The 56,521-nt window shown below is 69.3% G+C and carries 55 protein-coding genes and 3 tRNA genes (2 of these 58 running past the window's edge); 27 read left to right on the top strand and 31 right to left on the bottom strand.

The annotated features are described in order from the left end of the window. From paaA to ACFVFH_RS11335, 6 genes are all read left to right on the top strand, one after another. On the top strand, positions 1–132 hold the end of the coding sequence (paaA, locus tag ACFVFH_RS11360; RefSeq protein WP_383766015.1) for a 1,2-phenylacetyl-CoA epoxidase subunit PaaA. The gene continues 909 nt to the left of window position 1, outside the view; the window shows 132 of its 1,041 coding nt (coding positions 910–1,041); the start codon falls outside the window, past its left edge; the stop codon is at positions 130–132. Then, positions 129–419 (top strand): 1,2-phenylacetyl-CoA epoxidase subunit PaaB, encoded by a 291-nt coding sequence (gene paaB / locus ACFVFH_RS11355; protein WP_383766013.1) that lies wholly within the window; start codon positions 129–131, stop codon positions 417–419. The genes paaA and paaB overlap by 4 nt, the downstream gene beginning before the upstream one ends. Then, entirely contained in the window at positions 416–1,117 is a 702-nt protein-coding gene (gene paaC, locus ACFVFH_RS11350) for a 1,2-phenylacetyl-CoA epoxidase subunit PaaC (protein WP_383766012.1), read from the top strand. The genes paaB and paaC overlap by 4 nt, the downstream gene beginning before the upstream one ends. Next, entirely contained in the window at positions 1,111–1,617 is a 507-nt protein-coding gene (gene paaD, locus ACFVFH_RS11345; protein ID WP_383766011.1) for a 1,2-phenylacetyl-CoA epoxidase subunit PaaD, read from the top strand. Before paaC ends, paaD begins: the two co-directional genes overlap by 7 nt. Then, complete coding sequence (locus tag ACFVFH_RS11340; RefSeq protein WP_383766010.1) at positions 1,618–2,676, top strand: 2Fe-2S iron-sulfur cluster-binding protein; 1,059 nt, start codon at positions 1,618–1,620, stop codon at positions 2,674–2,676. It abuts the gene before it with no gap. A gap of 200 nt (positions 2,677–2,876) precedes the next feature. Then, complete coding sequence (locus tag ACFVFH_RS11335; RefSeq protein ID WP_383766009.1) at positions 2,877–4,127, top strand: acyl-CoA dehydrogenase family protein; 1,251 nt, start codon at positions 2,877–2,879, stop codon at positions 4,125–4,127. Between the two features lie 79 nt (positions 4,128–4,206). On the opposite strand, the gene ACFVFH_RS11330 is transcribed toward ACFVFH_RS11335, so the two are convergent. From ACFVFH_RS11330 to ACFVFH_RS11315, 4 genes are all read right to left on the bottom strand, one after another. Then, entirely contained in the window at positions 4,207–4,551 is a 345-nt protein-coding gene (locus tag ACFVFH_RS11330; RefSeq protein WP_383766008.1) for a rhodanese-like domain-containing protein, read from the bottom strand. A gap of 46 nt (positions 4,552–4,597) precedes the next feature. Beyond that, entirely contained in the window at positions 4,598–5,641 is a 1,044-nt protein-coding gene (locus ACFVFH_RS11325) for a hypothetical protein (RefSeq protein ID WP_383766007.1), read from the bottom strand. Between the two features lie 58 nt (positions 5,642–5,699). Then, positions 5,700–7,166: a DUF2252 domain-containing protein gene (locus ACFVFH_RS11320; RefSeq protein WP_383766005.1), complete on the bottom strand. Its 1,467-nt coding sequence runs from the start codon at positions 7,164–7,166 to the stop codon at positions 5,700–5,702. A 170-nt stretch (positions 7,167–7,336) separates the two neighbouring features. After that, positions 7,337–8,548: a hypothetical protein gene (locus ACFVFH_RS11315; RefSeq protein WP_383766003.1), complete on the bottom strand. Its 1,212-nt coding sequence runs from the start codon at positions 8,546–8,548 to the stop codon at positions 7,337–7,339. A gap of 169 nt (positions 8,549–8,717) precedes the next feature. Between ACFVFH_RS11315 and ACFVFH_RS11310 the strand changes: the two genes are divergently transcribed. Beyond that, complete coding sequence (locus tag ACFVFH_RS11310) at positions 8,718–9,188, top strand: MarR family winged helix-turn-helix transcriptional regulator (protein WP_383766002.1); 471 nt, start codon at positions 8,718–8,720, stop codon at positions 9,186–9,188. Between the two features lie 254 nt (positions 9,189–9,442). Here ACFVFH_RS11310 and ACFVFH_RS11305 read toward each other — a convergent pair. Beyond that, positions 9,443–9,525: transfer RNA gene (locus ACFVFH_RS11305), tRNA-Leu, on the bottom strand. Positions 9,526–9,884: 359 nt separating this feature from the next. On the opposite strand from ACFVFH_RS11305, the gene ACFVFH_RS11300 reads away from it, so the two are divergent. From ACFVFH_RS11300 to pknB, 6 genes are all read left to right on the top strand, one after another. Next, positions 9,885–10,742 (top strand): FhaA domain-containing protein, encoded by an 858-nt coding sequence (locus ACFVFH_RS11300; protein ID WP_383766000.1) that lies wholly within the window; start codon positions 9,885–9,887, stop codon positions 10,740–10,742. Positions 10,743–10,752: 10 nt separating this feature from the next. Continuing rightward, complete coding sequence (locus ACFVFH_RS11295) at positions 10,753–11,268, top strand: FHA domain-containing protein (RefSeq protein ID WP_072487556.1); 516 nt, start codon at positions 10,753–10,755, stop codon at positions 11,266–11,268. 129 nt (positions 11,269–11,397) lie between these two features. Next, positions 11,398–12,885: a PP2C family protein-serine/threonine phosphatase gene (locus ACFVFH_RS11290; RefSeq protein ID WP_383765998.1), complete on the top strand. Its 1,488-nt coding sequence runs from the start codon at positions 11,398–11,400 to the stop codon at positions 12,883–12,885. 22 nt (positions 12,886–12,907) lie between these two features. Then, entirely contained in the window at positions 12,908–14,308 is a 1,401-nt protein-coding gene (locus tag ACFVFH_RS11285; RefSeq protein ID WP_383765997.1) for an FtsW/RodA/SpoVE family cell cycle protein, read from the top strand. Next, positions 14,305–15,762, top strand: a complete 1,458-nt coding sequence (locus ACFVFH_RS11280) for a penicillin-binding transpeptidase domain-containing protein (protein ID WP_383765995.1) — start codon at positions 14,305–14,307, stop codon at positions 15,760–15,762. Before ACFVFH_RS11285 ends, ACFVFH_RS11280 begins: the two co-directional genes overlap by 4 nt. Before the next feature lie 167 nt (positions 15,763–15,929). After that, positions 15,930–17,909, top strand: a complete 1,980-nt coding sequence (gene pknB, locus ACFVFH_RS11275; RefSeq protein ID WP_383765994.1) for a Stk1 family PASTA domain-containing Ser/Thr kinase — start codon at positions 15,930–15,932, stop codon at positions 17,907–17,909. Positions 17,910–18,092: 183 nt separating this feature from the next. Here pknB and ACFVFH_RS11270 read toward each other — a convergent pair whose 3' ends face one another. From ACFVFH_RS11270 to ACFVFH_RS11245, 6 genes are read right to left on the bottom strand one after another with little or no spacing between them, the layout of a single operon-like run. Further along, positions 18,093–18,821: a class E sortase gene (locus ACFVFH_RS11270; RefSeq protein ID WP_383765993.1), complete on the bottom strand. Its 729-nt coding sequence runs from the start codon at positions 18,819–18,821 to the stop codon at positions 18,093–18,095. 27 nt (positions 18,822–18,848) lie between these two features. Further along, complete coding sequence (locus tag ACFVFH_RS11265; RefSeq protein WP_383765992.1) at positions 18,849–20,246, bottom strand: class E sortase; 1,398 nt, start codon at positions 20,244–20,246, stop codon at positions 18,849–18,851. After that, positions 20,243–20,881: an aminodeoxychorismate/anthranilate synthase component II gene (locus ACFVFH_RS11260; protein ID WP_383765990.1), complete on the bottom strand. Its 639-nt coding sequence runs from the start codon at positions 20,879–20,881 to the stop codon at positions 20,243–20,245. Before ACFVFH_RS11260 ends, ACFVFH_RS11265 begins: the two co-directional genes overlap by 4 nt. Then, positions 20,878–21,060, bottom strand: a complete 183-nt coding sequence (locus ACFVFH_RS11255; RefSeq protein WP_351072028.1) for a hypothetical protein — start codon at positions 21,058–21,060, stop codon at positions 20,878–20,880. The genes ACFVFH_RS11260 and ACFVFH_RS11255 overlap by 4 nt, the downstream gene beginning before the upstream one ends. Positions 21,061–21,116: 56 nt before the next feature. After that, entirely contained in the window at positions 21,117–21,833 is a 717-nt protein-coding gene (locus ACFVFH_RS11250) for a class E sortase (RefSeq protein ID WP_383765989.1), read from the bottom strand. Positions 21,834–21,859: 26 nt separating this feature from the next. Beyond that, positions 21,860–22,627 carry a DUF881 domain-containing protein gene (locus ACFVFH_RS11245; RefSeq protein WP_383765987.1) on the bottom strand — a complete coding sequence of 256 codons (768 nt, stop codon included), beginning with the start codon at positions 22,625–22,627 and terminating at the stop codon, positions 21,860–21,862. A 140-nt stretch (positions 22,628–22,767) separates the two neighbouring features. Between ACFVFH_RS11245 and crgA the strand changes: the two genes are divergently transcribed. Continuing rightward, positions 22,768–23,022 carry a cell division protein CrgA gene (gene crgA, locus ACFVFH_RS11240; RefSeq protein WP_093548084.1) on the top strand — a complete coding sequence of 85 codons (255 nt, stop codon included), beginning with the start codon at positions 22,768–22,770 and terminating at the stop codon, positions 23,020–23,022. Between the two features lie 330 nt (positions 23,023–23,352). Here the strand turns inward: crgA and ACFVFH_RS11235 are convergent, their stop codons facing one another. Both ACFVFH_RS11235 and ACFVFH_RS11230 read right to left on the bottom strand, forming a co-directional pair. Continuing rightward, complete coding sequence (locus tag ACFVFH_RS11235; RefSeq protein WP_383766774.1) at positions 23,353–24,270, bottom strand: rhomboid family intramembrane serine protease; 918 nt, start codon at positions 24,268–24,270, stop codon at positions 23,353–23,355. A 155-nt stretch (positions 24,271–24,425) separates the two neighbouring features. Further along, complete coding sequence (locus ACFVFH_RS11230; protein WP_383765985.1) at positions 24,426–24,953, bottom strand: peptidylprolyl isomerase; 528 nt, start codon at positions 24,951–24,953, stop codon at positions 24,426–24,428. 375 nt (positions 24,954–25,328) lie between these two features. On the opposite strand from ACFVFH_RS11230, the gene ACFVFH_RS11225 reads away from it, so the two are divergent. Next, positions 25,329–26,057 (top strand): DUF5324 family protein, encoded by a 729-nt coding sequence (locus ACFVFH_RS11225; protein WP_383765983.1) that lies wholly within the window; start codon positions 25,329–25,331, stop codon positions 26,055–26,057. 122 nt (positions 26,058–26,179) lie between these two features. Here the strand turns inward: ACFVFH_RS11225 and ACFVFH_RS11220 are convergent. Continuing rightward, positions 26,180–26,252: transfer RNA gene (locus tag ACFVFH_RS11220), tRNA-Ala, on the bottom strand. A gap of 171 nt (positions 26,253–26,423) precedes the next feature. Between ACFVFH_RS11220 and ACFVFH_RS11215 the strand changes: the two genes are divergently transcribed. After that, positions 26,424–26,972 (top strand): helix-turn-helix domain-containing protein, encoded by a 549-nt coding sequence (locus tag ACFVFH_RS11215; protein WP_383765981.1) that lies wholly within the window; start codon positions 26,424–26,426, stop codon positions 26,970–26,972. 80 nt (positions 26,973–27,052) lie between these two features. Continuing rightward, positions 27,053–28,411 (top strand): serine/threonine protein kinase, encoded by a 1,359-nt coding sequence (locus ACFVFH_RS11210; RefSeq protein WP_383765980.1) that lies wholly within the window; start codon positions 27,053–27,055, stop codon positions 28,409–28,411. A gap of 76 nt (positions 28,412–28,487) precedes the next feature. On the opposite strand, the gene ACFVFH_RS11205 is transcribed toward ACFVFH_RS11210, so the two are convergent. Further along, complete coding sequence (locus ACFVFH_RS11205; RefSeq protein WP_383765979.1) at positions 28,488–29,831, bottom strand: hypothetical protein; 1,344 nt, start codon at positions 29,829–29,831, stop codon at positions 28,488–28,490. A gap of 335 nt (positions 29,832–30,166) precedes the next feature. Then, positions 30,167–30,301 carry a DLW-39 family protein gene (locus ACFVFH_RS11200; protein ID WP_003958712.1) on the bottom strand — a complete coding sequence of 45 codons (135 nt, stop codon included), beginning with the start codon at positions 30,299–30,301 and terminating at the stop codon, positions 30,167–30,169. 310 nt (positions 30,302–30,611) lie between these two features. Here ACFVFH_RS11200 and ACFVFH_RS11195 point away from each other — a divergent pair, with 310 nt between their 5' ends. Further along, the gene (locus ACFVFH_RS11195) at positions 30,612–30,983 is read left to right on the top strand and encodes a DUF6344 domain-containing protein (RefSeq protein ID WP_383765978.1); all 372 of its coding nucleotides are present in this window, start codon (positions 30,612–30,614) and stop codon (positions 30,981–30,983) included. An 83-nt stretch (positions 30,984–31,066) separates the two neighbouring features. Here the strand turns inward: ACFVFH_RS11195 and ACFVFH_RS11190 are convergent, their stop codons facing one another. The 10 genes from ACFVFH_RS11190 to dnaA form a co-directional block, all read right to left on the bottom strand. After that, positions 31,067–31,420, bottom strand: coding sequence for a hypothetical protein (locus ACFVFH_RS11190; RefSeq protein ID WP_383765977.1), 354 nt, complete (start codon positions 31,418–31,420; stop codon positions 31,067–31,069). An 84-nt stretch (positions 31,421–31,504) separates the two neighbouring features. Next, positions 31,505–31,578, bottom strand: a tRNA-Ile gene (locus tag ACFVFH_RS11185). Between the two features lie 70 nt (positions 31,579–31,648). Further along, entirely contained in the window at positions 31,649–32,257 is a 609-nt protein-coding gene (locus ACFVFH_RS11180; protein WP_383765975.1) for a DUF3566 domain-containing protein, read from the bottom strand. Between the two features lie 93 nt (positions 32,258–32,350). Continuing rightward, a complete protein-coding gene (gene gyrA, locus ACFVFH_RS11175; protein ID WP_383765973.1) occupies positions 32,351–34,981 on the bottom strand; it encodes a DNA gyrase subunit A in 2,631 nt (876 codons plus the stop codon). A gap of 46 nt (positions 34,982–35,027) precedes the next feature. After that, positions 35,028–37,133, bottom strand: coding sequence for a DNA topoisomerase (ATP-hydrolyzing) subunit B (gene gyrB, locus ACFVFH_RS11170; protein ID WP_383765971.1), 2,106 nt, complete (start codon positions 37,131–37,133; stop codon positions 35,028–35,030). Positions 37,134–37,570: 437 nt separating this feature from the next. Continuing rightward, a complete protein-coding gene (locus ACFVFH_RS11165; RefSeq protein WP_383765970.1) occupies positions 37,571–38,119 on the bottom strand; it encodes a DUF721 domain-containing protein in 549 nt (182 codons plus the stop codon). Further along, complete coding sequence (gene recF / locus ACFVFH_RS11160) at positions 38,116–39,246, bottom strand: DNA replication/repair protein RecF (protein WP_383765968.1); 1,131 nt, start codon at positions 39,244–39,246, stop codon at positions 38,116–38,118. Before recF ends, ACFVFH_RS11165 begins: the two co-directional genes overlap by 4 nt. Positions 39,247–39,331: 85 nt before the next feature. After that, positions 39,332–40,210, bottom strand: coding sequence for a phosphogluconate dehydrogenase (NAD(+)-dependent, decarboxylating) (gene gnd / locus ACFVFH_RS11155; RefSeq protein WP_383765966.1), 879 nt, complete (start codon positions 40,208–40,210; stop codon positions 39,332–39,334). A gap of 131 nt (positions 40,211–40,341) precedes the next feature. Then, on the bottom strand, positions 40,342–41,472 hold the full coding sequence (gene dnaN, locus ACFVFH_RS11150) for a DNA polymerase III subunit beta (RefSeq protein WP_072487582.1): 1,131 nt from the start codon (positions 41,470–41,472) through the stop codon (positions 40,342–40,344). Positions 41,473–42,596: 1,124 nt separating this feature from the next. After that, positions 42,597–44,405, bottom strand: coding sequence for a chromosomal replication initiator protein DnaA (gene dnaA, locus ACFVFH_RS11145; protein WP_383765964.1), 1,809 nt, complete (start codon positions 44,403–44,405; stop codon positions 42,597–42,599). A gap of 369 nt (positions 44,406–44,774) precedes the next feature. Between dnaA and rpmH the strand changes: the two genes are divergently transcribed. The 9 genes from rpmH (at position 44,775) to ACFVFH_RS11100 (ending at position 51,640) form a co-directional block, all read left to right on the top strand. Then, the gene (rpmH, locus tag ACFVFH_RS11140; RefSeq protein ID WP_030930485.1) at positions 44,775–44,912 is read left to right on the top strand and encodes a 50S ribosomal protein L34; all 138 of its coding nucleotides are present in this window, start codon (positions 44,775–44,777) and stop codon (positions 44,910–44,912) included. A gap of 18 nt (positions 44,913–44,930) precedes the next feature. Continuing rightward, positions 44,931–45,302, top strand: coding sequence for a ribonuclease P protein component (rnpA, locus tag ACFVFH_RS11135; RefSeq protein WP_093548109.1), 372 nt, complete (start codon positions 44,931–44,933; stop codon positions 45,300–45,302). Further along, positions 45,299–45,658: a membrane protein insertion efficiency factor YidD gene (gene yidD, locus ACFVFH_RS11130; RefSeq protein ID WP_383765963.1), complete on the top strand. Its 360-nt coding sequence runs from the start codon at positions 45,299–45,301 to the stop codon at positions 45,656–45,658. The genes rnpA and yidD overlap by 4 nt, the downstream gene beginning before the upstream one ends. A gap of 3 nt (positions 45,659–45,661) precedes the next feature. Next, positions 45,662–46,912: a membrane protein insertase YidC gene (gene yidC, locus ACFVFH_RS11125; RefSeq protein ID WP_383765961.1), complete on the top strand. Its 1,251-nt coding sequence runs from the start codon at positions 45,662–45,664 to the stop codon at positions 46,910–46,912. A gap of 14 nt (positions 46,913–46,926) precedes the next feature. Further along, the gene (locus ACFVFH_RS11120) at positions 46,927–47,436 is read left to right on the top strand and encodes a protein jag (RefSeq protein WP_383765959.1); all 510 of its coding nucleotides are present in this window, start codon (positions 46,927–46,929) and stop codon (positions 47,434–47,436) included. 102 nt (positions 47,437–47,538) lie between these two features. After that, positions 47,539–48,255, top strand: coding sequence for a 16S rRNA (guanine(527)-N(7))-methyltransferase RsmG (gene rsmG / locus ACFVFH_RS11115; protein ID WP_383765958.1), 717 nt, complete (start codon positions 47,539–47,541; stop codon positions 48,253–48,255). A gap of 293 nt (positions 48,256–48,548) precedes the next feature. Next, the gene (locus ACFVFH_RS11110; protein ID WP_383766772.1) at positions 48,549–49,625 is read left to right on the top strand and encodes a ParA family protein; all 1,077 of its coding nucleotides are present in this window, start codon (positions 48,549–48,551) and stop codon (positions 49,623–49,625) included. After that, entirely contained in the window at positions 49,622–50,722 is a 1,101-nt protein-coding gene (locus ACFVFH_RS11105) for a ParB/RepB/Spo0J family partition protein (protein WP_383765956.1), read from the top strand. The genes ACFVFH_RS11110 and ACFVFH_RS11105 overlap by 4 nt, the downstream gene beginning before the upstream one ends. A 300-nt stretch (positions 50,723–51,022) precedes the next feature. Further along, on the top strand, positions 51,023–51,640 hold the full coding sequence (locus tag ACFVFH_RS11100) for a GNAT family N-acetyltransferase (RefSeq protein ID WP_383208663.1): 618 nt from the start codon (positions 51,023–51,025) through the stop codon (positions 51,638–51,640). 80 nt (positions 51,641–51,720) lie between these two features. Here ACFVFH_RS11100 and trxA read toward each other — a convergent pair whose 3' ends face one another. The 5 genes from trxA to ACFVFH_RS11075 all read right to left on the bottom strand — a co-directional run. Then, positions 51,721–52,053 (bottom strand): thioredoxin, encoded by a 333-nt coding sequence (gene trxA / locus ACFVFH_RS11095; RefSeq protein ID WP_383765954.1) that lies wholly within the window; start codon positions 52,051–52,053, stop codon positions 51,721–51,723. Positions 52,054–52,099: 46 nt separating this feature from the next. Then, entirely contained in the window at positions 52,100–53,062 is a 963-nt protein-coding gene (gene trxB, locus ACFVFH_RS11090) for a thioredoxin-disulfide reductase (protein WP_329196656.1), read from the bottom strand. A gap of 134 nt (positions 53,063–53,196) precedes the next feature. Next, the gene (locus tag ACFVFH_RS11085) at positions 53,197–54,180 is read right to left on the bottom strand and encodes a hypothetical protein (protein WP_383765952.1); all 984 of its coding nucleotides are present in this window, start codon (positions 54,178–54,180) and stop codon (positions 53,197–53,199) included. Continuing rightward, a complete protein-coding gene (gene sigM / locus ACFVFH_RS11080) occupies positions 54,177–54,884 on the bottom strand; it encodes an RNA polymerase sigma factor SigM (RefSeq protein WP_383765951.1) in 708 nt (235 codons plus the stop codon). Before sigM ends, ACFVFH_RS11085 begins: the two co-directional genes overlap by 4 nt. A 657-nt stretch (positions 54,885–55,541) precedes the next feature. Further along, positions 55,542–56,521 carry the 3' portion of a serine/threonine protein kinase gene (locus tag ACFVFH_RS11075; RefSeq protein WP_383765949.1) on the bottom strand. Its footprint extends 742 nt past the window's final position, so only the last 980 of its 1,722 coding nucleotides appear in the window; its start codon lies beyond the right edge, outside the window — the gene reads right to left on this strand; the stop codon is at positions 55,542–55,544.

Raw genomic sequence — 56,521 nt, 5'->3', positions numbered from 1 at the left:
CGCCGGGCGCACGAGGAGGGCGCCTGGGTCAGGGACGCGGCGGTTGCCTACGCCGAGAAGCACACAGCGGCGCACACACACGCGGTATCAGCACCACGCGCGACAGCGGGAAACGGGGAGGCGACAGCATGAGCGGTTCGACCGAATGGCCACTGTGGGAGGTGTTCGTGCGCTCGCGCCGCGGCCTCTCCCACACCCACGCGGGCAGCCTGCACGCCCCCGACGCGGAGATGGCGCTGCGCAACGCACGCGATCTGTACACGCGCCGCTCCGAGGGCGTCTCCATCTGGGTGGTCCCGTCCGCACAGGTCACGGCCTCCTCGCCGGACGAGAAGGACGCGTTCTTCGAGCCGGCCGGCGACAAGCCGTACCGGCATCCGACGTTCTACGAGATCCCGGAAGGGGTGAAGCACCTGTGAGCGCGGCCCTCGCCCTGGGCGACGACGCGCTGGTGCTCTCGCACCGGCTGGGGGAGTGGGCGGGCCACGCCCCCGTGCTGGAAGAAGAAGTGGCCCTGGCCAACATCGCGCTGGACCTGCTGGGGCAGGCCCGGGTGCTCCTCTCCCTCGTCGGGAACGAGGACGAGCTGGCCTACCTCCGCGAGGAGCGCGCCTTCCGCAACGTCCAGCTGGTCGAGCAGCCGAACGGCGACTTCGCCCACACCATCGCCCGCCAGCTCTACTTCTCCGCCTACCAGCGCCTGCTGTACGAGCAGCTGGCGGCGGGCGGGAACGAGTTCGCCGGTCTGGCGGCCAAGGCCGTCAAGGAGGTCGCGTACCACCAGGACCACGCCGAGCACTGGACGCTGCGGCTCGGCGACGGCACGGACGAGAGCCATGACCGGATGCAGCGCGCCGTGGATGCCCTGTGGCGCTTCACAGGCGAGCTGTTCGAGCCCGTCGAAGGTGTGGAGGCCGACTGGCAGTCGCTGCGGGCCGACTGGCTGGAGACCGTCTCCGCGGTGCTGGAGCGGGCCACGCTGACACCGCCGACCGGCCCGTCGGCCGGGGCGTGGACGGCGGGCGCCGGACGCCAGGGGATCCACACCGAACCCTTCGGCCGCATGATCGCCGAGATGCAGCATCTCCACCGCAGCCACCCGGGGGCGTCATGGTGACCGAAACGCTCCTGGAGGAGGAGCTGCACCGCCTCGCAGGCTCCGTCCCCGACCCCGAACTGCCCGTGCTGACCCTGGACGAGCTGGGGGTCCTCCGGGGCGTGGACGTCCTCGCCCCCGGCAAGGTCACCGTGCGCCTCACCCCGACCTACACCGGCTGCCCCGCGATCGAGGCCATGTCCGCCGACATCGAGCGGGTCCTCCACGACCACGGCATACCGGAGGTCTCCGTGGTCACCGTGCTCTCACCGGCCTGGTCCACGGACGACATCAGCGCGGAAGGGCGCCGCAAGCTGGCCGAGTTCGGCATCGCGCCCCCGCGACCGCACGATGCCGCGGCCCGCGCGGGCGGGCCGGTGCCGCTCACGCTCTCGGTGCGCTGCCCGCACTGCGGCTCGACCGATACGGAGTTGCTGAGCCGGTTCTCCTCCACCGCGTGCAAGGCGCTGCGCCGCTGTGTCACGTGCCGCGAACCGTTCGACCACTTCAAGGAGTTGTAGATGTTCCATCCGCTCCGGGTCCGCACGATCGAACGGCTCACGGACGATTCGGTCGCCGTCACCCTCGCCGTGCCGCCCGAGTTGCGCGAGACCTTCCGCCACCAGCCCGGCCAGCACCTCAATGTGCGGTACACGGTCGACGGCGAGGAGGTCCGCCGCTCGTACTCGATCTGCTCACCGGCCACCGAGGCACCGGACGACCCGGTGCTGCGTGTGGGCATCCGGCTCGTCGACGGCGGCGCGTTCTCCACGTACGCCCTGAAGGAACTGACCGTGGGCGACACGGTCGAGGCGATGGCTCCGATGGGCCGCTTCGTACTGACACCCCGCCCCGGACACTTCGCGGCGATCGTCGGCGGCAGCGGAATCACGCCGGTCCTCTCCATCGCGGCCACGCTGCTGGCGCGGGAGCCCGACGCCCGGTTCTGCCTGGTCCGCAGCGACCGGACCGCGCTCTCGACGATGTTCCTGGACGAGGTCGCCGACCTCAAGGACCGCTTCCCGGACCGGTTCCAGCTGATCACCGCGCTCTCCCGGGAGGAACAGCAGGCGGGTCTCCCCTCCGGCCGGCTGGACCGGGACCGCCTCACCGATCTGCTGCCCGCGCTGCTCCCGGTGACCGAGGTGGACGGCTGGTATCTCTGCGGCCCCTTCGGCCTGGTGCAGGCCGCGGACGGGGCGCTGCGCGGACTGGGCGTCGACCGGACCCGCATCCACCAGGAGATCTTCCATGTGGACGACGGTCCGAGCGCAGTCGTCCGCCCCCGGGCCGAGTCGCCCGCCCACAGCAGTCTCACCGCCACCCTGGACGGCCGCTCGGGCACCTGGCCGGTGGAGGAGGGCGAATCGCTGCTGGAGACCGTACTGCGCAGCCGCGCCGACGCACCGTACGCCTGCAAGGGCGGGGTGTGCGGGACCTGCCGGGCGTTCCTGGTCTCCGGCGAGGTGCGGATGGACCGCAACTTCGCGCTGGAGCCCGAAGAGACGGACGCGGGCTATGTGCTGGCGTGCCAGTCGCACCCGGTCACGCCGGAGGTGGAACTCGACTTCGACCGCTGAAGTCCCCGATGGCACTCGCCCCGACGCCACTCTTCCCGGCGCCACTCTGCCCCGCCCCGCCCTCCTCCCGCCGTTCGCCCCCTCGTAGTTCGCCTCCCGGCCGTTCGCTCACCCACTGTTCCCTTCTCGTAGAACGTGTTCTATCTTGACGACCCGTCACATTCGGGCACAGGGGCATCGGGCAGCGGGAGGCCAGGGCAGTGGACTTCACCTTCACCGAGGAACAGCAGGCGGCCACGGAGGCGGCGAAAGCGGTCTTCTCGGGGGTCGCCCCGGACGGGGTCCCCAGCCCCGCCCTCGTGCCGGGCGCGGTGGCCGAGGACATCGACCGTCCGCTGTGGGCCGGGCTCGCCTCCGGCGATCTGCTGAGCCTGACGCTGTCACCGGAGCACGGCGGAGCCGGGCTCGATCTCGTCGCGCTCTGCCTGGTGCTCCGCGAATCCGCGAAGGTACTCGCACGAGTGCCGTTGCTGGAGACCAGCGCGGTCGCGATGACGCTCCAGCGATACGGGAATCCGGGGCTGGCCGCCGATTTGCTGCCCCGGGTGGGCCGGGGAGAGCTGGTCCTCACTGTCGGGGCCAACGGCCGTTCCGGCCACGATCCGGCCGAACTCGCCGTCACCGCACGCCGGGAGGCCACGGCAGACGCCACCCCTGCCGACAAGGCCCCCGGCAACGGCACCAGCACCAGCACCAGCACCGACCCCGCCGACGCAAACGCCGAGGGCAACGGCGACGCCGACATCAACACCGATGACGGCTGGGTGCTCGACGGGACGCAGTCAGCGGTGCCGTGGGCCCAGGCGGCGGACTGGATCGCGATCCCGGCCCACACCGACGGGGGACGGCCCGTCGTCGCCCTGGTCCAGCCCGCCCAGGACGGCGTCACCCTGGCCGAGCAGGTCTCCACCAACGGTGAACGGTTCGCCGAGGTCCGCCTGGAGTCGGTACGGATCGACGGCCGCGCGCTGATCGACGGCGCCGGGGCCTGGGAGTGGCTGCGCGCCCTCCTCACCACGGGAACGTGCGCCCTGGCGCTGGGCCTCGGTGAGGCGGTGCTCGCCATGACGAGCCAATACACCGGAAAGCGCGAGCAGTTCGGCTTCCCCGTGGCGACCTTCCAGGCCGTCGCGGTGCAGGCCGCGGACCGGTACATCGATCTGCGGGCCATGGAGGTGACGCTCTGGCAGGCGGCCTGGCGGATCTCCACCGGGGCCTTTGGGGCGCTGCCCGCCGAGGGCGACATCGCCGTGGCGAAGATCTGGGCGTCGGACGGTGTCCGCCGGGTCGTACAGACGGCCCAGCACCTTCACGGCGGGTTCGGCGCGGACACGGACTACCCGCTGCACCGCTTCCACGCCTGGGCGAAGCAGATCGAGCTGTCCCTCGGCCCGGCAGCGGCACACGAGGAGGCGCTGGGCAGCCTGCTGGCCGCTCATCTCCTCGGCTGACGCCGGACGGCCCGGACGGCCCGGACGGCCCGGGCAGCCCGGACGGCCGACAAGCCCGCCGCCCCGGCAGGCACCCGGCTCAGAGCACGAAGGCCGGGTTGCCGTCGTCCGTGACCATCGGGCGCCCGGCGCCGTCCCAGGCGAGCATTCCGCCGTCGATGTTCACCGCGTCGAGGCCCTGCTGCACCAGGTACTGCGTGACCTGGGCCGACCGGCCGCCGACCCGGCACATCACATGGACGCGCCGACCGTCCTCGACGGCCTCGGTCAGCTCACCGAAGCGCGCCACGAAGTCGCTCATCGGGATGTGCAGGGCGCCCTCGACATGTCCGGCCGCCCATTCGTTGTCCTCCCGGACGTCCAGCACGAGGCCGTCCGACGGAACCGCCGCGACGTCCACCGAGGGCAGCGGGGCGAAATTCATGGGTCATGCCTTCTCTCGTACGTACGCTCCTGAGTCACCCGGAACGCTACTGCACCATGGCCGCCAGCTGCGCCTCACGCTGCGCGACCTCGCCCAGCAGCTGCTCGGCGATCTCTTCGAGCAGCCGGTCCGGATCGTCCGGTGCCATCCGCAGCATGGCCCCGATCGCGCTCTCCTCCAGCTCCTGGGCCAGCACCGTCAGAAGCTCCTTGCGCTGGGTCAGCCAGTTCAACCGGGCGTAGAGCTCCTCGCTCTCGCTCAGCTCGGCCTCCGGGGCCGCGGGGCCCGCCGCCCACTCCTGCGCCAACTCGATCAGCAGCGCCTCGTCCCCCCGTCCGTAAGCAGCGTTCACGCGGGCGATGAACTCGTCCCGGCGGGCCCGCTCCGTCTCGTCCTGCGCCAGGTCCGGGTGGGCCTTGCGGGCCAGGTCGCGGTAGAGCCGACGCGCCTCCTCGGTCGGCCGGACCCGCTTGGGCGGCCGGACCGGCTGCTCGGTGAGCATCGCCGCCGCCTCGGGGGACAGCCCCTCGGAGTCGATCCAGTCATGGAACAGCTCCTCGACGCCCGGCATCGGCATGACGATCGCCCGAGCCTCCTGCGCCTTGCGGATGTCCTCCGGATCACCCGTCCTGGCGGCCTTGGCCTCGGCGATCTGCGCGTCGAGCTCGTCGAGGCGGGTGTACATGGGCCCGAGCTTCTGGTGATGCAGCCGGGAGAAGTTCTCGACCTCGACCCGGAACGTCTCCACCGCGATCTCGAACTCGATCAGCGCCTGCTCCGCCGCCCGCACCGCCCTGGCGAGCCGGGCCTCGGGCCGCTCCCCCTCGGCACGACCGCCCGTCCCCCCACCGGCATCCGTCCCCGTCGCCCCCTCGGGAGCGCCGTCGCCGACGCCGCCCTCGGCGACGGAGCCACCGCCGGAGCCGCCGTCCGCACCGGCACCGGCCGACGCACCGGGCTGTTCGAGCGGCTCGTCCCCCCCGCGCTGCTCGTGCTGCTCGTTCCGGGCATGCTGCTCGCGCTGCCGGTCGTTGTCCTGCCGGTCATCGTCGTTCCGGGTGGTCGGCACCCCGGCGGCTTCGTGGGTCACCTGTCCAGCGTATGGCCACGGGGCCGGGCCCGAGGACGCACGGTCGGCCCCACGGCCCTCAGACGCCCAGCTCGGCGGCTATCCGCCCCGAACCGATGGCCCGCACCAACTCCGCGTGATCCGCCTCCGTACGGTCCGCGTAGGTCACCGCGAACGCCGCCACCGCCTCGTCCAGTTCGTCGTTCTTGCCGCAGTAGCCCGCGATCACCCGAGGATCCGCGCTGTGCGCATGGGCCCGCGCCAACAGCGCACCGGTCATCCGGCCGTAGTCGTCGACCTGGTCGGCCGCCAGCGCCGCCGGGTCCACACTGCCCTTGCGGTTCCTGAACTGCCGTACCTGGAAAGGGCGTCCGTCCACCGTCGCCCAGCCCAGCAGAATGTCGCTGACGACCTGCATCCGCTTCTGCCCGAGCACCACCCGGCGCCCCTCGTGCGCCGCCTCCGGCACCTCGAAGCCGACGGTCGGCAGGTACCGAGCCAGCACGGAGGGCCGCGCCTCCTTCACCTGGAGTACCAGCGGCTCGCCCCGGTGGTCGAGGAGGAGCACCACGTACGACCGGGTGCCGACGCTCCCGGTGCCGACCACCCGGAACGCCACGTCGTGTATCGCGTACCGCGCGAGAAGCGGAACCCGGTCCTCCGAGATCGTGCCCAGATAGTCGCCGAGCCCCGCCGCCACCGCCGCGGCCTCCTCGTCCGGCACCCGACGCAGCACCGGCGGCGCGTCTATGAAGCGGCGCCCGCCGTCCCCGGAATCCTCCGTGGACTTGGCCGCGAAGCGGGCGCTGGTGTTGTTGCGGGCCTTCTCCGAGACCCGCTCCAGGGTGCCGAGCAGATCCCGGGCATCCGTGTGCGAGACCAACTCCTCGTCCGCGATGGCGTTCCACGCGTCGAGCGCGGGCAGCTTGGCCAGCAGCCGCATCGTCCGCCGATAGGCGCCCACCGTGTCGTACGCACCCTGCCGGCAGGTCTCCTCGTCGGCCCCGGCTTCGCGCCCCGCAAGCACCAGCGAGGTGGCCAGACGCTTGAGGTCCCACTCCCACGGGCCGAACACGGTCTCGTCGAAGTCGTTCAGATCGATGACCAGGCTGCCCCTCGCATCGCCGTACAGTCCGAAATTGGCCGCGTGCGCGTCGCCGCAGAGCTGGGCACCCACCCCGCTGACCGGCGTGCCCACCAGGTCATGGGCCATCAGCCCGGCCGAGCCCCGCAGAAAGGCGAAGGGCGTGGCCGCCATCCGCCCCACCCGGATCGGAGCGAGGGCGGGCACTCTGCCCCGGCTCGACTCCTCCACCGCCCGCACCGCGTCGGGCCGCCCCGCAGGAAGCTCCAGAGCCGCGTGCGAGGCCCTGGGCACCCGCTGCCGCAACTCCTTGCCCGCCCTTCTGGGCGACCGCGCCGCGCCCCCTCCCGCCGGGGCCGCCCGCTGCGCGAATCCGGGTACGACCGGAATACGCGGAGCGCCCGTCCCCGCCCGCTGGACCGGCACGGCCGCTCCGATGTCACCCACGACGATGTCACCCATGGCGCACTGCCTCCCCCGACCTCGCCCTGCGCCCCGGGCCCGACGCCCCGTCGCAGAACAATCGCAGATCACTCGCAGATCAATTGCGACGAAGGTACCGCCGACGACCGAAAGCCGTCTGCCCCTGTGGAAAACCCGCCCCGCGACCTGTGGACAACGATTCGCCCTGGTCAGACACCAACGGCTTCTTCCATCTCCTCTTCAACCGCCTCGGCCTTCTCCGCCTCGGCCCTCTCCGCCTCGGCCTTCTCCCCGGAGCCCGCGCCGGTCTGGGCCCCGGCCCCGGCCCCGGCCCTGGCCGCGTGCCTCGGCCCGTGCGCTCCACCGGCCCCGGCGGGTCCGGCCACGGCACTGGCGCCCGCCACCTCCACCACCGCCGCCGCCGGCACCACGGCCTTCCGCCGCTTCGACTCGGCAAGCCCCGCCAGACCCATCAGGGCCAGCCCCGCCACGAACCAGAGCACGAGCACCAGCACATGTCCGCCCAGCGCGTATCCGCCGAAGTACACATGGCTGCGTACGCCCTCGACGAAGCCCGCACCGTTCCAGAAGGAGTGCAGCGAGGCGAAGAACCCGGGCTGCAGCTCGGGCCGGAAGATCCCGCCGGAGCTGGTGAAGTTCAGCATCACGAACAGCACCATCAGGCCGAGCGTCGTCCATCGCTTGAGGAAGGTGTGCAGTCCGACACCGATCAGCAGGATGCCCGCGGAGTAGAGCCAGGCCATCGCCCACAGACCGCCGAGACCATGGTCCACGAGCCCGAACAGCGGCCCCGCGAACACCACTCCGACCACGCTGACCACCAGCGACGCGGCAACAGCCAGCGCACCCCTGATCCGCAGCGCCAGCACCGCCCCCGCGCCACCGATGACCGCGACCGAGGCGTACGAGCCGATGCTCACCGCGACCAGCAGGAAGAAGATGCCCTGCCCGGTCGGGTCGCCGGCCGCGGTCGGTGCCGTGTCCGTCACCTTCAGCGGCTCGCCCTGTCCGGCGGCGACCTTGGTGAACACCTTCTCGACCACCGTGGCACTGGTGTCTGAGGAAGCCCCGGCGACAAGCAGCTCTGGGTGCTTGCCCGGCAGGTAGGCGCCGTAACTCGCCTGGGTCCTGAGGTGGTTCACCGCCTCGGCGCGGTCGGGGACAGTGCGTACGCTCAGCGCCCCGTCGCTCTTGTCCTGCAGCGTCTGCGCGAGCACCTGCGCGCTCGGCCCCGACCCGACCACGTCCACCCGGAGATCGTGCGGCTCCGGGGCGTGGAAGGCCCCGAGATAGGCGAGCCCCATGCCGATGCACATCAGCAACGGCGTGACGAAATGGCCCAGCACATGGCGGAGAGCTGCGGCGGTGGAGCCGGGGGCGCCACTCGGGCCTGCGGACATGCGGAACTCCAATAGTTGGCTTTTACAACTCCTAACTCGTTGTACTATACAACTGAAACTTGAGGGCGGCGAGCTCGATCGTTCGAGAGTGGCGAGCCGAGCCCGGGAACCACGAGCCGAGCACGTGAGAACCACGGGTTCGAGACCCGCGAGACGGAAGGGCGGAACAGTGCCAGGCACCCCCGAGGAGCGCGAAGAGTCGCTGGACGTCATCCAGCGGGAACTGACCGCCTTCGCACGCCGCGCGCGGGCCGCAGCGGCCCGCCTCCACCCCGAGCTGCCCCTGGTCTCGTACACGCTGCTGGCACACATCGAGGACCGGCACGGCTGCCGTGCGACGGATCTGGCCGCGCACTACATGCTGGACAAATCGACGGTCAGCCGACAGATCGGCACCCTGGAGAAACTCGGACTGGTCGAACGCCACCCGGATCCCGACGACCACCGGATCCAGGTGCTGCACCCCACCGCCGCCGGCACCCAGGCACTCGCCTCCACACAGGCCAGCCGCCGCATGGCCTACCAGGAACGCCTCGCGGACTGGACGGAGGAAGATCTCGCCCGCTTCGCGGAGTACCTGCTGCGCTACAACTCGGCCGGCGACACGGTCACGGCCATTCCACAGCCGCCGAAGTCCTGAATCCGGACTCTTGCACCGGATGCTCGCAAAAGCCTCATACGACCCATGGGCCTCTTGCAGCCCATCCGACCTGTAAGCCACAGAGCCCCGCAGAGCCCTACAAGATCCCGCAGGGCACCACAGGGCAGCTCGAACCAGGCGTTTCACGTGAAACGTAAACCGCGAGCCCAGGAACGAGCCATGATCCAAGGCCGGATCAGAATCCGGGAACGAAGAAGCCCCACAGACCGTTGGCCTGTGGGGCTTCCTACTTGTGCGCGAGGGGGGATTTGAACCCCCACGTCCCTAAGGACACTGGCACCTGAAGCCAGCGCGTCTGCCGTTCCGCCACTCGCGCAAGAGTGGTGTTTCCAGACTCTCTCACCGTTTGGTGCGATTGCCTGGCGACATCCGGAAGATTAGCACGCTGGACAGGGTGGATTCACATCCGTTGTTTCGCCGGCCGGACGAAGGGAACCGAGAACGTCTACCGAAGAGAACCGGGGAACGCGGCGAGGGAACCGGGAACGCCGAGCGGCCGCCCCCACTCCTCCTGTGTGCACCCCGCGTGCGGGACACTGTGAGGAGTCCACCTCTACGATCCGTGTGAGAGGTGACACTCATCCACAGGGCAGACAAGGGGAACCAGCCGATTTCCCGAGGCGTGGATACGATCAGTAAGCAGTACAGGGACGACTACGACGGAGGAGGTGCCCCATGGGAGTCATGAAGCGTTTCGAGCAGCGTCTCGAAGGTCTGGTCAACGGCACCTTCGCCAAGGTCTTCAAGTCCGAGGTCCAGCCGGTCGAGATCGCAGGAGCCCTCCAGCGCGAATGCGACAACAACGCAACGATCTGGAACCGGGAGCGGACGGTCGTCCCCAACGACTTCATCGTCGAGCTCAGCACCCCTGACTACGAGCGACTCAGCCCGTATTCAGGCCAGTTGGGCGACGAACTCTCCGGGCTGGTGCGCGACTACGCCAAGCAGCAGCGGTACACCTTCATGGGCCCCATCAAGGTCCACCTGGAGAAGGCCGACGACCTCGACACCGGGCTGTACCGGGTGCGCAGCCGCACCCTGGCGTCGAGTTCGTCACAGGATCCCCAGGGTCTACAGGGCCAGCCTTCCCACCCGGGTCCCGGCCGGCCCCCGCAGCCCACCGGCGGCTACGGCTATCCGCCCAGCTCTCCCCCGCCCATGCCCGCGGCCCCGCCGCCGGGCGCCGGCAGGCCCGGAGCACCCAGCGCCGACCGGCACCCGCCGGCCGGGCCCAGCCCCCTGCCGAACGCGCAGGTGCGACGCTGGATCGAGATCAACGGCACCCGCCATCAGATCTCCCGCCCGACGCTGGTGCTCGGCCGCAGCACCGACGCCGATGTGCGGATCGACGACCCCGGCGTATCGCGTCGGCACTGTGAGATCCGGACCGGAACGCCCTCGACGATCCAGGATCTCGGGTCCACCAACGGCATCGTGGTAGACGGGCAGCACACAACCCGCGCTACGCTCCGCGACGGCTCGCGGATCGTCGTGGGCAGCACCACCATCGTTTACCGGCAAGCCGAAGGGTGAAGCGGGGGCAATGTCAGAGCTGACCCTGACGGTCATGCGGCTAGGTTTCCTGGCTGTTCTGTGGCTGTTCGTGATCGTGGCCGTCCAGGTCATTCGCAGCGACCTGTTCGGAACGCGCGTCACGCAGCGCGGCTCACGCCGCACCGCGAACGACGCACGGCCTCCACAGGCACGCCAGAATGCCGCGGCACCGCCGCAGCAACGCCAGCAGCCGGGCCGCCAGCGCCGGGGGGCGCCCACAAAGCTGGTCGTCTCCGAAGGCAGCCTCACCGGCACCACGGTGGCGCTCCAGGGGCAGACCATCACCCTGGGCCGGGCGCACGATTCAACGATTGTGCTGGACGACGACTACGCGTCCAGCAGGCATGCCAGGATCTACCCCGACCGTGACGGCCAGTGGATCGTCGAGGATCTCGGGTCCACCAACGGCACGTATCTCGACCGGACCCGTCTCACCACCCCGACGCCTGTTCCGCTCGGCGCGCCGATCCGGATCGGCAAGACCGTCATCGAGCTGCGGAAGTAGTACGACAATGAGCGAGCGGAGCGAGCGGGCCGCGGCGGTCCGGGCAACGGACCCGGCCCGGTTCCCGACCGGAGGGTGGGCAGTGTGGCTCGAGACCGGCTGTACCCCGAGCCGACGGGAGAGGTGCGCATGAGTCTTTCCCTGCGCTTCGCCGCCGGTTCGCACAAGGGCATGATCCGGGAGGGGAACGAGGACTCCGGCTACGCCGGACCGCGTCTTCTCGCCATCGCCGACGGCATGGGCGGCCAAGCGGCCGGTGAGGTCGCCAGCTCCGAGGTGATCTCCACGCTCGTCCAGCTCGACGACGACGTCCCGGGCTCGGACATCCTCACCTCGCTCGGTACGGCGGTCCAGCGGGCCAACGACCAACTGCGCATCATGGTCGAGGAGGACCCCCAGCTGGAGGGCATGGGCACCACGCTCACCGCCCTGCTCTGGACCGGTCAGCGCCTCGGTCTCGTCCACGTCGGCGACTCCCGCGCGTACCTGCTGCGCGACGGCGTGCTCACCCAGATCACCCAGGACCACACCTGGGTGCAGCGGCTGGTCGACGAGGGCCGGATCACCGAGGAGGAGGCCACCACCCACCCGCAGCGCGCCCTGCTCATGCGCGCGCTGGGCAGTGGCGACCACGTCGAACCCGATCTCTCCATCCGCGAGGTCCGGGTCGGCGACCGCTATCTGATCTGCTCCGACGGACTGTCCGGCGTCGTCTCCCACCAGACGCTGGAAGAGACCCTCGCCAGCTACCAGGGTCCCTCGGAGACCATCCAGGAGCTGATCCAGCTCGCTCTGCGCGGCGGCGGCCCCGACAACATCACCTGCATCGTCGCCGACGTCCTCGACGCCGACAGCAACGACACACTGGCCGCGCAGTTCAACGACACCCCGGTCATCGTCGGCGCGGTCGCCGAGAACCAGGCCGCACAGATGGCCGCCGCCGAGAGCACGGCCGCCATGCAGACCCCCGCCGGACGGGCAGCCGGCCTCGGCCGCTCCGTACCGCCGCCCGCGGGAGGCTTCGGCCCGCCCGGAAGCGGCGACGGCGTCGACTACGGCGGTGCGCCCGACGGCTCCTTCGACGCGTACACCGACGACGACTTCGTGAAGCCCGGCGGCGGCCGCAAGTGGCTGAAGAGGTCGCTCTACACGGTGCTGGCGCTCGCCGTCGTCGGCGGCGGCCTCTACGGCGGCTACCGCTGGACCCAGAACCAGTTCTATGTCGGCACCAAGAACGAGAACGTCGCACTGTTCCGCGGCATCAGCCAGGACCTGGCCTGGGTCTCGCTCTCGAAGATCGAGACGGACCATCCAGAGATCGAACTCAAGTACCTTCCGCCCTACCAGCGCAAGAAGGTCGAGGCGACCATCGCCGAGGGCAACCTCACCGCCGCCCGCGAGAAGATCGACGAGCTCGCTCTCCAGGCGTCCGCCTGCAAGAAGAACGCCGAACGACGCGCCGCCGAGAAGACCGCGGCCGACGAGGGCCAGGCACCCGGTACGGACGGCGCCAAGACGTCCGACACCTCCAAGACCAAGCCGACCAAAACTCCCGCTCCTGGTCCCAGCCTCTCGGAGGAAGAGAAAAAGCTGGTCCCGCAGTGCGGTAAGCAGTAAGCCGTAGGGGGCCTTCAGCACCATGAGCGTTGTCACCAATACGACCACGATCGGCGCGATCGACGCACCGAGCCGTCGCAACACCGAACTGTTGCTGATGGTCTTCGCCGTCGCCATCTCGGTGTTCGCCTACGCCAACGTAGGTCTCGCCCTCAACGGCGAATTGCCTTCCGGCATGCTCGGATACGGGCTCGGGCTCGCCCTGCTCGGCGGCATCGGGCACCTGGCCGTCCGCAAGTTCGCCCCGTACGCGGACCCGCTGCTGCTGCCGCTGGCGACGCTGCTGAACGGACTGGGACTGGCCATCATCTGGCGTCTGGACCAGTCCGAACGGTTCCAGGCGACCCCGCACTTCGCAGCCGCCGCCTCCAAGCAGCTGATGTTCTCGGCTGCGGGCGTCGCGCTGCTGGTCGTCGTGCTGCTGGCCCTCAAGGACCATCGCATCCTGCAGCGCTACACCTACATCTCCATGCTGGCGGCGCTGTTCCTCCTGATCCTTCCGATGTTCTTCCCCGCGGTGAACGGCGCCAAGATCTGGATCAAGATCCCCGGCGTCGGCACGCTCCAGCCGGGGGAGTTCGCCAAGATCATCATCGCGGTGTTCTTCGCCGGATACCTCATGGTCAAGCGGGACGCCCTGGCCCTGGCCAGCCGCCGCTTCATGGGCCTCTACCTCCCCCGGGGCCGTGACCTCGGCCCCATCCTCATGGTCTGGGCCTTCTCGATCCTGATCCTGGTCTTCGAGACCGACCTGGGCTCGTCACTGCTGTTCTTCGGCATGTTCGTCGTCATGCTGTACGTGGCCACCGAGCGCACCAGCTGGATCGTCTTCGGTCTGCTGATGTCCGCCGCCGGCGCCGTCGGTGTGGCCACCTTCGAACCGCACGTCCAGCAGCGTGTGACCGCCTGGCTCGACCCGTTCGACGGGTGGGGCAAGCTGGCCGCGAGCGAGCAGATGGCCAAGTCCCTGATGGCCTTCGGCTCCGGCGGCACCCTCGGCACCGGACTCGGCCAGGGCAACTCCGACCTGATCGGCTTCGCCGCCAACTCCGACTTCATCCTCGCCACGGTCGGCGAGGAGCTGGGGCTCGCCGGAATGATGGCGGTCCTCCTCGTCTACGGCCTGATCGTCGAGCGCGGTGTCCGCACCGCCCTCGCCGCCCGCGACCCCTTCGGCAAGCTCCTCGCGATCGGGCTCTCCGGCTCCTTCGCCATCCAGGTCTTCGTCGTCGCCGGCGGCGTCATGGGGCTCATTCCGCTGACCGGTATGACCATGCCGTTCGTCGCGGCGGGCGGTTCGTCGGTGATCGCCAACTGGGCCCTGATCGGCATCCTGCTCCGGATCAGCGACACCGCCCGTCGCCCCGCACCGGCACCCGCGCCTACTTCAGACGCCGAGATGACCCAGGTGGTCCGACCGTGAACAAGCCACTGCGCCGGATCGCGATCTTCTGTGGTGTCCTCATCTTCGCCCTGCTCGTGCGAACCAACTGGCTCCAGTACGTCCGCGCCGACGAGCTGAACGGCAACGAGCACAACCGCCGCGTCCAGATCGAGCGGTACGCCCACGAGCGCGGCAACATCATCGTCGACGGCAACCCCGTCACCGGGTCCGTCAAGACCAAGGGCAGCGACTTCAAGTACAAGCGGGTCTGGAAGGACGGCCCCATGTGGGCCCCCGTCACCGGCTACTCCTCGCAGGCCTTCGACGCCTCGCAGCTGGAGAGCATCGAGGACGGAATCCTCACCGGCAACAGCGACCAGCTGTTCTTCGACCGCACGCTGTCCCTCTTCACCGGCGAGAAGAAGACCGGCGGCAACATCGTCACCACCCTCAACGGCGCCGCCCAGAAGGCCGCCTTCAAGGGGCTCGGCAGCAAGAAGGGCGCCGTCGCCGCGATCGACCCGCAGACCGGCGCCATCCTGGCCCTGGTCAGCACCCCCTCGTACGACCCCTCGGTCTTCGCGGGCAACTCCCTCAAGGACGCCGATGCCCGGCAGCAGCTCCTGAAGGACAAGGACAAGCCGATGCTCAACCGGGCATTGCGCGAGACCTACCCGCCCGGCTCGACCTTCAAGGTCGTCACCGCCGCCGCGGCCCTGGAGAACGGGCTGTACAAGGGGATCGACGACAAGACGGACTCCCCGCTGCCCTGGCGGCTCCCGCTGACCACCGGCAACCTCGACAACGAGGGCAACATCCCGTGCGAGAACGCCACGCTCCGCGAAGCGCTGCGGTGGTCGTGCAACACCGTCTTCGGCAAGATCAGCGACGATCTCGGCAACCAGAAGATGATCGACGAGGCCGACAAGTTCGGCTTCAACGAGGAGATCTTCACTCCGGTACGCGCCGACGCCAGCGTCTACCCCAAGGACAACCGCCCGCAGAACGCCATGGCCGGCATCGGCCAGGCCTCCAACCGCGCCACCCCGCTCCAGATGGCGATGGTCGCCGCGGCCGTGGCCAACGACGGCAAGCTGATGCAGCCGTACATGGTCGCCGAACGCCAGTCGCCCAGCCTCGACACGATCTACACCCACGAGAAGGAGCAGTTCAGCCAGCCCCTCTCGGGCGAGAACGCGCAGAAGCTCCAGCAGATGATGGAGACCGTCGTCGAGAGCGGCACCGGCAAGAACGCCCGGATCCCGGGCGTCACGGTCGGTGGCAAGACGGGTACGGCCCAGCACGGTCTGAACAACAGCGAGAACCCCTACGCCTGGTTCATCTCCTACGCCAAGACAGACAGCGGCTCCCCGGTCGCCGTCGCCGTGGTCGTCGAGGACAGCCAGGCCAACCGCGACGACATCTCCGGCGGCGGTCTGGCCGCCCCGATCGCACAGGCGGTCATGAAGGCGGTCATCGACAGCAAGAAGTGATGCCCATCACACCGGGTGTCCTACCTGCACCTCGGGATACCGGTCAGGTATCAGGTCCGGGCTCCGGGCCGATCAGGTACTGCGCGGCCGGTAGCGTATGCGCGAGCAGCACACCGCCGGACCACACACCGGTGCGGTCGGGACTGACGGAGAGGGCTGGAACAGTTATGGAAGAGCCGCGTCGCCTCGGCGGCCGGTACGAGCTGGGCTCGGTGCTCGGCCGTGGTGGCATGGCCGAGGTCTACCTCGCACACGACACCCGGCTCGGCCGCACCGTAGCAGTGAAGACGCTCCGGGCCGATCTGGCCCGCGACCCGTCCTTCCAGGCCCGGTTCCGCCGTGAGGCCCAGTCCGCCGCCTCGCTCAACCACCCGGCGATCGTCGCCGTCTACGACACCGGCGAGGACTACGTCGACGGGGTCTCCATCCCGTACATCGTGATGGAGTACGTCGACGGGTCGACGCTCAGGGAACTCCTGCACTCCGGCCGCAAGTTGCTGCCCGAGCGCACCCTTGAGATGACCGTCGGCATCCTCCAGGCGCTGGAGTACTCGCACCGCGCCGGCATCGTCCACCGCGACATCAAACCGGCGAACGTCATGCTGACGCGCACCGGTCAGGTCAAGGTCATGGACTTCGGCATCGCCCGCGCCATGGGCGACTCCGGAATGACGATGACCCAGACCGCCGCCGTCATCGGCACCGCCCAGTACCTCTCGCCCGAGCAGGCCAAGGGCGAGCAGGTCGACGCGCGCTCCGACCTCTACTCGACCGGCTGTCTGCTCTACGAGCTGCTGACGGTCCGGCCGCCCTTCATCGGGGACTCACCGGTCGCGGTCGCCTACCAGCACGTCCGCGAAGAGCCGCAGAAGCCCAGCACCTTCGACCCCGAGATCACGCCCGAGATGGACGCGATCGTACTGAAGGCCCTGGTCAAGGACCCGGACTACCGCTACCAGTCGGCCGACGAGATGCGGGCCGACATCGAGGCCTGCCTCGACGGCCAGCCGGTCGCCGCCACCGCGGCGATGGGCGCGGCCGGTTACGGCGGCTACGACGGATACGGCAACGACCAGCCGACCACCGCGCTGCACGCCGCGGACCAGAACGGCGCGCCCACGTCCATGCTGCCCCCGGTCAACCCGGACGACGGCGGCTACGGCTACGACGACCGCCCGGACCGCCGCCGCCAGAAGAAGAGCAACACCTCGACGATCCTGCTGATCGTGGCGGGCATCCTGGTGCTGATCGGCGCGATCCTGATCGGCCGGTCGGTCTTCAGCAGCAGCAACAGCGACGACAAGACCGATGTGCCGAACCTGGTCGGTGCGACCGTGAAGCAGGCGCAGAAGCTCGCGGACAACGCCGAGGTCGTCATGAAGATCGGCTCGCGCGAACCGTGCGAGGACCAGCCCAAGGGCAAGATCTGCAGCCAGACCCCGGACGCCGACGGCACGATGGAGAAGAAGGAGACCGTCACGGTCGTCGTCTCCACCGGCGCCCCCAAGGTCGAGGTCCCCGACGTCACGGAGAAGTCCGAGGACAGCGCCCGCAAGTACCTTGAGGACAAGGGCTTCACGGTGAACGTCACCACGGCCGAGTCCGAGAAGGCCGAGGGCACGGTCATCAAGCAGGACCCGGCGGGCAACTCGAAGGCCGAGAAGAACTCCGAGGTCACGATCACGGTCGCCAAGCAGGCCACCCAGAAGGTGCCGAACGTGGCCGACCGGAGCTACGACGCCGCGGTGGCGCAGCTCAACGGCGTGGGCTTCACCAACATCTCCAAGACCGAAGTCGACTCGAACGAGCCCGCGAACCAGGTGATCAGCCAGACGCCGCCCGGCGACTCGATGCAGCCGCTGACCGCCCAGATCGTGCTGACGGTCTCCAAGGGCCCGCAGCAGCCGGAGCAGTCCACGGTTCCCGATCTGCGGGGCAAGACCCTCGGAGAGGCGAAGTCCATGCTCGCCGGGGCGGGACTGCAACTCGGCCAGGTGCAGGGGCCGAACGACGACAACGCGAGGATCATCGCCTTCCAGCCCGGCGCCGGACAGCAGGCCGACAAGGACAGCGCGGTCAACGTCCAGACCATGCCGGGCGGTGGGGACGGCAACGTCTTCGGCGGCCCGTCCGGCCGACGGAACTGACCCGGAAGCACCGCCCCGAAGGGCCCCGGCCGCCGCTCGGCGACCGGGGCCCTTCGCCGTGCCGCCGGGTTCCCGCCCGGCCACGCGTATGCCCTCCGGCGACGGACACGCGCCGTCCCCGGACAGAGCAAGGGCCCGAAGCCGCCCGGAACATCGGCGACTTCGGGCCCGGCCCCGGATCGGCTAACGCAGCTCCGCCGGCTCCGTACGGTCCTTGTCCACCTTCTCCGTACGCACCAGCTCGCCCCACACGATGTAGCGGTACTTCGACGTGTAGACCGGTGTGCAGGTCGTCAGCGTGATGTAGCGGCCGGGCTTCTTCGCGCCCGACCCCTTCGGCACCGGCTGCAGGACGTCGACGTCGTACTTCGACGTCTCGGGCAGCTCCTTGAAGACCTTGTAGACGTACCAGGTGTCCCTGGTCTCGAAGACGACCGCGTCCCCGGTCCTCACCTTGTCGATGTTGTGGAACTTGGCGCCGTGCCCGTCGCGGTGGGCGGCGAGGGTGAAGTTGCCCTTCGCGTCCCACGGGAGAGCCGACTTCACCGGGTCGGTGTAGTAGCCCGCGATGCCGTCGTTGAGGTTCTCGGTGTCGGTGCCCTTCTTGACCAGCACCTCGCCGTTCTTCATCGACGGGACGTGCAGGAAGCCGATCCCGTCCTTCGTGTCCAGCGCGCCCGGCCCGTCCGCCCAGCGGTCGCGGACGGTATGGCCCTGCTTGGTCGCCTCGCGGTCGGCGAGCACATTCGTCCACCAGAGGGAGTAGACGACGAAGAGCCCCAGCACCAGGCCCGCGGTGATCAGCAGTTCACCGAAGACGCTGACCGCGGTCGCGAAGGGATGGCGGCCCCTGCGCGGGGGCGGCGGCACGGACGCGCCGATTCGCTCGTCGTGCTCGGTCCTAGCTGTCACCGCACCCGTCCCTGTCGTGATGATGATTCAGCCCACGAGCGCGTCGGGCTTCCCCTTGCTGCGCGGTCGTTCGTCGACCATCTTGCCCCAGACGATCAAACGGTACGTACTCGTGAATTCCGGCGTACAGGTCGTCAGCGTGATGTAACGGCCCGGACCGGTGAACCCGGACCCCTTCGGGACCGGATCGATCACCGAGACATTGGAGGGCGACGTCTGCGGAAGGGTCTTCGTCGTCTTGTACGTGTAGTACGCGTCCTGGGTCTCGACCACGATCAGGTCACCGGGGTCCAGCCGGTTGATGTAGCGGAACGGCTCGCCGTGCGTGTTGCGGTGGCCGGCCAGGGCGAAGTTGCCCTGCTTTGCCGACGGCATCGCGGAGCGGAGCGTGCCCTCGCTGTAGTGGCCGACCATGCCCCGGTCGAGGACCTTCTCCTTGCTGGTGCCCTCGGCGATCGGAGCGACCACGTCCAGCTTGGGGATGTGGATGATCGCGAACCCCTGCCCCGCTTCGAACTCACCGGGGCTGCGGTCGCCCTTCGCCCAGTCGTCCTGGATCTTGTGGGTCTCCTTGCCGGCGTACTGGTCGGCACGGACATTCGTCCACCACAGCTGGTAGGTGACGAACAGCAGCATCAGCACACCGAGCGTGATGAACAGCTCTCCGGTGACCCGGCTGGCCACCACCGCCGGGCTGTCCTTCGCGGCGCGCGCCGCCCGCCGCGCCTCGACACGCGACATCGGCCGGGCGGCCGGCGCCGCGGTCGGCGTCGTGGCCTCCGGGCGCTGTTCGGCGCGGCGGCGGCCCCGGCCCTTGGCGGCGCGGCGGCGTTCGGCGCGGCCCCCGGTACGCGGTTCCGGACCGGTGCCCGCGGGGTCCTGCGGGGGCTCGGCGGGGCTCTCCGCGTCGCTCGCCGGGTCCTGCTGCGGCCCCCGGCCCGGACCCGGCGGGGTGTCACCGCCGAACCTGGGCAGGCCGACCGTCCGGTCGTCGAGCGGGCGGGGAACCGCCGCGGACTGGGCCCTCGGCTCCGGAACGGGTGCCGTGGCGGGCGTCTGCTGCCCGTACCAGTCCCGTTCGAAGCCCTCGGGGTCGTACCACTCGCGCGGGGTGGCCTCGGGGTTCTGCGCGCCGTAGGACGCCTGTGGCCGGGGCGCGGCCTGTGGCCGGGGCGCGGCCTGTGGCCGCGTGGCCGGGGCGCGGTGCTGTCCCTGTCCCGCGGCCGGTGCCTCGGCGGCCCCCGACGCCCCGTCCGGGACGCCGTCCGCACGCGGGCGCGGCGAGGCGTGCCGCCCCGGCAGCGGATCGTTCAGCGGGTCCGCCAGCCGGTCGACCGCCGCCTCGAACGCGCCTGCGGCCCCGTACGCTCCCTGCTCGTACGGGCCGTCCTGACCGGCGTCGTGTTCGGGACGGAGTGCGGTCACGCGACGGCCTTGCCCACCACCGGCGCGAGCCCCACCGACCGCGCGACGGCTCCCGTGTCGCCGCACTGGGCCAGCCAGTTGGCCAGCATCAGGTGTCCGTGCTCGGTCAGCACCGACTCCGGGTGGAACTGCACGCCCTCCACCGGCAGGTCACGGTGGCGCAGCCCCATGATGATGCCGTCGGCGGTCCGCGCCGTCACCTCCAGCTCCGCCGGGACGGTGTCCGGTTCGGCGGCGAGCGAGTGGTAGCGGGTCGCGGTGAAGGGGGAGGGCAGGCCCGCGAAGACCCCCGCCCCCTCGTGGATCACCGGCGAGGTCTTGCCGTGCAGCAGCTCCGGGGCACGGTCCACCACACCGCCGTACGCCACCGCCATCGACTGCATGCCCAGGCAGACCCCGAAGACCGGGACGCCCGTCGCCGCGCAGTGGCGCACCATCTCGACGCAGACGCCCGCCTGCTCCGGGGTGCCGGGGCCGGGCGACAGCAGGACGCCGTCGAAGCCGTCCTGGGCGTGTGCCGTGGTCACTTCGTCGTTGCGCAGCACCTCGCACTCGGCACCGAGCTGGTAGAGGTACTGGACGAGGTTGAAGACGAAGCTGTCGTAGTTGTCCACGACAAGAATGCGGGCACTCACTGGCCGGCTCCCGTCCCGGTCGAGCCGTCAACCGTCACATCGCCGAACGGAAGCAGCGGTTCCGCCCAGGGGAAGACGTACTGGAAGAGCGCGTAGACGACGGCCAGCACCAACACGAGCGAGATGAGCGCACGCACCCACGCGTTGCCCGGCAGATGCCGCCAGATCCAGCCATACATGCTGTCCCCTCCATTCGGTACGAGACCAGACTAAAGGGCCGGGGCAGGAGCGTGGGTCAGCTGTGGAAAGCTGCTGGTTCGCCTTCGGTCACAGGCTGCGTGGCATCGAGGTGCGCCCAGGCGATCAGCCGGTGGCTGCTGCCCCATTCGGGGTCGCAGGTGGTCAGCGTCAGATAGCGGCCCGGCCCGTCGAAGCCGGACTTCCGGGGGACGGGGTCGATGACCCCGATGTCGCTCGGCACCGTCCGGTAGGGCTTCCTGCCGATGCGGTACGTGAACCACGTCGTCCCGTCCGTCAGCACCACCGCGTCGCCGGGGCGCAGTTCCGGGAAGTCCTTGAAGGGGTCGCCGTAGGTGCGGCGGTGCCCGGCCACCGCGAAATTGCCGCTCGCCCCGAGGCGGGCGGTCCGCGTGTAGTGGCCCAGCCCCTTCTGCAAGGTCCTGACCTCGGTGTTCTCCAGGACGGGCCACTCCCAGTCCTTGCCGAAGCGGGGTATGTACATCATCGCGAACGGCTTGCCGTCCCGGTACGCGGCCGGGGCGGGGGGCTCCTTCGGCGCGTTCGGCGCCTTGGGCGGCGGGGAGGAGTGCGCAGGGGGCGCGGAGACCGTCCCCTGCGCCCAGCGGCTGCGCAGGGAGTCGATCTGGCCCTCCGTGGCGTCGGCCGCCTGCACTCCGGTCCAGAACAGCACGTACACCACGAAGAGCACGATCAGGGCGCCGACGGTGATGCAGAGTTCGCTGAACGTCCTGACGATCAGTCGTACCGACACCTGGACGGCCTCCCCACAGCCGTTGGCTACTTCACGGGCTCCGCGTAGTGGAGGTCCACTGTGCCCGAGTAGCCGGGAAGAGTCACCGCCTCGTGCTCCTCGACTTTCCAGCCGAGGCCGTACGCCTTCACGTACAGCAGGTAGTTGCTGATCGCCGGGGAGCCGTTCAGCGCCTGCCTGAGCCTGCCCGGGTCACCGACCGCCGTGATCTTGTACGGAGGGGAGTAGACCCGGCCCTGGAGGATCAGGGTGTTGCCGACGCAGCGCACCGCGCTGGTGGAGATCAGCCGCTGGTCCATGACCTGGATGCCCCGGGCGCCGCCCTGCCAGAGGGCGTTGACGACCGCCTGGAGGTCCTGCTGGTGGATGACCAGGTCGTTGGGTTGCGGGTCGGGGTAGCCGGGGTTGGCGGTGGCGTTGGGCGGGGCGTCGTCGAGGGTGACGGAGACCGAGCGGCCGGTGAGCTTCGTGGTGCCGCCGGCCCGCTCCAGCTCCTTGAGCCGGGCCTCCTCCGCCTTGGTGCTGCTGTCGTCCCGCCGGACCAGGGCGTCGATGTCCTCGCGCACGGCCGCGGTGGTCTCGTCCAGCTGGGCGTTCTTGGTGCTGCGCTGCTGGATGAGGTCGGAGAGCTTCAGCAGCGAGGAGTCGGTGCGGATGTTGGTGCCCTTGGCCGTGTTGGCGCTGGTGACGAAGATCAGTCCGGCGAGGGCGAAGACGGCAGCGGTGAGCACGCGGACCGGGTGCCGGAAGGTGCGCCGGACCGGCCCTTGGGGGGAGTCGGCAGAATTGCTCAACGTACCCTTATCTCCTTCGGCGCCAGGGAAGCACTACGCTAACGGACGCCCGGGGGAGGCAGCATTCCCCCTCGGCCCCGCCCCGGCGCCAGCCACAGTTCCCTGCGCGGTCACGCAGCGCATCGACAGGAGAGTTCCTCGTGCCGAAGTCACGTATCCGCAAGAAGGCCGACTTCACGCCCCCTCCGGCGAAGCAGGCAACCAACATAAAGCTGACCAGCCGCAGCTGGGTGGCGCCGGTGATGCTGGCGCTCTTCCTGATCGGTCTGGCCTGGATCGTCGTCTTCTATGTGACCGACGGCGATCTGCCGATCAAGGACCTGGGGAACTGGAACATCGTCGTCGGCTTCGGCTTCATCGCCGGGGGCTTCGGTGTCTCCACGCAGTGGAAGTAGCACCGCGGCGGAAGTTGATCCCGCGAGGGTGGTAGCGCCCGCAGCGCTCCGCCGTGCACAGCGGGGACCCGTCCCGCAACCCTTGCCCCGAGTTACCCACAGCGTTATCCACAGGCGGGGGAAAAGGTCAGACGATCTGTGGATAACTCCCTGACGGTTGACGCCGATGTGACTGCAGTCTCCCCCATCCGGGGGTGACACGCCCCTTGTCCCGACTGGAAAAACCCAGCTCAGCGACAAGGGGCACAGTTGTTCCCACAGAATGCACAAGATCCGCCACCCGCTGTGGACAACTGCGGCCGCCACCGACCGCCCCGAAGGCGAGGCGGCTCAGGTCAGCGCGGCCGTTCTCGCGACGATCACGAGAACCACGGCCGCCAGGACCAGGGCGCAGGTGCCGTACTGCACCAGGGCGCGCCGCTCACGGGGGGCGTGCACCATGCCGATCGCGATCAGCGTGCCCGCGATCAGGCCGCCGACATGCGCCTGCCAGGCGATCCCGCCCCAGGGGTTGAAGGTGATGACCAGGTTCACCGCGAGGAGCACGAAGACCGGGCGCATGTCGTAGTTGAGCCGGCGCATGAGCACGGCGGTGGCGCCCAGCAGCCCGAAGATCGCCCCGGAGGCTCCGAGTGAGCCCTGCACGGGCGCGGCGAGCCAGTAGCTGAGGGCGCTGCCGGCCAGGCCGGAGATCATGTACAGCGTGAGATAGCGGGCGCGGCCGAGCGCCGATTCCAGCGGGCCGCCGAGCCACCACAGCCCCAGCATGTTGAACGTGATGTGCCACAGCTCCTGGTGCAGGAACATCGACGTCACCAGCCGGTACCACTGGCCTTCCGCGACGCCTTCGAGCGGACCGCCGTAGTGGAATCTGGCGCGGGCGATCAGCTCCAGCTCGTTGACCAGCCCCGTGCCCTTCGCCAGCACCGCGAGGTACACGACGAGGTTGATGCCGAGGAGGATCTTGGTGACGAGGCGGGGATCGGCCATGACGGCACCGCCCGTACCGGCGCCGCCCACGACGGCGCCGGGCCGGCTGTCCGCCGGTCCGTGTCCCGTGCCCGCTCCCTGGCGGACGCAGTCCGGGCACTGGAAGCCGACCGAGGCATCGACCATGCACTCGGGGCAGATCGGGCGCTCGCAGCGGGTACAGCGGATGTTCGCCTCGCGACCGGGGTGGCGGTAGCAGCTGAGCGAGCCGTCCGCGGCGGCGGACTGGTCCGTGCCTCCCGGCGGCTGCTGGTCCATCGGTCCCATCACTTCCCGGTCCCTTCGGTCTCGTCATGGCGAGCAGGGCAGGCGCGACTCCGCCCCGCTCGTCCGCTATGTAACAGTACGGACGGGCAGGGCGGTTGGTTCCCGGAACGGGAATCAGAGTGTGATCGGCCGATGACCAGAGGTGATCAACGGGTCTCGATGACGACCGACTCGATCACGACGTCCTCCACCGGACGGTCGGTGCGGGCGTTGGTCGCGGTGGCGGCGATCGCGTCCACCACCTTCTGGCTGGCGGGGTCGGTGACCTCGCCGAAGATGGTGTGCTTGCCGGTGAGCCAGGCGGTCGGCGACACGGTCACGAAGAACTGCGAGCCGTTGGTCCCCGGGCCGGCGTTGGCCATGGCCAGCAGGTACGGCTTGGTGAAGGCCAGGTCGGGGTGGAACTCGTCCCCGAACTCGTACCCCGGGCCACCGGTGCCGTTGCCGAGCGGGTCGCCGCCCTGGATCATGAAGCCGCTGATGACGCGGTGGAAGACGGTGCCGTCGTACAGCTTGTCCGTCGTCCGCTTGCCGGTCTCCGGGTGCGTCCACTCCCGCTCACCCTGGGCGAGCTCGACGAAGTTCTTGACCGTCTTGGGCGCGTGGTTCGGCAGGAGCCTGATCTCGATGTCGCCCTGGCTGGTCTTCAAGGTGGCGTAAAGCTGCTCAGCCACGATCTGCCTTCCGTGAGTCTTCGGTGACGTTGAGTCATCGGTGACGGTTCACCGATGTCTTCCTCAGTGACGTCCGTCGATCCTCGCACGGACCGCGCACTCCGGCGCCCGGCCGCCACCGGCCCCCGCTCCCCGCAGGAACAAATGCGGCCAAGTGCGTGACGAAGCGGCGCGGGCAAGGGCAAAGCGTGGCATTGTCGTCGGCAAGCTCCCCTTGCACCGCATTGCCCAGAAATGTCATTCGTGAGCTGAATGAACCGAACAAACCGAATGACCCGGATGCCCGCCCCACATGCCATAAGGGACTCCGGCAGGCATGATCTCGAAATGGGTGGAAAGGCGGAGTGTCAACCCGCCACCAAGGAGGAGGATCCCGTGACCCGCATCGACAGCGTGCGCGCCGCAACCGACTCGGCGAAGGACAGCGTGCAGCACGCCGCGGAAGTGGTGGCGCCCTATGCCGACACGGCCAAGGAACAGGCCGCACAGCTCGCGCATGAAGCCCGCACGCGGCTCGCGCCGAAGATGTCCAAGGCGGCCCAGCAGGCCCGCGTCCAGTACGACGCGCATCTCGCACCACGTATCGAACTGGCCCTCACCCATGTGCCGCCCAAGGTCGACGAGGCCGGCCGGCGCGCGGCGCTGCACACCCGCCGGGCGGCGCGCACCGCCGCGGACTACACGGTGCCGCGGGTCGAGCACGCGATGGCCCTGGCCCAGCCCGTGGCCGAGGAGGCCACCGCCCGCAGCACCGCCGCACTGGCCGCGCTGCGCGGGCAGGTCACGCCGCAGGAGATCCGGCACCTGATCAGGAAGCACGAGCGGCGGGCGAGGGCCGGACAGCTGTTCCGGGGGCTCGTCGTGACCGGACTCGTGGCGGGCAGCGCCTATGCCGTCTGGCGATGGTGGGACAAGCAGGCCAACCCCGACTGGCTGGTCGAGCCGCCCGCCGCCACGGAGGTCGCCGACCGCGCCCCGCTGACCTCGGTCGACGGCAGCGGCCCCACCTCGCTCGACCCCGACATCCGGGCCGGACGGGCCGGGACCGAGGGAACGGACGGCCCGGAGGACGCGGACGGCACCGGCCCGGACGACCGCCGCTGAGCCCGCTCGACAACGAGGCACTTCCGACGCAAGAGGGACCGGCGCCGCCCGGCGTACCAGCAGCGGGAAGCACGCAGAACCCCCTCCGACCGTGTTCGTACCGGTCGGAGGGGGTTCGTGTGTGGAGCCTAGGAGATTCGAACTCCTGACATCTGCCTTGCAAAGGCAGCGCTCTACCAACTGAGCTAAGGCCCCGTAAAACGGACAGCCCCGGACGCTTCGGCATCCCGGCCACCGCCGCAGACCAGAGTACCGGGTACTCCCCGGATTCCTGCAAAAAAGATGGGGGCTCCCGGTGGGCGACCACTCTCCGTAAGATGCTCGGCGAGGTTCGCAGCAGCGAAGCCGCAGCGAAGGGGAGACGCCATGGACGCAGCGCAGCAAGAGGCAACGGCAAGAGCCAGGGAGCTTCAGCGCAGTTGGTACGGAGAGCCCCTCGGCGCGCTCTTCCGCCGGCTGATCGATGATCTCGGCCTGAACCAGGCCCGGCTCGCCGCCGTCCTCGGGCTGTCCGCCCCCATGCTCTCCCAGCTGATGAGCGGCCAGCGGGCGAAGATCGGCAACCCCGCGGTCGTCCAGCGCGTCCAGGCGCTCCAGGAGCTGGCCGGTCAGGTCGCGGACGGCAGCGTCAGCGCGGGCGAGGCCACCGACCGCATGGAGGAGATCAAGAAGTCCCAGGGCGGCTCCGTCCTCACCGGCACCGGCCAGACCTCGACCACCGGCGGCGCCCCCACCGTCCGGCGCGTGGTCCGCGAGATCCAGTCGCTGCTGCGGTCGGTCTCGGCCGCCGGTGACATCATCGATGCCGCCGACGCCCTCGCCCCGACCCACCCGGAACTGGCAGAGTTCCTCAAGGTGTACGGCGCGGGGCGCACCGCGGACGCGGTGGCGCACTACGAGGGACACCAGAGCTAGGTTTCGTCCGGACCGGTCCGGGCACTGCCCCCGGGAACCGGCCGTGGGCCCAACGAGGAACGGGGAGCGGGCGCAGCGCAATGGGTGAGGTCTTCGCCGGTCGGTACGAACTGATCGATCCGATCGGACGTGGTGGGGTCGGCGCCGTCTGGCGGGCCTGGGACCACCGGCGCCGCCGCTATGTGGCGGCCAAGGTCCTCCAGCAGAGCGACGCGCACACGCTGCTGCGCTTCGTCCGCGAGCAGGCGCTGAGGATCGAGCATCCCCATGTGCTCGCGCCCGCCAGTTGGGCGGCCGACGACGACAAGGTCCTGTTCACCATGGATCTGGTGAGCGGAGGCTCACTGGCGCATGTCATCGGCGACTACGGACCGTTGCCGCCCCGTTTCGTCTGCACGCTCCTCGACCAGCTGCTGTCCGGGCTGTCCACGGTGCACGCGGAGGGTGTGGTGCACCGGGACATCAAACCGGCCAACATCCTTATGGAGGCGACCGGTACGGGGCGGCCGCACCTGCGGCTGTCCGACTTCGGCATCTCCATGCGCAAGGGAGAGCCGCGCCTCACCGAGACCAACTACGTGGTGGGTACGCCCGGTTACTTCGCACCCGAGCAAATGATGGGCGCGGAGCCCGACTTCCCCGCGGACCTGTTCGCGGTCGGTCTCGTCGCGCTCTATCTGCTCCAGGGCAAGAAGCCCGACGCACAGGCGATCGTCGAGCACTTCGCCTCGTACGGCACGCCCGCCGCCCCGGAAGGGATACCCGAGCCGTTGTGGCAGGTCCTCGCGGGGCTGCTGCAACCGGATCCGCAGGCCAGGTTCCGTACGGCCACAGGTGCGCGCAAGGCGCTGACCGCCGCGGTCGAGATGCTCCCGGAGGCCGCGCCCGAGGACGAGCCGGTCGAGGTCTTCGACCAGATCGGGCCGCTGCCCCCGGGCTTCGGCCCCACCGGACCGGAACCGGCCCTCGCGCCCGCCCCGCAGACCCCCCGCGACGCCCCCGACGCGCAGCACCCGCAGAGCGCTCGGACCCCGCAGAGCGCCGAGGACGCCCCGGGCCCCCAGCGGCCCGCGCAGCAGCCGTACGCGCAGCCTCCGGTCTCGATGTCGGAGACGGGCAGTTTCCATCTCCCGCCGCCGCCTCCGCAGGCCGCTCCGCTCACGCCCCGGGCGGCCTCCCCGTACGCCGCCCCCGCGCCGGACCTCTCCCAGGCGCCGACCTCCGCCGTGCCGCCCGAACCGGCGCTCACCCGTGCCTACACCGTCGGGCAGCCGCAGGCTCCCGTGCCCGGCGCGGGAGTTGCCCCGCATCCCGCGGCGCCCGCGCCCGCGCACGCCCCGCAGAGGCGTCCGGGACCGTCCCCAAAGGTGGCGGTCCCGGTGCTGCTGGTGGCGCTGCTGTGTTTCGCGGTGGGCATCTGGGCACTGACCCAGAGCTGAACCCGGCCGCCCGGCCAGCCGGACACCTACCGCTCCGCCCCCGGCCGGACACCTGCCGTCCGGGGCCGGGCCCGGCTCACCAGGCCTGCGGCGGGCCTCCGTGGGGGCCGCCACCGGCCGGGCCGCCCGCCGGGGCGGCGCCGGCGCGACGACGGGCCAGCAGCGTCCACACCCCGAGCCCGAGCACCAGCACCGCACCCGTGCCGATCCCGGCCGCGCCGATCATCTTCATCCGGTCGCTCCTGGCCGCCTGCGGGCCGCTCTGTCCGCTCCGCGCCATGTCCTTGTCGTGCGAGGTGACCGAGAAGACCCCGGCGTCCCCCGCGTACGGCGAACTCCCGGCCTTCCCCTCGACCTTGACCTTGAGGGTGAGCGGAATCGGCTTGTCCCCGTACGACTTCGCGATCTTCGGGCTGAGCGACACCGACAGGTAGTACCACCCGGCGAACCGCATCGCGCTGACGCTGCTGGTCGAGTCGTAGCGGTTCTCGTACGCCACCGGAGGCAGCGGGTCCAGCGACACGGAGGCGGACTTGCCGGAGTACGACAGCGGCGACGCGGAGTCGACGCGGCCGTGCGCCGGGTTGTCCAGGGAGAGCGCGAGCGCGTTGCCGACGAACTCGTCCGAGGCGTTGCTGTTGCTCAGGTCGGCGGTGGCGAAGATCTGCTGGCCCCAGTCGACCGGCACCCGGTAGAAGAGGGTCTGCCCCGGCCTGATGCCGTCCTTCTCCTGCCACTCACCGGTCTCCAGACCGGTCGCGTCGTAGTAGCTGGTGCCGCCCGACCGCTTCTGCGGGGCGGTGGTGGGCGGCACGGGCGAGGCCGACGGCCAGTTCTCCGGTGCCTCGGTCGGCATCGAACCGGCCGCCTTCAGCTGCGGCTCCGACTCGTAGCGCAGCTCCAGATCCCACGCGCCGGTCGCCGAGGTCGGCTTGCTCTCCCGCTCGATCAGGACGTTGTACGTACCGGCGTCCTGGCAGGTGCTGCTGTCCTTCTCCATGAGCCGGTAGGCGTACGCGGCGATCGGACGCGGGAACTCCGCCGATTCGAAGCGCGCGTCCTCCGAACTGCACTGCATGTCCGTGCTGTCGCGGACACTGATCCGGATGCCGTCCCCGTAGGCGACCTGGCCGCCGCCCCCGGGCACGACCACCGCCGAGACATACGCGTTGGTCTTCGCGTCGAGGTCGAGGCGGTAGTAGAGCTTCTCGCCGGGCCTGATCGAGCTCCTGTACACCGAGCCGGGCGCGAGCGCGGACGCCTCGGTGCTGGCCTCCGAGCCGGCCACCTTCTGCGCCCCGGGGTCGAAGGCGTACGCGGGGAGCTCCCCGGCCGCGAACGCCTGGCCCGGCAGCGCCGCCGCCGCGCACATCGCCGCGACCGCGGCCAGCGCCACCCGGCCCCTGTTGCGCTGCCTCATCACGCGCTTCCCCCTCGTCGTCCGTACGGCCCGCCCGCGTGCGACACGGACCCGCGACCGTCACCACGGCGTCCGCCCCGGCAGCGGGCGCCATGCCGGTCCATCCTGCCCCGCCCGTACCACCGCTGTCTTCGACGCCGGTGGAATCGCCCTGCTCGCCCGCCTTCCCGGCAGCGGCAGAAGCCCCGCGCATCCACCCGGTCCAGCAGGCCGTTTCACTCAAGCAACGTATTTATTTGCTCGACGTGAACTCAAGAGCACAGGAGTCACGGTCCCGCAACAGCACGAAGCCCCGGCCGCTCAGCGACCGGGGCCCGCAATCAGGCTGTTCCGTCTCACACACCCGAACCTGCGGGCACGGAGTCAGTCGCCTCCGTCCACAGATCCTGCTCGGCGCGATCCGCCTGGATCTGGCGGTACACGAGGAGCCCGCCGATGGCGGCCAGTGCGACCAGGAGAAGCTTCTTCACCGCGCGACCTCGTCTTTCCTTGACGTAGGGGACTTCTGCCGCCCGACTATACACACCGGCCGATATCAACCGGTGACCTGCCCGCGGCCCAACTGGCGCCCGGGGAAGAGCGTTCGCCCGGGAACCCGTTTCCGCCCCCGGAACCCGGCCCCGGCCCGCACCCCGGAACGATCCCGTCCAGGCCGGTTGAACCATAAGAGTGGTGTTCATCCGAAGATCGGCGGATCGGTGGCGTCGGTCCACGAAATCGGGGGCCACATCCACATCATCAGAAAGGTAAGCAAACCGGACCACCCGAAAGCGAGGGGCCATGAGCACCTTCAAGCCCAAGAGCATCTGGACCGCCTTCGTCACCGCACTCTTCGCCCTGCTCGCCGCGCTGGGCCTCATGAGCACCCCGGCGACGGCCACGGAGCAGAGCGTCACGGAGCCGGCCACCACGACCCACGAACACATGGGTGCGACCGTGGCAACCGTGACCACCCCGTCGGTGCGATGGACCCTTCCGCGCGACCGGGCACTGCCGCCGACGATGAAGCAGCGCATCCGGGCCGAGGCACACGGATCCTCGCCCGCGACCCGTCACCTGCCCATCGACGCCACGGACATCACCGACACCAGGAACGCCGCCCGCACCCCCCACGGCGCCCCGGCGGGCGACGCGTCCCTCCTGCCGCCCTGAGAGCCGCTCAACTGACCTCCAGAGCCCCCGGACCGGTTCGCACCGGACGGGGGCTTCTCCGTGCGCTCCAGCGGCCCTGCCGCCTACGGCAGCCAGCGCCGCGCCGCCTCGACGCTGTCCCCCGCGCTGGTGTTGAACGCGATGGCGGCTCCGGGCGCATGGCGGCGGATCAGATTCACGGTCCGCTCGAAGAGCGGGAGCAGCACCTCGGTCTTGCGGATCCCGCCCCCGACGACGACCACGTCCCACGGACGCTCGGCCAGCGAGGCCGCGATCGCGGGCTCGGCCGCCTCGTCGAAGACGACCAGCGTCATGGCCGCGTCGATGCCGAGCTCGCCGAACCGCCTCACCTCCTCGGCGAAGGCCGTGCGCACCGCCTCCGCATCGACGGCGGGCAGTACCTGCGGGTCGTAACCGATCACAAGGACGGAAGGCATGCGGCCAACCTACTGAGGCCGGCCGGGTCCGTCAGCCGCAAATGCCGAAGGCCCCCACCGTTTCCGGTGGGGGCCTTCATGCTGTGGGGCTAACAGGATTTGAACCTGTGGCCTCATCCTTATCAGGGATGCGCTCTAACCAACTGAGCTATAGCCCCGCCGCGCTCTGCGCTGACTTCTGAAGATTAGCGCACGTCGGGGCCAGTCCCAAAATCGATACCCGGCCGGCTACTCGTCCTCGGCCAGCGTGAGCTCGATACCGCCGACAAAACCCGCCGACAGGTTGTAGATGAAGGAGCCCAGCGTCGCCAGCGCGGTCGCCAGGACCACGTCGATCACCGCGATGACCGAGGTGAAGATGAGAACCCTCGGCAGCGAAAGGAACGACTGGAGATCGAAGCCGTTGCTGTCGTTCGAACCGGTGGCCTCGCTGATCGTGCCGCCGACGGTCTCGAAGACGCCCATGGCGTCCATGACCATCCACAGCACCGCGGAGGCCACCACCGTGCAGATGCCGAGCGCGATGGACAGCAGGAAGCTGACCTTCATCACCGACCACGGATCGGCCTTGGCCACCCGCAGCCGCGCCTTGCGGGTACGCGGAGTCGTCCGCGCCCCGGTCCGCGGCCGACGGGCCGCCTGCGCGGCTCCGACGCCCTGCACACCGCCCTGCGTGCCGCCGTGCTGGCGGCCGCCCTGAGTACCGCCGGCAGGCGAGGGATACGCCTGCGGCGGGTGGTACGGCCCGCTCTGCCCCGGTGCGGGCTCGCGCTCACCGGGCAACGGCCCGGTCGCGTAGCCCTCGTACTGGGGCTGAGGCCCCCGGGTGTCCGTCACAGTGCCCCCTTGGGAGTCCGTGGCAGGGCCACGGGCACCGTTCGCCCCTGTTCCGGAGGCGGCCGAACCGGCGCCCGTGGCTCCACTCACGCTCTACTCCTCGTGCTCCCCGGCCGAAGGCGACGTGCCTTCGACATTGCCCTCGACCGTGCTCTCGGCACCCTCCGCCGTCGCGGCCTCGGCGTCCTCGGACCCCTCGACTTCTTCGGCCTCACGACCGGCTTCGGCGTTACGGGCAATACCGACGACGGCATCGCGCTTGCCCAGATTGATCAGTTGGACGCCCATGGTGTCACGGCCCGTCTCCCTGACTTCATTGACTCGCGTACGAATCACACCACCGCCGAGCGTGATGGCGAGGATCTCGTCCGTCTCCTCGACCACCAGCGCGCCGACCAGCGAGCCCCGGTCCTCCACGATCTTGGCGGCCTTGATGCCCAGACCGCCACGGCCCTGGACCCGGTACTCGTCGACGGGGGTCCGCTTCGCGTACCCGCCGTCGGTGGCAGTGAACACGAACGTACCCGGCCGGACAACATTCATCGAGAGCAGTTCGTCTCCCTCACGGAAACTCATGCCCTTGACGCCCGAAGTGGCACGGCCCATCGGGCGCAGCGCGTCGTCCGTCGCGGTGAATCTGATCGACTGGGCCTTCTTGCTGATGAGCAGCAGGTCGTCCTCGGCCGACACCAGCTCCGCGCCGATCAGCTCGTCGGCGGTGCCGTCGGCGCCGTCCGCCGTCTCCCGGAGGTTGATCGCGATGACACCGCCCGAACGCGGGGAGTCGTAGTCCTTCAGCGCGGTCTTCTTCACCAGACCGCCCTTCGTGGCCAGGATCAGATAGGGCGCGGCCTCGTAGTCGCGGATCGCCAGGATCTGGGCGATCTGCTCGTCCGGCTGGAAGGCCAGCAGGTTGGCGACGTGCTGGCCGCGGGCGTCACGGCCGGCGTCCGGGAGCTCGTAGGCCTTCGCCCGGTACACCCGGCCCTTGTTCGTGAAGAACAGCAGCCAGTGGTGCGTCGTCGACACGAAGAAGTGGTCGACGATGTCGTCTTCCTTGAGCTTCGTACCGCGCACGCCCTTGCCGCCGCGCTTCTGCGAGCGGTAGTCGTCCGTCTTCGTGCGCTTCACATAGCCGCCGCGCGAGATCGTGACGACGATGTCCTCCTCGGCGATCAGGTCCTCGATGGACATGTCACCGTCGAAAGGCACCAGCTTGGAGCGCCGGTCGTCGCCGAACTTCTCGACGATCGCCGCCAGCTCCTCGCTGACGATCTTCCGCTGCCGCTCCGGCGACACCAGGATCGCGTTGTACTCGTTGATCTTCGCCTGGAGTTCGTCGTGCTCGGCCGTGATCTTCTGGTGCTCCAGCGCGGCCAGCCGGCGCAGCTGCATCTCCAGGATCGCGTTGGCCTGGATCTCGTCGATCTCCAGCAGGCCCATCAGGCCCTCGCGCGCCACCTCGACCGTCTGGCTGCGCCGGATGAGCGCGATGACCTCGTCGATCGCGTCCAGCGCCTTGAGCAGACCGCGCAGGATGTGCGCCCGCTCCTCCGCCTTGCGCAGCCGGAACCTCGTACGCCGGACGATGACCTCGATCTGGTGCGTCACCCAGTGCCGGATGAACGCGTCGATCGAGAGGGTGCGCGGCACACCGTCGACCAGCGCCAGCATGTTGGCGCCGAAGTTGGACTGCAGGTCGGTGTGCTTGTACAGGTTGTTCAGGACGACCTTGGCGACCGCGTCCCGCTTCAGCACGACGACCAGACGCTGACCGGTGCGCGAGGACGTCTCGTCCCGGACGTCCGCGATCCCGCCGATCTTGCCGTCCTTCACCAGGTCGGCGATCTTCTGCGCGAGGTTGTCGGGGTTGGTCTGGTACGGAAGCTCCGTGACGACCAGGCACTGCCGGTTCTGGATCTCCTCGACCGCGACGACCGCGCGCATCGTGATCGAACCGCGGCCCGTCCGGTACGCCTCCTCGATGCCCTTGCGGCCCACGACGAGCGCGCCGGTCGGGAAGTCCGGACCCTTGATCCGCTCCATCAGCGCGTCCAGGAGCTCCTCCTGAGAGGCCTCCGGGTGTTCCAGGTACCACTGCGCGCCGGCCGCGACCTCGCGCAGGTTGTGCGGCGGGATGTTGGTCGCCATACCGACCGCGATCCCCGCCGAACCGTTGACCAGCAGGTTCGGGAACCGCGCCGGCAGGACCGTCGGCTCCTGGTTGCGGCCGTCGTAGTTGTCCTGGAAGTCGACGGTCTCCTCGTCGATGTCCCGGACCATCTCCATGGACAGCGGCATCATCTTGCACTCGGTGTACCGCATGGCGGCGGCCGGGTCGTTGCCCGGAGAACCGAAGTTGCCGTTGGAGTCCACCAGCGGCATGCGCATCGACCACGGCTGCGCCAGGCGCACCAGGGCGTCGTAGATCGACGAGTCACCGTGCGGGTGGTACGTACCCATGACGTCACCGACGACGCGGGCGCACTTGTAGAAGCCCTTCTCGGGCCGGTAGCCGCCGTCGTACATCGCGTACAGCACCCGGCGGTGCACGGGCTTGAGACCGTCCCGTACGTCCGGCAGCGCACGCGAGACGATGACGGACATCGCGTAGTCGAGGTAGGAGCGCTGCATCTCCGTTTCGAGCCCGACGGGCTCGACACGCATGCCCACACCGGCGGTGGGGTCCTCTTCAGGTGTCACAGGGGTGTTCTCGTCGGCCATTGCTGGTCAAAGTCCTTTCGAGCGGCGGCTTGCTGGTTCGGCCGACTCAGATGTCGAGGAAGCGGACGTCCTTGGCATTGCGCTGGATGAACGAGCGCCGCGCCTCGACGTCCTCGCCCATCAGCACCGAGAAGAGGTCGTCGGCCTGCGCCGCGTCGTCCAGCGTGACCTGGCCGAGGACCCGGTGGTCGACGTCCATCGTGGTGACGCGCAGCTCCTCGGCGTTCATCTCGCCGAGACCCTTGAAGCGCTGGATCGAGTCTTCCTTGATCCGCTTGCCGTTCTGCTTGCCCAGCTCGACCAGGGCGTCGCGCTCGCGGTCCGAGTAGGCGTACTCGAAGTCGTCCCGGCCCCACTTGATCTTGTAGAGCGGCGGGCGGGAGAGGTAGACGTGCCCGGCCTCGACCAGCGGACGCATGAAGCGGAAGAGGAACGTCAGCAGCAGGGTGTTGATGTGCTGACCGTCGACGTCGGCGTCCGCCATCAGAATGATCTTGTGATAGCGCAGCTTCTCGATGTCGAAGTCCTCGTGGACCCCGGTACCGAAGGCCGAGATCAGCGCCTGGACCTCGGTGTTCTGAAGGATCTTGTCGACCCGGGCCTTCTCGACGTTCAGGATCTTGCCTCGGATCGGCAGGATCGCCTGGTACATCGGGTTGCGGCCGGACTTCGCCGAACCACCGGCGGAGTCACCCTCGACGATGAAGATCTCGCACTTCGTCGGGTCGTTGGACTGGCAGTCGCTCAGCTTGCCCGGCAGCGAGGCGCTCTCCAGGAGCCCCTTGCGACGGGTCAGATCACGCGCCTTGCGGGCCGCGACGCGGGCCGTGGCCGCCGCGATGCCCTTGCGGATGATGTCGGCGGCCTCGTTCGGATTGCGGTCGAACCAGTCCGTGAGCTGCTCGTGGACGACCTTCTGGACGAAGGTCTTGGCCTCCGTGTTGCCCAGCTTGGTCTTCGTCTGGCCCTCGAACTGCGGCTCGCCCAGCTTCACCGAGATGATCGCCGTCAGCCCCTCGCGGATGTCGTCGCCCGTGAGGTTGTCGTCCTTCTCGCGCAGCAGCTTCTTCTCGCGCGCGTACTTGTTGACCAGCGTGGTCAGCGCGGCGCGGAAGCCCTCCTCGTGGGTACCGCCCTCGTGCGTGTGGATCGTGTTCGCGAAGGAGTAGACGCCCTCGCTGTACTGCGTGTTCCACTGCATCGCGATCTCGGCCGAGAGGAGGCGCTCCTTGTCCTCGGCCTCGATGTCGATCACCGACTGGTGGATGACATCGCCCTTGCGGGAGTTGAGGTACTTCACGAAGTCGACGATGCCGCCCTCGTAGTGGTACGTGACCGTGCGGGCCTGCTCCGCCTCGGCGATCTCGGCCACCTCGGCGACGTCCGCGCCCGCCGTCGCCTTCGCCGACTCGCGCTCGTCGGTGAGCTTGATCGTCAGACCCTTGTTGAGGAACGCCATCTCCTGGAAGCGGCGCGACAGGGTCTCGAAGGAGTACTCGGTGGTCTCGAAGATGCCCCCGTCGGCCCAGAACGTGACGGAGGTGCCCGTCTCGTCCGTGGCCTCGTTGCGGGCCAGCGAGGCGGTCGGGACGCCGAACTTGTAGTCCTGGGTCCAGCGGTGGCCGTCCGTCTTCACCTCGACGGCGACCCGCGTGGACAGCGCGTTGACCACGGACACACCGACGCCGTGCAGACCGCCGGAGACGGCGTAGCCGCCGCCGCCGAACTTGCCGCCCGCGTGCAGGACGGTGAGCACGACCTCGACGGCCGGCTTGCCTTCGGACGGCACGATGCCGACCGGGATGCCGCGGCCGTTGTCGATCACGCGGACCCCGCCGTCGGCGAGGATCGTGACGTCGATCGTGTCCGCGTGTCCGGCCAGGGCCTCGTCGACCGAGTTGTCGACGACCTCGTACACCAGGTGGTGGAGGCCGCGCTCACCGGTCGAACCGATGTACATGCCAGGTCGCTTGCGGACCGCGTCCAGACCCTCCAGGACGGTGATCGCGTTGGCGTCGTACGAGGCGGGGACCTCGGCGGCGCCCACGGCCTCACCTGCGGCGAGAGCGTCGGGGCTCTCACCGGGTGTGGACGGAGTGTTCTCGTTGGGGTTGCCGGAATCGGCCACGAAGCGCCCTTTCTGGCACAGCACAGGCCGTTCTCCGGGCAAACGGGAGCGGCTGCGTCGTTCGGCTTGTAATCGACGACTCCCGCCAAGGTGCGGGATTGTCCACCAGTCTACCGGTAGCGCTGACATGAATGGGGGTTTGCCGGTACCTGAGTACGCATGTGCCGCCCTGAATGAGCGGCTGACGACTCCCCATATTCAGGAAGGGCTCTCAGGAGGCTCACGCGGGCCTTGAGCGCTTCGGCCTGTCAACCTCCCGCTACCGTGAGGGACGCCCCATTCTCAGCGCGTGGCCTCAACCACCGCATACCCGCACAACCCGGATCCGACGGACAGCGCCCTCCATGGCCGCCACCGGTCCCCCGGGGAGCCCCGTCCGGCCACGGAACGGGGTCCCGCACAGCGTCGCGGAGCCGCGGCGGGCCACCCCAGGCACCGCCCATGACCAGGAAAAGCCCAGGTCAGCCGTAGGTGTCGCCGGGGCCCATGCTTCCCGGCGCCCGCAGCGGACCGAACCTGCGCTGCGGACCACCGGGCCCCAGCACCTTGATGAAACGCACCGTGCCCTGCCCCAGATCCGCGTTCAGCCGGGCCACCAGCTGAGGCGCCAGCAGCCGCATCTGCGTCGCCCATGCCGTCGATTCGCACTGGATCGTCAGCACCCGCTCGTCCGGATCGTCGTCGTACCGCAGCGGCACACAATGATTGGCCAGATCTTCACCGACGATCTGCGGCCAGCGCCCCATCACCCCGCCCACCGCGGCCGGGGTCTCCCAGCCCCGTTCGGTGATCAGCCGGTTGATCGCGGAGCCCAGCGACAGCGGGTCACGCCCATCGGCCCGCGCGCCCGACCGCAGCCCGCCGCCCCGCCTGGCCTGCTTCCTCTGCTGCGCGGCGGCACCACGGGCCCGCGCCTGCTCCTTGGCCGCGCGCAGCGCCACCCGGGCCAGGTCGACCCCCGAGGGCTCCGGGGCCTTTTCCTCGCCGGCTTCCTCGCCGTGGCCGCTCACAGCCGCTCCACCTCGCCCGCGGAGACCGCGTACCGCACGCCCGCCAGCACCCCGGGGACGTCGTCCTCCACCGCGGCGGTCACCAGCACCTGCTCGCCCGGGGCCACCAGCTCGGCCAGCCGTTCCCGGCGCCGCGCGTCCAGCTCCGCGAAGACGTCGTCCAGCACCAGCACCGGCTCATTGCCCTCGCCGCGCAGCAACTCGTACGAGGCCAGCCGCAGCGCCAGCGCGTACGACCAGGACTCGCCGTGGCTCGCGTACCCCTTGGCCGGCATCCCCCGCAGCCCCAGCAGCAGATCGTCACGGTGCGGGCCGACCAGCGTCACGCCCCGCTCGATCTCCTGCTTGCGGACCTCCGCCAGGGCCGCGATCAGCCGCTCGTACAGCTCCTCGCGGGAACCGGCGGACGCCGCGTCCGCCCCGATCGAGCTGCGGTACTCCAGGGCCAGCGGGCCGCCGCCCGGCGCGACGTCCCCGTACGCCTTGTCCGCCAGCGGTTGCAGGGCCGCGATCAGGTCCAGCCGCTGTGCCAGCAGCTCCGCGCCCACCCGGCCCAGGTGCTGGTCCCACACATCGAGCGTGGAGAGGTCCATCGACCTGCCGCCGTGCCTGCGCGCCATCGCCGCCGACTTCAGCAGGGTGTTGCGCTGCTTCAGCACCCGCTCGTAGTCCGAGCGCACCGCCGCCATCCGCGGTGAGCGGGCCGTGATCAGCTCGTCGAGGAAGCGGCGGCGCTCGCCGGGGTCGCCCTTGACCAGCGCCAGGTCCTCCGGCGCGAACAGCACCGTGCGTACTATCCCGAGCACGTCTCGCGGCCTGACCTGCGACGATCGGTTGATCCGCGCCCGGTTGGCCTTGCCGGGGTTGAGCTCCAGCTCGATCAGCTGCGAGCGCTCGCCCTGTGTCACTGCGGCGCGGACCACGGCCCGCTCCGCGCCCATCCGCACCAGCGGCGCGTCGGAGGAGACCCGGTGACTGCCGAGCGTCGCGAGATAGCCGACCGCCTCCACCAGATTCGTCTTGCCCTGGCCGTTGGCCCCCACGAACGCGGTGACGCCCGGTTCGAGAGGTACCTCGACCCGGGCGTACGAGCGGAAGTCGGCCAGCGAGAGATGCGTGACATGCATGGGTGTACGCCGACCTTCCCGGCTTCCTGCTCCGTGCTTCGTGGGACGGACCGGACGTCGGGGCCCGGTCCGCCTCCCGTTGCGGTTACTTCTTGTTCTCGACCGCGTGGCCACCGAACTGGTTGCGCAGCGCGGCGATCATCTTCATCTGCGGGGAGTCGTCCTGGCGCGAGGCGAAACGCGCGAAGAGCGACGCGGTGATCGCGGGCAGCGGCACGGCGTTGTCGATCGCGGCCTCCACCGTCCACCGGCCCTCGCCGGAGTCGGCGGCGTAGCCGCGGAGCTTGTCGAGGTGCTCGTCGTCGTCCAGCGCGTTGACCGCCAGGTCGAGCAGCCAGGAGCGGATGACCGTGCCCTCCTGCCAGGAGCGGAAGACCTCGCGCACATCGGTGACGGAGTCGACCTTCTCCAGGAGCTCCCAGCCCTCGGCGTAGGCCTGCATCATGGCGTACTCGATGCCGTTGTGGACCATCTTCGCGAAGTGGCCGGCGCCGACCTTGCCCGCGTGCACGGAACCGAAGTCGCCCTCGGGCTTCAGCGCGTCGAAGACCGGCTGGACCTTCGCCACGTTCTCGGCGTCGCCGCCGTACATCAGCGCGTAGCCGTTCTCCAGGCCCCAGACACCGCCGGAGACGCCGCAGTCCACGAAGCCGATGCCCTTGATGCCCAGCTCGACGGCGTGCTTCTCGTCGTCGGTCCAGCGGGAGTTCCCGCCGTCGACGACGATGTCGCCGGGCGAGAGGAGACCGGCGAGCTCGTCGATCGTGGCCTGGGTCGGGGCACCGGCCGGAACCATCACCCAGACGACCCGGGGACCCTTCAGCTTGCCCACGAGCTCTTCGAGGCTGTGGACATCGGAGACGTCCGGGTTGCGGTCGTAACCGATGACGGTGTGGCCTGCGCGGCGGATGCGCTCGCGCATGTTGCCGCCCATCTTGCCGAGGCCGACGAGACCGATCTCCATCAGAGATTCCTTAAGCGTTGTGCCGATTCGTACCCAAGGACGAGCCTACGCCCGGCCGGGGACGGACCGGCGGGCGTGCCCGGCACCGGTCACGCCCGCCGGGGTCCGCCGTGACCGGACCGAGGACCGGATCAGCCGGAGAGGCGGACCGGCATGATCAGGTACTTGTACGCGTCGTCCGCCTCGGCGTCCACGGCCGGGCGGCCGCTGAGCAGCGCGGGCTTGGTGGACGTCGTGAAGGAGAGCTGGGCGACCGGGGAGTCGATCGCGCTCAGCCCGTCCAACAGGAAGGTGGGGTTGAAGGCGATCGAGATGTCGTCGCCCTCCAGCACCGCGTCGACCCTCTCCACAGCCTGTGCGTCGTCGCTGGAACCCGCCTCAAGGATCAGGACGCCCTGCTCGAAGCTGAGCCGGACCGGGGTGTTCCGCTCGGCGACGAGGGCCACACGCTTGACGGCCTCGACGAACGGCGCGGTCTCGATGACCGCGACCGAGTTGAACTCCGTCGGGAAGAGGGTGCGGTACTTCGGCAGATCGCCTTCGAGCAGTCGCGTGGTCGTGCGTCGGCCCGCGCCCTCGAAACCGATCAGCCCCTCTCCGGCACCCGAGCCGGACAGCGCCAGGGTGACCGTGTCACCGCTGGTCAGGGCCTTGGCGGTGTCCAGGAGCGTCTTGGCCGGCACCAGGGCGACGGCCGAGGCGTCCGGGTTCTCCGGCTTCCAGAGGAACTCGCGGACCGCGAAGCGGTAGCGGTCGGTCGAGGCCAGGGTGACCGTGTCGCCCTCGATCTCGATCCGTACACCGGTCAGCACCGGCAGCGTGTCGTCGCGGCCCGCGGCGATGGCGACCTGGGCGGCGGCGGAGGCGAAGACCTCGCCGGGGACCGTGCCGGTCGCGGTCGGCATCTCGGGAAGGGCGGGGTACTCCTCCACAGGAAGGGTGTGGAGGGTGAACCGCGAGGAGCCGCAGACCACGGTCGCCCGTACACCGTCTGTGGAAATCTCCACCGGGCGGTTGGGGAGGGCGCGGCAGATGTCGGCGAGCAGCCGGCCGGAGACCAGCACCGTGCCGTCCTCCTCGACCTCCGCGTCCACCGAGACCCGGGCCGAGACCTCGTAGTCGAAGCTGGAGAAACTGAGGGCCCCGTCCTCAGCCTTCAGCAGAAGGCCCGCAAGAACGGGCGCCGGCGGACGGGCCGGGAGGCTACGGGCCACCCAGGCCACAGCCTCCGCGAGTACATCGCGCTCCACCCGGATCTTCACCGGAACCGCCTCCTGCTGTTGCTCGCTCGCCCTGCTGGCCTTCGTCGTCTGATCGGGTCTTCCACCACTGGGGCAGGAAGGACGCCGGGGACCAGTCTGACGTACGGCACCGACACTCGGTGCTGCTCGGGGTCAAGTCGCGACGAGAGGTTCGGAGCGCTCCGGCGCCGAGTTGTGCACAGGCCCCACTTCGAAGCGGATTCCGGGCTAACTCTAGGTGGCAGTAGTAGTAGGGCCTGTGGAAACCGTGGATAACGTCGTTTCCGCAGGTCAGTCCCGGTTTTTTGTCCACCGACCCTGTGGGTGGCACCGGTGGACAACACGGCGCTTCTGTGGACACGCGAAAGTTCTGCACACCCGATGCACAGGGCAGGGGGGTTTCTCCCCAGGGCTGTCCCCAGCTTTACCCAGGTTCCCCACAGCCCAACCAGCCCTCTTGGTGTGACGCCTTTCACTCGGCGTGGTGAAAGGCGGTGGCGCGTTGCCGAACAGTGGACAGAGATGTGGAGAAGCTCCCCCGAGCTGGGGACAACCGGGCTCGACCTGTGGGCTGCCAGTGGACAACATCATCCGCGCCCTGTGGACGAATATTTTGTCCACAGGCTGTGGATCACTGTTGACCACAAATCCCCAGGCCCTTGACCTGGCCTGATGGAGTATCGGCAGTTGCCCCTGTGGAAGCAATATGGACAACTTCCCGATCCCCAGGCTGTGGAGGGAAAAAACTCCCCAGATCTGTGGAGAACGGCAGGTCAGCGGCAGGTATTCGAACACCGGGGTGGCACCGGAGCGTTGGTGGCGGGCCATGGGGCGGCGGCGCAACGGGCCCGGAGGCGGTTCGAAGGGCGTCGGGACGGGTCCGGGAGGGGGCGACGAGGGGACGCGAAGGGTCTGAGAGGGGTCCGCGAGGGACCTATGAGGGGCTTACGAGGGGCCTGAGCGTGGGCGGCGAACCGCTCGCGAGCCCTCCGCGAACGCCCCCGCCCGGCTTCCGGACCGTCCCCGGGCCGTCCTCCATATACGGCTTCCGGGCCTTCCCCGCCCGGCTTCCGGGCAGCGAAAAGGGCGCCCGAGGAGCCCTGTGGGCCCTTCGAGCGCCCCTGGGCGCTTACGACGGCGGTCCGTCAGCCGTTCTTGATGCGGTTGGTGAGCTCGGTGACCTGGTTGTAGATGGAGCGCCGCTCCGCCATCAGCGCGCGGATCTTCCGGTCCGCGTGCATCACCGTCGTATGGTCGCGCCCGCCGAACTGCGCACCGATCTTGGGCAGCGAGAGATCGGTGAGCTCCCGGCACAGGTACATGGCGATCTGCCGGGCCGTCACCAGCACACGGCTGCGCGAGGTTCCGCAGAGATCGTCCACCGTGAGACCGAAGTAGTCCGCGGTCGAGGCCATGATGGCCGACGCCGTGATCTCCGGGGCCGAGTCCTCGCCCCCGGGGATCAGGTCCTTCAGCACGTGCTCGGTCAGCCCGAGGTCCACCGGCTGCCGGTTGAGACTGGCGAAGGCCGTGACCCGGATCAGCGCCCCCTCCAGCTCCCTGATGTTCCGGGAGATCCGGGAGGCGATGAACTCCAGCACCTCCGGCGGGGCGTTGAGCTGCTCCTGTACCGCCTTCTTACGGAGGATCGCGATACGCGTCTCCAGCTCCGGCGGCTGGACATCGGTGGTCAGACCCCACTCGAAACGGTTCCGCAGCCGGTCCTCCAGCGTCACCAGCTGCTTGGGCGGCCGGTCGGAGGACAGCACGATCTGCTTGTTGGCGTTGTGCAGCGTATTGAAGGTGTGGAAGAACTCCTCCTGCGTCGACTCCTTGCTCGCCAGGAACTGGATGTCGTCGACGAGCAGGATGTCCACGTCCCGGTAGCGCTTGCGGAAGGTGTCGCCCTTGCCGTCGCGGATCGAGTTGATGAACTCGTTGGTGAACTCCTCGGAGCTCACGTACCGCACCCGGGTGCCCGGGTAGAGGCTCCGGGCGTAGTGCCCGATGGCGTGCAGCAGGTGGGTCTTGCCGAGCCCGGACTCCCCGTAGATGAAGAGCGGGTTGTACGCCTTGGCGGGGGCCTCGGCGACCGCGACCGCCGCGGCGTGCGCGAACCGGTTGGACGCGCCGATGACGAACGTGTCGAAGAGGTACTTCGGGTTCAGCCGGGCCGCCGGTTCGCCGGGGCCGGGCGTGGGCGCGGGCTGCGAGCCCATCGGGCCGGGAGCCCCGCCGGGCCGCCCGGTGCCGGCGCCGCCCTGCCGGTGCTGCGGCTGGGATTCCGGCATGTCGCGGTGGTCGGCGCGCTGCTGCTCGTACCCCTGGCGCTCGGGCGGCTGCGGGCGGTAGTCGTGCTGCGGCGGCTGGGGGCGGCCGGTGGCGTACGGCTCGCGCCACTGCTCCGCGGGAGCCTCGCGGTCCTGGAATCCGCCGAGGCGGGGCTGCTGCCAGGAGAGGTCCTCCTGGGTGCGCGGCCACGCGCCGGGGTCGGGGCGCTGCTGCTGGTAGTCGGGGTAGGCGGGCCGGGCGGTCGGCATCCCGTCGTCGGCGGGCCGGTGCCCGTAGCCGTCGTACGCGTCGTTGTGCTGCCGTTCGTCGTGCTGCGGTCCCTGGTAGCGGTGCTGCTGAGGCTGCTGGGACTGGTGCATCGGAGGCGCGGGCGGGCTCGGAGGCTCGCCCGCGGAGTCGTCGACGGTGATCGCGATGCGGATCGGGCGGCCGCATTCGCGGCTCAGCGTCTCGCTGATGAGCGGCGCGAGCCGGCCCTCCAGGACGCGCTTGCCCCATTCATTGGGGACCGCGAGCAGCGCGGTGTCGGCGACCAGGGCGAGCGGCTGACAGCGCTCGATCCACTGTTTGTCCTTCGGCTCGATGCCCTGTTGGCCCTCCCCGAGGAGTTGCTCCAGCACTCGTGGCCACACTGCGGCAAGATCGGCAGGTACGTCAGCCACAGGGCACGCTCTCTCGCAGGTCCCACGAATGTGTGGTTCTCGGGACGGGACGGGTGGGGACCGGCAGGCAGGAAGAAAAGACCGGAACTCAGCCACGGTAGTCAGGGCGACCCGCGTGGTTCAAGTTGTTGTCCACAGCCTGTGCACAGTGGAGGGTGCTGGAGGGCTGGTTTGACCGGATGGCGTAGCCGCGCGTACCGTGACCAGGTCGAGTTGTCGATGGCTGCTGCCGCCTGCCTCCGATGGGCAAAGATCACGATCTGTGATTGTGAAGCGGTGCACTAGAGCGTTTACGCGAGTCTCTCGTGGGCGCACGGTGACAGCCAGGCGATGTCCCGCCAACACACGAGTCATTTCTGGAGCCCCCTAGTGAGCAAGCGCACCTTCCAGCCGAACAACCGTCGTCGCGCAAAGACCCACGGCTTCCGGCTGCGTATGCGCACCCGTGCCGGCCGCGCGATTCTCGCGTCCCGCCGTGGCAAGGGTCGCGCCAACCTGTCCGCCTGATCGCTTACAGGTCATGACGTGCTGCCTACCGAGAATCGGCTGAGGCGGCGCGAGGACTTCGCGACCGCAGTACGTCGAGGACGCCGGGCCGGCCGCCCGCTACTCGTCGTTCATCTACGCAGCGGTGCAACGGACCCGCACGTGACTGGGGAGAATGCTCCCCCGCCGCGTGCGGGTTTCGTTGTCAGCAAAGCCGTGGGTGGAGCGGTCGTCCGCACAGCGGTGAAGCGGAGGCTTCGCCATCTGGTCCGCGAACGGCTTGCCCTGCTGCCCCCCGGTAGCCTGGTTGTCGTACGAGCGCTGCCCGGATCGGGCGACGCCGACCATGAACAGCTGGCCCGAGACCTGGACGCCGCTCTGCAGCGGCTGCTGGGAGGGGGCGCGCGATGAAGTACCCGCTGCTGGCTCTGATCAAGCTGTATCAGTGGACGATCAGCCCACTTCTCGGGCCTGTCTGCCGTTACTACCCGTCGTGTTCCCACTATGGATATACGGCGATCGACCGGCACGGAGCGATCAAGGGAACCGCGCTGACCGCCTGGCGCATCCTGCGGTGCAATCCGTGGTCACCCGGTGGCGTGGATTACGTTCCACCACGCAAACGTCCGCGTTGGCATGAACTCCTGCGTAATGCCATACGCGGTGGCAAGGGCGGGGACTCCGCCGCTGATGCGTCTGGCCGGGGATCGGTCTCCGAACCCCCGGGTCAGGCCGCAGAGACTTCGCCCAATGCTCAAGGAGCCTGATTAGTGGACACGATTGCCAGTCTGTTCAGCTTTATCACCTGGCCCGTCTCATGGGTCATCGTCCAGTTCCACAAGTTGTACGGGGCGATCTTCGGGGCCGACACGGGCTGGGCCTGGGGCCTGTCCATCGTGTCCCTGGTGGTGCTGATCCGGATCTGCCTGATCCCGCTGTTCGTCAAGCAGATCAAGTCGACCCGCAACATGCAGGTGCTCCAGCCGAAGATGAAGGCGATCCAGGAGCGCTACAAGAGCGACAAGCAGCGTCAGTCCGAAGAGATGATGAAGCTGTACAAGGAGACGGGCACCAACCCGCTCTCCTCGTGCCTTCCCATCCTGGCGCAGTCTCCGTTCTTCTTCGCCCTGTACCACGTGCTGTCGGCCATCGCCTCGAACAAGAAGATCGGCGTCATCGACCAGTCGCTGCTCGACAGCGCCCGTCAGGCCCACATCTTCGGTGCTCCGCTCGCCGCCAAGTTCATGAACTCCCCGGCGGAGGTCAGTGCTCTCGGCGCCTCCCTCACCGACGTCCGGGTCGTCACCGCGGTCATGATCGTGATGATGTCGGCCTCCCAGTTCTTCACCCAGCGCCAGCTGATGACGAAGAACGTCGACCTGACGGTCAAGACGCCGTACATGCAGCAGCAGAAGATGCTGATGTACATCTTCCCGGTGATCTTCGCCGTCATGGGCATCAACTTCCCCGTCGGTGTCCTCGTCTACTGGCTGACCACCAACGTCTGGACCATGGGTCAGCAGATGTACGTGATCAACCAGAACCCCACCCCGGGCAGCAAGGCGCAGGACCAGTACCTGACCCGTCTGCTGAAGAGCGTCACCGCCCACGGCGAGGTACGCGGCCGGACCCGGCGCAACACCGTCAAGCGGATCGTGGCCAAGGGCCCGGACCGCAATGACATCGAGCGGAAGTTCGTCACCGGACTGGCCAAGCTCGGTCTCGCTCCGCAGGAGGACGGCTCGGTGGCGAAGAGCGACACCGCCGCCGCGGAGGCCGAGGGCGGAGCCGCGCAGCGGCGACAGCAGCCCAAGCGCCAGACCAAGGCCCAGCGCCAGACCGGTACCGCGCAGGCGGGCGGCAAGGACGCCGAGTCCACCGAGTCGGGTGCCAAGACCTCCCTGCAGAAGCAGGACGACAAGCCCAAGCCGGCGGGCAAGCCCGCGTCCGGCTCCTCACGCCAAGCCAAGTCCGGACAGCGCAAGGGCCCGCAGCGGCCCAAGCACCCGTCCAAGAAGTAAGAAGGAGTCCATCCGTGACGGAAGGCACCACCTCCACGGCCGCTGAGGGCAGCGACACCTTGACCCGCCTTGAGCAGGAGGGCGAGATCGCAGCGGACTACCTTGAGGGTCTGCTCGACATCGCCGACCTCGACGGCGACATCGACATGGATGTCGAGGCGGACCGGGCCGCGGTCTCGATCATCAGCGACTCGGCACGTGAACTGCAGAAGCTCGTGGGCCGCGACGGTGAGGTGCTGGAGGCGCTCCAGGAGCTGACGCGGCTCGCTGTGCACCGGGAGACCGGGGACCGCAGCCGGCTGATGCTGGACATCGCGGGCTTCCGGGCCAAGAAGCGGGCGGAGCTCGCCGAGCTGGGTGCCAAGGCCGCGGACGAGGTCAAGAGCACCGGCGCGCCGGTGAAGCTGGACCCGATGACGCCGTTCGAGCGCAAGGTCGTCCATGACGCGGTCGCGGCCGCCGGTCTGCGCAGCGAGTCCGAGGGCGAGGAGCCGGAGCGCTTCGTCGTCGTCCTCCCGGCCTGACCGGACCCTTAGTTCTGTCGGCCCCGTCTGTACACAGGCGGGGCCGATCTTTGTCAGCCTGATAGTCAGCCACCCACAGTGCGGTACGGAAGGACGGTTCCCGTGACGGCGGAAGTAGAGCTTCCCCAGGCGCCCCCAGGGGCGCGGACGGTTTTCGGCGACTTCTTCCCGGAGGCCGTCCGGTACGCGGAGCTGCTGGCGGACGCCGGGGTGAAGCGGGGGCTGATCGGCCCGCGCGAGGTGCCGAGGCTGTGGGAGCGGCACCTCCTGAACTGCGCGGTGCTCTCCGAGGTCGTGCCCGACGGGGTCACGGTCTGCGATGTGGGCTCGGGTGCGGGCCTTCCTGGTATCCCGCTGGCGCTGGTGCGTCCGGACCTCAAGATCACCCTGCTGGAGCCCCTGCTCCGGCGCACGAATTTCCTCCAGGAGGTCGTGGAGCTGCTGGGGCTGGACCATGTGACGGTCGTGCGTGGCCGGGCCGAGGAAGTTCTGGGCTCGCTCCAGCCGGTGCATGTGGTGACGGCTCGCGCGGTGGCGCCGCTGGACCGGCTGGCCGGTTGGGGCGTTCCGCTGCTGCGTCCGTACGGGGAGATGCTGGCGCTCAAGGGGGACACCGCCGAGGAGGAGATCGCCGGGGCGCGTGCGGCCCTGAGCAAGCTCGGTGTGGTGGAGACCGAGGTACTGCATGTCGGGGAGGGCGTTGTCGATCCGATGTCCACGGTGGTGCGTGTGGTGGTCGGTGAGAGCCCCGGCGGTGTGAGGTTCGCCGCGAAGAGGGCCAAGGCCGCGCGGACGAGCCGCACGAGGCGCCGTCGCTGAGCCCTCCGGCCGCTCTGCGGGGTGGAGCGGCCACACCGTACGGTCCGCCCGTGCGCCGACTGTCTTCCGAGGCGTTGCCGTACGTCCCCCTGCGGAGTGTCGTGCCCCTGTAGCTAGGCTGCGGGGGCATCGTGTTTCACGTGAAACGTCGCTCTCTGCTGCACGGGATCATCAACCGCGGTCGCGCGGCGACCGCCCCGCGGTATCGCAGGCCCGTTAGGGCTACGGAGTTGTCCACAGAAGTGGATTCATCCACAGAAGAGCGGGCCTCGCTGGTTCACGACCCCGAAAGCATGGCAGGCTCTGCTCATTGCGAGCCTGAAGTCGAGGAGAGTGAATCCTTGCGGTCCGACGCCAACATCGCGGGACCGATGACCGATCCGGTCCCCGGTCCCCGAACCGAATCGGCGGGGGAGGGTGTTTCACGTGAAACACCGCCGCCGATGGACGACACCCCCATCGGTCGTGCGGCCCAGCTGGCGGTCGAGGCCCTTGGCCGCGCCGGCGAGGGCCTGCCCCGTCCTGACCGGACACGCATCATGGTGGTGGCCAATCAGAAGGGTGGAGTGGGCAAGACGACCACGACGGTCAACCTTGCTGCCTCGCTCGCCCTTCATGGCGCACGCGTGCTGGTGGTCGACCTCGACCCGCAGGGGAACGCCTCTACGGCTCTGGGCATCGACCACCACGCCGAAGTCCCCTCCATCTACGACGTCCTGGTGGAGAGCCGACCGCTCTCGGAGGTGGTTCAGCCCGTACCGGACGTTGAGGGTCTCTTCTGTGCTCCCGCCACCATCGATCTCGCCGGTGCGGAGATCGAGCTGGTATCGCTGGTGGCGCGGGAGAGCCGATTGCAGCGGGCGATCCAGGCGTACGAGCAGCCGCTGGACTACATCCTCATCGACTGCCCGCCGTCGCTCGGCCTGCTGACGGTCAACGCCCTGGTGGCGGGTGCCGAGGTGCTGATCCCCATCCAGTGCGAGTACTACGCGCTGGAAGGGCTGGGACAGCTGCTGCGCAACGTGGACCTGGTGCGGGGGCATCTCAACCCCGATCTTCATGTGTCGACGATCCTGCTCACCATGTACGACGGCCGCACCAGGCTCGCTTCGCAGGTCGCGGAGGAGGTGCGCACCCACTTCGGCAAGGAGGTGCTGCGCACGAACATTCCGCGATCGGTGCGTATCTCGGAGGCACCCAGCTACGGGCAGACCGTGCTGACCTACGATCCGGGTTCCAGCGGGTCGCTGTCCTACCTCGAAGCGGCGCGTGAGATCGCCCTGCGGGGCGTCGGCGTCCACTACGAGTCCCAGCATGCCCAGCCGGGCAGCGGGAACAGCCAGCAGAACCTTTCGGAGGGGATTCAGTGAGCGAGCGTCGAAGAGGGTTGGGGCGTGGGCTGGGTGCCCTGATCCCCGCCGCTCCGCAGGAGAAGCAGGTGCCGTCCGCAGGGGTGGGACCGGCCTCCGCGGGGTCGGGCCCTGTGATGACGGCGGAGCGGGGGGTGGCCGCGGCCAAGGTGGCCGCTCTCGGGGGTGCTCCGGTCGTGCCGGAGCCGAGTGCGCCGGTCGCGGCGTCCGGGGCGGGCGCTGAGGAGGTGGGACCCGCCGGGGCGTACTTCGCCGAGATTCCGTCCGGCTCCATCACTCCGAATCCCCGCCAGCCCCGTGAGGTGTTCGACGAGGATGCCCTTGCGGAGCTGGTGACCTCCATCAAGGAGGTGGGCCTTCTCCAGCCCGTCGTCGTGCGGAAGGTGGGGCCGGAGCGCTATGAGCTCATCATGGGCGAGCGCCGCTGGCGGGCCTGCCGGAAGGCGGGGCTGGAGCGGATTCCGGCGATCGTCCGGGCCACCGATGACGAGAAGCTTCTTCTGGACGCGCTCCTGGAGAACCTGCACCGGGCTCAGCTGAATCCCTTGGAGGAGGCAGCCGCGTACGACCAGCTGCTCAAGGACTTCAAGTGCACGCATGACCAGCTGGCCGACCGGATCGGGCGGTCCCGGCCGCAGGTGTCGAACACGCTCCGTCTGCTGAGGCTGTCGGCCCCGGTACAGCGGAGGGTGGCGGCCGGAGTGCTGTCCGCCGGTCATGCGCGGGCGCTGCTCTCCGTGGACGACTCGGAGGAGCAGGACAAGCTGGCTCATCGCATTGTGGCCGAGGGGCTCTCGGTGCGTGCGGTCGAGGAGATCGTGACTCTGATGGGCTCCGATCCCAAGAGCCCCGCCAAGGCCAGGGGACCGCGAGCAGGCGGCCGGGTGTCGCCGGCCCTCTCCGATCTCGCTACCCGGCTCTCGGACCGCTTCGAGACCAGGGTGAAGGTCGACCTCGGCCAGAAGAAGGGGAAGATCGTCGTCGAGTTCGCGTCGATGGAGGATCTGGACCGCATTCTCGGCAGCCTGGCACCGGGTGAGGGGCGCGTGCTGGACCGGAGCCTCTCCGAGGATTCGGGCGAGGACGACGAGGGCTGACCCCGGCGACGGAAGCGTGCGGCGGGCTGTGTTCCGGTGGTTACCGGAACACAGCCCGCCCTTTGCTTTCTCTCGGTGTCGGCTTCATCCCTGGGTGGATACGATGCGTTCTGGTATGGCACATCCGGCTTGAGGCACCTCGGCAGGGAGGGCCATGCGATCAGTGAGCCGCAGTCGGCTGATGGCAGTGGGGCTGGGCCTGGGGGCCGTCGGAGGGTTTGTCGGCAGCCTGCTCCTCGAACGGAGCGCACTGACAGTCGCAGGCGACGCGGCGGGCGAAGGAAGCGAGGAACAGCCTTCATGGGGCGTCGGCTCGTACCCCTCACACTGGACAATCTTTCGGATCTCCCCAGACGCTGCCGCTCATGTGTCTTCTGGGAGCTCGATCCGGTCAGTGGGGAAGCTGCGGTAAAGGCGGGAAGACCCGGGCTGGAGAAAGAGGCCTGGATCTCGGCCGTTCTTCTGGAGTGGGGCTCGTGCGGCCGCGTGGTCTATGTCGACGACGTGCCGGTGGGCTTCGTGCTCTACGCGCCGCCGGCCTATGTGCCGCGTTCGACCGCGTTTCCGACCAGCCCGGTCTCCCCCGATGCCGTGCAGCTGATGACTGCCTGGATCGTGCCGGGTCACCAGGGCCAGGGACTGGGCCGGGTCATGGTGCAGGCAGTCGCCAAGGACTTGCTGCGGCGGGGGTTCAAGGCGATCGAGGCGTTCGGCGATGCCCGGTGGAAGGAGCCTGCCTGTGTGCTCCCTGCCGATCATCTGCTGGCGGTCGGCTTCAAGACCGTGCGACCGCATCCCGTTCATCCGAGGCTGAGGCTGGAGCTGCGTACGACGCTCTCCTGGAAGGAAGACGTCGAACTGGCGCTGGACCGGTTGCTGGGCGCGGTACAGAAGGAGCCGGCGCTGAGACCGCTGTGATCCATGAGCCCACGACCACGTGAAACGGGTCCATCCCCCGAGGGATGGACCCGTTTCACGTGAAACAGTGCGGTGCGGTCCTACTGGCCGATGAATCCTTCGAGGTCCCGGAGGATCGCGGCCTTCGGCTTGGCGCCGACGATGGTCTTCGCGACCTCGCCGCCCTGGTAGACGTTCAGGGTCGGGATGGACATGACGCCGTACTTGGCGGCCGTCGCGGGGTTCTCGTCGATGTTGAGCTTGACGATCTCGATCTGCTCGCCGTGCTCGGCGGCGATGGCCTCCAGCGACGGGGCGATCTGACGGCACGGGCCGCACCAGGCAGCCCAGAAGTCCACCAGGACGGGCTTCTCGCTCTTCAGGACGACCTCGTCGAAGGAGTCGTCGGTCACGTTCTTCAGGGCGCCGGCCACGGCGGCCTCCTTAACTTCTTGGGGTGTGTGGGGTGAGAGACGTGGGTCAGACGGCGGCCGCGGCGGCCTTCTCGTCGTCGGCGAGCGCAGCGAGGAAGCGCTCGGCATCGAGTGCGGCCGAGCATCCCGTTCCAGCGGCGGTGATGGCCTGACGGTAGGTGTGGTCGACGACGTCACCGGCGCCGAAGACACCGGTCAGGTTGGTACGCGTCGAGGGGGCGTCGACCTTGAGGTAACCCTCGTCGTCCAGGTCGAGCTGGCCCTTGAAGAGCTCGGTGCGCGGGTCGTGGCCCACCGCGATGAAGAGGCCGGTCACCGCGAGCTCGGACGTCTCGCCGGTCTTGGTGTTCCGAAGGGTCAGCCCGGAGAGCTTCTGGTCGCCGTGCACCCCGGCGACCTCGCTGTCCCAGGCGAACTTGATCTTCGGGTCGGCGAAGGCGCGCTCCTGCATGGCCTTGGAGGCACGCAGCGTGTCACGGCGGTGGACGATGGTGACCGACTTGGCGAAGCGGGAGAGGAAGGTCGCCTCCTCCATCGCGGTGTCGCCGCCGCCGACCACGGCGATGTCCTGGTCCTTGAAGAAGAAGCCGTCACAGGTGGCGCACCAGGAGACGCCGCGTCCGGAGAGGGCGTCCTCGTTGGGCAGGCCCAGCTTGCGGTGCTGGGAACCGGTCGTCACGATGACGGCCTTGGCGCGGTGCACCGTGCCGGCCGTGTCGGTGACCGTCTTGATGTCTCCGGTGAGGTCCACGGAGACGACGTCGTCGGGGACGAGCTCGGCGCCGAAGCGCTCGGCCTGGGCGCGCATGTTGTCCATGAGCTCAGGGCCCATGATCCCGTCCTGGAAGCCCGGGAAGTTCTCCACGTCGGTGGTGTTCATCAGCGCGCCACCTGCGGTCACAGCACCTTCGAACACCAGCGGCTTCAGCGAGGCGCGCGCGGTGTAAAGGGCGGCCGTGTAGCCCGCGGGGCCGGAGCCGATGATGATCACATTACGGACGTCGCTCACGGGTTTCTTCCTCGTCTCTGCAGACTGCCTACTGTCCACGCCTACTGGGGTCGGTTCAACGACTCTCACCCCACCCAACGGATCCTACGGGGGATGCATTCCCCGTAGTGCCGAGGCGGCGTCCGGCGCGATTCTCAGGGGCGTGCGTAGGTGCGCGTCAGGAGAAGTTCACCCTTGCCCGCGGGCTGTTCCTGGACGCAGGACGCGTCGACGACGTACGCCTGGACGCGGGTCGCGTCGGACGGATGCGGAAGGACGACGAGGAAGGCATCCGTGCCTCGGAAGGTGCCTTCTTCCACCGCGAGGGCCGGGGCATCGCGCCCGGTGCCCTGTTCCACACAGGGCGGGACGGGCACGGTGGGCGCGCGCAAGGGAGTCTGCGGCAAGTCGGCTCCGGCAGAGGTGCTCCTGGGAGTCGTCTGTGACTCACTGGACGGTGACTGCTTCTCGGTGCCCATGCCATCGGCCGACCTCGACGGCTTCGCTCCGGACCCGAGAAGAAGCGTATGCACCCGGCCTTCGAGCGTGGACTCCGAGAAGTCTCCTGCGCTGTTCCCCTCGGAGCTGGACCTCCGGTCCGCCGCCTTGACGCTCCCGGAGTCCTGGGACGGATGGATGCTCTGGAGAATGAAGACGCTCACGCCGACCACGGCTGCCCCCAGAGCGGCGCCGAGCACGGCCTTGCGGCGCTGACGCCGCAGAGGCCGGCGGCCGGGGCCGGTGGTCGCCCGGGGACGCCCCGCGGGGCGGGCCGAGGCACCGGTCTCGACATTCGGCTTCGTCGACCCCGACAGCTCTGTTTCACGTGAAACATGCGCCGAGTCCCGTGAAACAGACCTCGCTGTCGATGCGTGCGCTGCTGTGCCGGCGGGCGCCGCTTCGGCGGCGAGCGCGGCATCGATGCGGGCCGCGACATCGTCCGGCATGCGTTGCGGCACGGGGATGGTGCCGAGCAACTCGCGGATCTCCGTGAGAGAGGCGTGGACCTCGGCGCAGAGCTCGCAGCCGTCCACATGACCGCGTACCTCCGCCGCACGTGACGCGGGGAGCAGCCCCTCCGTCAGGTCGGAGATCTCCGTGACATCCGGATGCTGGGTCGTGTCGGTCGTTGATGTCATGTGCGCCCACCTCCGCCCTTCACTGCAGCAGGATCGCTTGTGCCCGCGTCTCTCGGCCCCGATGGCGGTGGGACGGACGCGCGCGGCGTCCGGTTCCTTCCTGTGGCCGTCTCATCGGCTCCCGCGACCTCGGTGCGGAGGTGGGTGAGCAGAGGAGCCAGCCGGGCCCGGCCCCGAGCACAGCGGCTCTTCACGGTGCCGGTCGGGACATCGAGGACGCGTGCCGCCTCGGCCACGGGGTAGCCCTGCATGTCCACGAGGACGAGTGCGGCCCGTTGCTCGGCGGGGAGCGTGGCCAGCGCGGCCAGCAGCTCGCGGTGGAGGTCCTGGCGCTCGGCCGGTGCTTCCGCGGACTCGTGCGGTTCGAGGAGCTGCTCGAACCGTTCGGTGTCATCGACCGGCGCGGTTCTGCGCGTGGCGGCCTTGCGGACCCGGTCCAGGCAGGCGTTGACGGTGATGCGGTGCAGCCAGGTGGTGACCGCGGACTGGCCACGGAAGGTGTGGGCGGCCCGGAAGGCGGAGACCAAGGCGTCCTGAACGGCGTCCGCGGCTTCCTCGCGGTCGCCCAGGGTCCGTATCGCCACGGCCCACAGCCGGTCGCGATGGCGCCGTACGAGCTCACCGAAGGCATCGGGGTCACCGGCCACATGGCGAGCGAGGAGGTCTGAGTCGCTGGAGTCGGGTTCTGACGATTCAGCGGCCACGCGATACCCCCTTGAATGCCTAAGAGTGACCTTGGCCCCGGGCTCTCGCGAAGTGAGTCGTCCAAGGCTTGATCAGGAAAGCGGAAAATGCCCCTGATCGGAAGACTTCATGCCAGGTGAGCGTGGACAAGCGGCTTTCGGTGTCGTGGGCTGTCGGGCGGTTGCCGTGACGAGAGTGACGCCGTAGTCAGGGGACCCCGGCCGACGGGCGAGGTCGCGGCTCTTGCGGTCCGGATCGAGGTCGGGTGCGGAAGGCGGTGCCGATACCGGGGCTGGACACGATATCAACTGACCGCCGACAGACACGCTTTCGCCGGATTCGGCGGAACCAGGAGGCCGCTGAGCGCGGCTGGTGTTCTCGCTGTCGAGTACGCGCTCCATGGCACGGGCCTGCTCGTCGGCGACGGGCTCGTGGCTGGGCAGAGGGCGATTTTGGCGAGATCCTGATCAGGTCTCCGCGGAGGTCGCCCGAGAGGCCCCGGGCCACGTCCACGGAGGGAGAACGCGTCGTGGATCGAGGACAGCGACTACGCGCGGGGGAGCCGCGGCTTCCCCGCCGCGCTGGTCATGAGGAGCCGGGGCAACTCCAGCACGAGGTGCGCGAGTTCGGCCTTCTCCGGGCAGGCGGCGGGGAGGTGTCGACCCGTGAGCAGGAGGTCAGCCCATGAATTTAACGTCGATGATGCCTTGTTTGTAGCCTGCATCGCTGTAGCGATCCGCGGGGGAATTCGGCACTTCGGTGAGCCACACGAGAACGAACCGGGTCTTTACGGGGCTCTTCGTCCGCAGTTTCGCCTCGGTGCCGTTCGTCTCGGTCGTCGCGATCTTCTTCATCGACGTCAGCGGCGTCGAAGAGTTGAGGGAGTCGGTCGCGTAGAGCGAGGCGGTGGTGTGATCCCCGCCGAATTGAAGGCTTATCGAGGCTGATGAGACGGGCTGGTCGGAGTTGAGTTCATAAACGATGCCGACGCCCTGCTTGAAGGGAGCCAATTTGGGGCCGCCTATGAAGGTCTTGGACCGCCAGTACGTCGAGCTGTCGCCGTCATACGTCAGGCGGACGTCGCCGGGGTGCTGTGCCTTTCCGTCCGGGAAGTACTCGGCCGCGTCCTTGACCGCGAGCAGCTGACTCTTGGGGGCCTTCTTGCCGGCGTCACCGTTTTCCGGGTTGGTCTGTGTGGTGCCCGGGTCACTGGAGTCCTTGTTGAGCAACGTCTCGGCGAGCTGCCAGCTGCCGAGACCCAGGGCCGCGATCAGCAGTGCGGAAACGGCCCACTTGAGGGCCTTGCCGGTGCGGCTCTGGAGCGGCGCCGGGGGCACGACCATCACGGGCTTGGCCGCGGGTGTGCCGGGGTGGGCCGGCGGGCGTCCGTAGGAGCCCTGCTGGTAGGTCGTGCGCTGGTATGCGGGCGGCGCCGTGAAGGCGGGCTCCGGCGGGCGGATGCGGGGCATCGCGGCGACGGCCTTGGCCAGTTCGTCCGGCGTGGTGCACGGCTGTTCCTGCCTGGAGGCAGTGGCGCCGTCGTTGGCGAGCGCGCGCATGGCGAGTTCGGAAAGGCCGCGATGGACGCCGGCCCGTACCTGGTCGGGGGCGATCAGCCCCACTCCCTTGGGCAGCCCGGCCAGCCCGTACGCATCGC

This window comes from Streptomyces sp. NPDC057697 (assembly GCF_042799335.1).
Lineage (GTDB): Bacteria > Actinomycetota > Actinomycetes > Streptomycetales > Streptomycetaceae > Streptomyces.
Note: the sequence above shows the minus strand (reverse complement) of the source record. Positions and strands in the feature narration are given on the sequence as shown.

Excerpts from the sequence above, each read along its gene's own strand:
- ACFVFH_RS11285 (WP_383765997.1), top strand. The coding sequence starts at position 12,908 with ATGAGCGTTGTCACCAATACGACCACGATCGGCGCGATCGACGCACCG.
- ACFVFH_RS11195 (WP_383765978.1), top strand. The coding sequence starts at position 30,612 with ATGAGCACCTTCAAGCCCAAGAGCATCTGGACCGCCTTCGTCACCGCA.
- paaD (WP_383766011.1), top strand. The coding sequence starts at position 1,111 with ATGGTGACCGAAACGCTCCTGGAGGAGGAGCTGCACCGCCTCGCAGGC.
- ACFVFH_RS11235 (WP_383766774.1), bottom strand. The coding sequence starts at position 24,270 with ATGGACCAGCAGCCGCCGGGAGGCACGGACCAGTCCGCCGCCGCGGAC.
- ACFVFH_RS11290 (WP_383765998.1), top strand. The coding sequence starts at position 11,398 with ATGAGTCTTTCCCTGCGCTTCGCCGCCGGTTCGCACAAGGGCATGATC.
- ACFVFH_RS11215 (WP_383765981.1), top strand. The coding sequence starts at position 26,424 with ATGGACGCAGCGCAGCAAGAGGCAACGGCAAGAGCCAGGGAGCTTCAG.
- ACFVFH_RS11205 (WP_383765979.1), bottom strand. The coding sequence starts at position 29,831 with ATGAGGCAGCGCAACAGGGGCCGGGTGGCGCTGGCCGCGGTCGCGGCG.
- ACFVFH_RS11320 (WP_383766005.1), bottom strand. The coding sequence starts at position 7,166 with ATGGGTGACATCGTCGTGGGTGACATCGGAGCGGCCGTGCCGGTCCAG.
- recF (WP_383765968.1), bottom strand. The coding sequence starts at position 39,246 with ATGCATGTCACGCATCTCTCGCTGGCCGACTTCCGCTCGTACGCCCGG.
- pknB (WP_383765994.1), top strand. The coding sequence starts at position 15,930 with ATGGAAGAGCCGCGTCGCCTCGGCGGCCGGTACGAGCTGGGCTCGGTG.
- ACFVFH_RS11340 (WP_383766010.1), top strand. The coding sequence starts at position 1,618 with ATGTTCCATCCGCTCCGGGTCCGCACGATCGAACGGCTCACGGACGAT.
- ACFVFH_RS11085 (WP_383765952.1), bottom strand. The coding sequence starts at position 54,180 with ATGACATCAACGACCGACACGACCCAGCATCCGGATGTCACGGAGATC.
- ACFVFH_RS11110 (WP_383766772.1), top strand. The coding sequence starts at position 48,549 with ATGGCAGGCTCTGCTCATTGCGAGCCTGAAGTCGAGGAGAGTGAATCC.
- ACFVFH_RS11190 (WP_383765977.1), bottom strand. The coding sequence starts at position 31,420 with ATGCCTTCCGTCCTTGTGATCGGTTACGACCCGCAGGTACTGCCCGCC.
- ACFVFH_RS11100 (WP_383208663.1), top strand. The coding sequence starts at position 51,023 with ATGGGGCGTCGGCTCGTACCCCTCACACTGGACAATCTTTCGGATCTC.
- gyrA (WP_383765973.1), bottom strand. The coding sequence starts at position 34,981 with ATGGCCGACGAGAACACCCCTGTGACACCTGAAGAGGACCCCACCGCC.
- ACFVFH_RS11295 (WP_072487556.1), top strand. The coding sequence starts at position 10,753 with ATGTCAGAGCTGACCCTGACGGTCATGCGGCTAGGTTTCCTGGCTGTT.
- ACFVFH_RS11300 (WP_383766000.1), top strand. The coding sequence starts at position 9,885 with ATGGGAGTCATGAAGCGTTTCGAGCAGCGTCTCGAAGGTCTGGTCAAC.
- gnd (WP_383765966.1), bottom strand. The coding sequence starts at position 40,210 with ATGGAGATCGGTCTCGTCGGCCTCGGCAAGATGGGCGGCAACATGCGC.
- ACFVFH_RS11330 (WP_383766008.1), bottom strand. The coding sequence starts at position 4,551 with ATGAATTTCGCCCCGCTGCCCTCGGTGGACGTCGCGGCGGTTCCGTCG.
- paaB (WP_383766013.1), top strand. The coding sequence starts at position 129 with ATGAGCGGTTCGACCGAATGGCCACTGTGGGAGGTGTTCGTGCGCTCG.
- ACFVFH_RS11255 (WP_351072028.1), bottom strand. The coding sequence starts at position 21,060 with ATGTATGGCTGGATCTGGCGGCATCTGCCGGGCAACGCGTGGGTGCGT.
- ACFVFH_RS11315 (WP_383766003.1), bottom strand. The coding sequence starts at position 8,548 with ATGTCCGCAGGCCCGAGTGGCGCCCCCGGCTCCACCGCCGCAGCTCTC.
- ACFVFH_RS11210 (WP_383765980.1), top strand. The coding sequence starts at position 27,053 with ATGGGTGAGGTCTTCGCCGGTCGGTACGAACTGATCGATCCGATCGGA.
- yidD (WP_383765963.1), top strand. The coding sequence starts at position 45,299 with ATGAAGTACCCGCTGCTGGCTCTGATCAAGCTGTATCAGTGGACGATC.